General features: G+C 63.8%; 47 protein-coding genes. 21 read left to right on the forward strand and 26 right to left on the reverse strand.

Annotated features, from left to right (window positions below; translation table 11 throughout):
* Window positions 1-59: 59 nt before the first annotated feature.
* The 4 genes from ACVOK1_RS10850 to ACVOK1_RS10865 form a co-directional block, all read right to left on the reverse strand.
* Complete coding sequence (locus ACVOK1_RS10850; RefSeq protein ID WP_481562028.1) at window positions 60-572, reverse strand: cysteine peptidase family C39 domain-containing protein; 513 nt, start codon at window positions 570-572, stop codon at window positions 60-62.
* A gap of 21 nt (window positions 573-593) precedes the next feature.
* Window positions 594-1,829: an ABC transporter permease gene (locus ACVOK1_RS10855; protein ID WP_481562029.1), complete on the reverse strand. Its 1,236-nt coding sequence runs from the start codon at window positions 1,827-1,829 to the stop codon at window positions 594-596.
* The gene (locus tag ACVOK1_RS10860; protein WP_481562030.1) at window positions 1,826-3,118 is read right to left on the reverse strand and encodes an ABC transporter permease; all 1,293 of its coding nucleotides are present in this window, start codon (window positions 3,116-3,118) and stop codon (window positions 1,826-1,828) included. The genes ACVOK1_RS10855 and ACVOK1_RS10860 overlap by 4 nt, the downstream gene beginning before the upstream one ends.
* 72 nt (window positions 3,119-3,190) lie before the next feature.
* The gene (locus ACVOK1_RS10865; RefSeq protein ID WP_164074200.1) at window positions 3,191-3,370 is read right to left on the reverse strand and encodes a hypothetical protein; all 180 of its coding nucleotides are present in this window, start codon (window positions 3,368-3,370) and stop codon (window positions 3,191-3,193) included.
* Between the two features lie 417 nt (window positions 3,371-3,787).
* Between ACVOK1_RS10865 and ACVOK1_RS10870 the strand changes: the two genes are divergently transcribed.
* The gene (locus tag ACVOK1_RS10870) at window positions 3,788-4,567 is read left to right on the forward strand and encodes a hypothetical protein (protein ID WP_481562031.1); all 780 of its coding nucleotides are present in this window, start codon (window positions 3,788-3,790) and stop codon (window positions 4,565-4,567) included.
* A gap of 49 nt (window positions 4,568-4,616) precedes the next feature.
* On the opposite strand, the gene ACVOK1_RS10875 is transcribed toward ACVOK1_RS10870, so the two are convergent.
* Both ACVOK1_RS10875 and ACVOK1_RS10880 read right to left on the reverse strand, forming a co-directional pair.
* A complete protein-coding gene (locus tag ACVOK1_RS10875) occupies window positions 4,617-5,024 on the reverse strand; it encodes a hypothetical protein (RefSeq protein WP_481562032.1) in 408 nt (135 codons plus the stop codon).
* Window positions 5,025-5,076: 52 nt separating this feature from the next.
* A complete protein-coding gene (locus ACVOK1_RS10880; protein WP_481562033.1) occupies window positions 5,077-5,919 on the reverse strand; it encodes a hypothetical protein in 843 nt (280 codons plus the stop codon).
* A 194-nt stretch (window positions 5,920-6,113) separates the two neighbouring features.
* Here ACVOK1_RS10880 and ACVOK1_RS10885 point away from each other — a divergent pair, with 194 nt between their 5' ends.
* On the forward strand, window positions 6,114-7,619 hold the full coding sequence (locus ACVOK1_RS10885; protein ID WP_481562034.1) for a YifB family Mg chelatase-like AAA ATPase: 1,506 nt from the start codon (window positions 6,114-6,116) through the stop codon (window positions 7,617-7,619).
* A gap of 30 nt (window positions 7,620-7,649) precedes the next feature.
* Here the strand turns inward: ACVOK1_RS10885 and ACVOK1_RS10890 are convergent, their stop codons facing one another.
* The 4 genes from ACVOK1_RS10890 to ACVOK1_RS10905 all read right to left on the reverse strand — a co-directional run bounded on the left by ACVOK1_RS10890 (window position 7,650) and on the right by ACVOK1_RS10905 (window position 10,638).
* Window positions 7,650-8,075, reverse strand: coding sequence for a hypothetical protein (locus ACVOK1_RS10890; RefSeq protein WP_481562035.1), 426 nt, complete (start codon window positions 8,073-8,075; stop codon window positions 7,650-7,652).
* Window positions 8,076-8,106: 31 nt separating this feature from the next.
* The gene (locus ACVOK1_RS10895; protein ID WP_481562036.1) at window positions 8,107-8,739 is read right to left on the reverse strand and encodes a DUF4253 domain-containing protein; all 633 of its coding nucleotides are present in this window, start codon (window positions 8,737-8,739) and stop codon (window positions 8,107-8,109) included.
* A gap of 321 nt (window positions 8,740-9,060) precedes the next feature.
* Window positions 9,061-9,396 (reverse strand): hypothetical protein, encoded by a 336-nt coding sequence (locus ACVOK1_RS10900; protein WP_481562037.1) that lies wholly within the window; start codon window positions 9,394-9,396, stop codon window positions 9,061-9,063.
* 45 nt (window positions 9,397-9,441) lie between these two features.
* On the reverse strand, window positions 9,442-10,638 hold the full coding sequence (locus ACVOK1_RS10905; protein ID WP_481562038.1) for a GAF domain-containing sensor histidine kinase: 1,197 nt from the start codon (window positions 10,636-10,638) through the stop codon (window positions 9,442-9,444).
* A gap of 194 nt (window positions 10,639-10,832) precedes the next feature.
* Here ACVOK1_RS10905 and ACVOK1_RS10910 point away from each other — a divergent pair, with 194 nt between their 5' ends.
* From ACVOK1_RS10910 to ACVOK1_RS10925, 4 genes are all read left to right on the forward strand, one after another.
* Entirely contained in the window at window positions 10,833-12,203 is a 1,371-nt protein-coding gene (locus tag ACVOK1_RS10910) for an alpha/beta fold hydrolase (RefSeq protein WP_481562039.1), read from the forward strand.
* A gap of 150 nt (window positions 12,204-12,353) precedes the next feature.
* Window positions 12,354-12,851 (forward strand): YciE/YciF ferroxidase family protein, encoded by a 498-nt coding sequence (locus ACVOK1_RS10915; RefSeq protein ID WP_108770300.1) that lies wholly within the window; start codon window positions 12,354-12,356, stop codon window positions 12,849-12,851.
* Between the two features lie 74 nt (window positions 12,852-12,925).
* On the forward strand, window positions 12,926-13,207 hold the full coding sequence (locus ACVOK1_RS10920) for a hypothetical protein (protein WP_481562040.1): 282 nt from the start codon (window positions 12,926-12,928) through the stop codon (window positions 13,205-13,207).
* Between the two features lie 2 nt (window positions 13,208-13,209).
* On the forward strand, window positions 13,210-13,764 hold the full coding sequence (locus ACVOK1_RS10925) for a cysteine hydrolase family protein (protein ID WP_481562041.1): 555 nt from the start codon (window positions 13,210-13,212) through the stop codon (window positions 13,762-13,764).
* Window positions 13,765-13,787: 23 nt separating this feature from the next.
* On the opposite strand, the gene ACVOK1_RS10930 is transcribed toward ACVOK1_RS10925, so the two are convergent.
* The gene (locus ACVOK1_RS10930) at window positions 13,788-14,210 is read right to left on the reverse strand and encodes a BLUF domain-containing protein (RefSeq protein WP_481562065.1); all 423 of its coding nucleotides are present in this window, start codon (window positions 14,208-14,210) and stop codon (window positions 13,788-13,790) included.
* A gap of 278 nt (window positions 14,211-14,488) precedes the next feature.
* Between ACVOK1_RS10930 and ACVOK1_RS10935 the strand changes: the two genes are divergently transcribed.
* The 3 genes from ACVOK1_RS10935 to ACVOK1_RS10945 all read left to right on the forward strand — a co-directional run bounded on the left by ACVOK1_RS10935 (window position 14,489) and on the right by ACVOK1_RS10945 (window position 16,899).
* Window positions 14,489-16,090, forward strand: coding sequence for an ATP-binding protein (locus ACVOK1_RS10935; RefSeq protein WP_481562066.1), 1,602 nt, complete (start codon window positions 14,489-14,491; stop codon window positions 16,088-16,090).
* Between the two features lie 135 nt (window positions 16,091-16,225).
* On the forward strand, window positions 16,226-16,480 hold the full coding sequence (locus tag ACVOK1_RS10940) for a hypothetical protein (RefSeq protein ID WP_481562042.1): 255 nt from the start codon (window positions 16,226-16,228) through the stop codon (window positions 16,478-16,480).
* Window positions 16,477-16,899: a low affinity iron permease family protein gene (locus ACVOK1_RS10945; protein ID WP_481562043.1), complete on the forward strand. Its 423-nt coding sequence runs from the start codon at window positions 16,477-16,479 to the stop codon at window positions 16,897-16,899. The genes ACVOK1_RS10940 and ACVOK1_RS10945 overlap by 4 nt, the downstream gene beginning before the upstream one ends.
* 13 nt (window positions 16,900-16,912) lie before the next feature.
* On the opposite strand, the gene ACVOK1_RS10950 is transcribed toward ACVOK1_RS10945, so the two are convergent.
* Both ACVOK1_RS10950 and ACVOK1_RS10955 read right to left on the reverse strand, forming a co-directional pair.
* The gene (locus ACVOK1_RS10950) at window positions 16,913-17,362 is read right to left on the reverse strand and encodes a BLUF domain-containing protein (RefSeq protein ID WP_481562044.1); all 450 of its coding nucleotides are present in this window, start codon (window positions 17,360-17,362) and stop codon (window positions 16,913-16,915) included.
* A gap of 146 nt (window positions 17,363-17,508) precedes the next feature.
* Window positions 17,509-17,940 (reverse strand): BLUF domain-containing protein, encoded by a 432-nt coding sequence (locus ACVOK1_RS10955; protein WP_481562045.1) that lies wholly within the window; start codon window positions 17,938-17,940, stop codon window positions 17,509-17,511.
* 212 nt (window positions 17,941-18,152) lie between these two features.
* On the opposite strand from ACVOK1_RS10955, the gene ACVOK1_RS10960 reads away from it, so the two are divergent.
* The 3 genes from ACVOK1_RS10960 to ACVOK1_RS10970 are packed head-to-tail and all read left to right on the forward strand — an operon-like array spanning window position 18,153 to window position 19,897.
* Complete coding sequence (locus ACVOK1_RS10960; RefSeq protein ID WP_481562046.1) at window positions 18,153-18,650, forward strand: YciE/YciF ferroxidase family protein; 498 nt, start codon at window positions 18,153-18,155, stop codon at window positions 18,648-18,650.
* Window positions 18,651-18,702: 52 nt separating this feature from the next.
* Window positions 18,703-19,341 carry a DUF6766 family protein gene (locus tag ACVOK1_RS10965; protein ID WP_481562047.1) on the forward strand — a complete coding sequence of 213 codons (639 nt, stop codon included), beginning with the start codon at window positions 18,703-18,705 and terminating at the stop codon, window positions 19,339-19,341.
* Between the two features lies 1 nt (window position 19,342).
* Window positions 19,343-19,897: a cysteine hydrolase family protein gene (locus ACVOK1_RS10970; protein ID WP_481562048.1), complete on the forward strand. Its 555-nt coding sequence runs from the start codon at window positions 19,343-19,345 to the stop codon at window positions 19,895-19,897.
* 19 nt (window positions 19,898-19,916) lie between these two features.
* Here ACVOK1_RS10970 and ligD read toward each other — a convergent pair whose 3' ends face one another.
* The 5 genes from ligD to ACVOK1_RS10995 all read right to left on the reverse strand — a co-directional run bounded on the left by ligD (window position 19,917) and on the right by ACVOK1_RS10995 (window position 24,692).
* A complete protein-coding gene (gene ligD / locus ACVOK1_RS10975; protein WP_481562049.1) occupies window positions 19,917-22,463 on the reverse strand; it encodes a DNA ligase D in 2,547 nt (848 codons plus the stop codon).
* A 12-nt stretch (window positions 22,464-22,475) separates the two neighbouring features.
* Window positions 22,476-22,652 (reverse strand): DUF3606 domain-containing protein, encoded by a 177-nt coding sequence (locus ACVOK1_RS10980; protein ID WP_481562050.1) that lies wholly within the window; start codon window positions 22,650-22,652, stop codon window positions 22,476-22,478.
* A gap of 64 nt (window positions 22,653-22,716) precedes the next feature.
* The gene (locus tag ACVOK1_RS10985; RefSeq protein ID WP_481562051.1) at window positions 22,717-23,220 is read right to left on the reverse strand and encodes a hypothetical protein; all 504 of its coding nucleotides are present in this window, start codon (window positions 23,218-23,220) and stop codon (window positions 22,717-22,719) included.
* Between the two features lie 10 nt (window positions 23,221-23,230).
* Window positions 23,231-24,133, reverse strand: coding sequence for a manganese catalase family protein (locus ACVOK1_RS10990; RefSeq protein ID WP_481562052.1), 903 nt, complete (start codon window positions 24,131-24,133; stop codon window positions 23,231-23,233).
* A 49-nt stretch (window positions 24,134-24,182) separates the two neighbouring features.
* Complete coding sequence (locus ACVOK1_RS10995) at window positions 24,183-24,692, reverse strand: ferritin-like domain-containing protein (RefSeq protein WP_481562053.1); 510 nt, start codon at window positions 24,690-24,692, stop codon at window positions 24,183-24,185.
* Between the two features lie 253 nt (window positions 24,693-24,945).
* On the opposite strand from ACVOK1_RS10995, the gene ACVOK1_RS11000 reads away from it, so the two are divergent.
* A complete protein-coding gene (locus tag ACVOK1_RS11000) occupies window positions 24,946-26,715 on the forward strand; it encodes a YbhB/YbcL family Raf kinase inhibitor-like protein (protein WP_481562054.1) in 1,770 nt (589 codons plus the stop codon).
* Window positions 26,716-26,765: 50 nt separating this feature from the next.
* Here ACVOK1_RS11000 and ACVOK1_RS11005 read toward each other — a convergent pair whose 3' ends face one another.
* From ACVOK1_RS11005 to ACVOK1_RS11020, 4 genes are all read right to left on the reverse strand, one after another.
* The gene (locus tag ACVOK1_RS11005) at window positions 26,766-27,284 is read right to left on the reverse strand and encodes a DUF6622 family protein (protein ID WP_481562067.1); all 519 of its coding nucleotides are present in this window, start codon (window positions 27,282-27,284) and stop codon (window positions 26,766-26,768) included.
* 148 nt (window positions 27,285-27,432) lie between these two features.
* Entirely contained in the window at window positions 27,433-27,777 is a 345-nt protein-coding gene (locus ACVOK1_RS11010; RefSeq protein ID WP_481562055.1) for a hypothetical protein, read from the reverse strand.
* A 119-nt stretch (window positions 27,778-27,896) separates the two neighbouring features.
* The gene (locus tag ACVOK1_RS11015; RefSeq protein WP_481562068.1) at window positions 27,897-28,265 is read right to left on the reverse strand and encodes an aldehyde dehydrogenase family protein; all 369 of its coding nucleotides are present in this window, start codon (window positions 28,263-28,265) and stop codon (window positions 27,897-27,899) included.
* Window positions 28,266-28,566: 301 nt separating this feature from the next.
* Entirely contained in the window at window positions 28,567-29,580 is a 1,014-nt protein-coding gene (locus ACVOK1_RS11020) for a GlxA family transcriptional regulator (RefSeq protein WP_481562069.1), read from the reverse strand.
* A 57-nt stretch (window positions 29,581-29,637) separates the two neighbouring features.
* On the opposite strand from ACVOK1_RS11020, the gene ACVOK1_RS11025 reads away from it, so the two are divergent.
* From ACVOK1_RS11025 to ACVOK1_RS11055, 7 genes are all read left to right on the forward strand, one after another.
* Window positions 29,638-30,444: an SDR family NAD(P)-dependent oxidoreductase gene (locus ACVOK1_RS11025; protein ID WP_481562056.1), complete on the forward strand. Its 807-nt coding sequence runs from the start codon at window positions 29,638-29,640 to the stop codon at window positions 30,442-30,444.
* A 36-nt stretch (window positions 30,445-30,480) separates the two neighbouring features.
* Window positions 30,481-31,242 (forward strand): SDR family oxidoreductase, encoded by a 762-nt coding sequence (locus ACVOK1_RS11030; RefSeq protein ID WP_481562057.1) that lies wholly within the window; start codon window positions 30,481-30,483, stop codon window positions 31,240-31,242.
* 23 nt (window positions 31,243-31,265) lie between these two features.
* Window positions 31,266-31,598, forward strand: coding sequence for a carboxymuconolactone decarboxylase family protein (locus ACVOK1_RS11035; protein WP_478435437.1), 333 nt, complete (start codon window positions 31,266-31,268; stop codon window positions 31,596-31,598).
* A gap of 278 nt (window positions 31,599-31,876) precedes the next feature.
* A complete protein-coding gene (locus tag ACVOK1_RS11040) occupies window positions 31,877-32,320 on the forward strand; it encodes a RidA family protein (RefSeq protein WP_481562058.1) in 444 nt (147 codons plus the stop codon).
* Between the two features lie 739 nt (window positions 32,321-33,059).
* The gene (locus ACVOK1_RS11045) at window positions 33,060-33,410 is read left to right on the forward strand and encodes a hypothetical protein (protein ID WP_481562059.1); all 351 of its coding nucleotides are present in this window, start codon (window positions 33,060-33,062) and stop codon (window positions 33,408-33,410) included.
* A gap of 367 nt (window positions 33,411-33,777) precedes the next feature.
* Window positions 33,778-34,254, forward strand: a complete 477-nt coding sequence (locus ACVOK1_RS11050; protein ID WP_481562060.1) for a cold-shock protein — start codon at window positions 33,778-33,780, stop codon at window positions 34,252-34,254.
* 126 nt (window positions 34,255-34,380) lie between these two features.
* Window positions 34,381-35,307, forward strand: coding sequence for a bifunctional helix-turn-helix transcriptional regulator/GNAT family N-acetyltransferase (locus ACVOK1_RS11055; protein ID WP_481562061.1), 927 nt, complete (start codon window positions 34,381-34,383; stop codon window positions 35,305-35,307).
* Window positions 35,308-35,346: 39 nt separating this feature from the next.
* On the opposite strand, the gene ACVOK1_RS11060 is transcribed toward ACVOK1_RS11055, so the two are convergent.
* The 4 genes from ACVOK1_RS11060 to yidA form a co-directional block, all read right to left on the reverse strand.
* Window positions 35,347-35,643: a hypothetical protein gene (locus tag ACVOK1_RS11060; RefSeq protein ID WP_481562062.1), complete on the reverse strand. Its 297-nt coding sequence runs from the start codon at window positions 35,641-35,643 to the stop codon at window positions 35,347-35,349.
* 62 nt (window positions 35,644-35,705) lie between these two features.
* On the reverse strand, window positions 35,706-36,089 hold the full coding sequence (locus tag ACVOK1_RS11065) for a hypothetical protein (protein WP_481562063.1): 384 nt from the start codon (window positions 36,087-36,089) through the stop codon (window positions 35,706-35,708).
* Between the two features lie 749 nt (window positions 36,090-36,838).
* The gene (locus tag ACVOK1_RS11070; protein ID WP_481562064.1) at window positions 36,839-39,145 is read right to left on the reverse strand and encodes a TonB-dependent receptor; all 2,307 of its coding nucleotides are present in this window, start codon (window positions 39,143-39,145) and stop codon (window positions 36,839-36,841) included.
* A gap of 355 nt (window positions 39,146-39,500) precedes the next feature.
* On the reverse strand, window positions 39,501-40,334 hold the full coding sequence (gene yidA / locus ACVOK1_RS11075; RefSeq protein WP_481562070.1) for a sugar-phosphatase: 834 nt from the start codon (window positions 40,332-40,334) through the stop codon (window positions 39,501-39,503).
* Window positions 40,335-40,503: 169 nt separating this feature from the next.
* On the opposite strand from yidA, the gene ACVOK1_RS11080 reads away from it, so the two are divergent.
* Window positions 40,504-41,166: an exopolysaccharide biosynthesis protein gene (locus ACVOK1_RS11080; RefSeq protein WP_108770329.1), complete on the forward strand. Its 663-nt coding sequence runs from the start codon at window positions 40,504-40,506 to the stop codon at window positions 41,164-41,166.
* Window positions 41,167-41,295: the final 129 nt, after the last annotated feature.

Raw genomic sequence — 41,295 nt, forward strand, 5'->3', positions numbered from 1 at the left:
TTTGACTACATCGAGCGACGCCATAACCCAAGGATGCGGCGAAGGGTCGCCAGGCAGGATCAGAAGGTTGCAGCTCTTTTAGAACCGTCCGTGATATCGGGGTAGAACCCGGGGCTTGGCTCCACCGGCATGTCTTCACACTGTCTGCTACCGCCAGTAAACCGAAGCAGTGCACCGGAGAATCGCTTCTCCAATTCGGCGCAGGAAAGAACCAGCTCACCGACAGCCGGGTCGAGCACAAGAAACTGCTCGGATCCATATCGTTCGACGACCACGAAATGGCAGTCATCAACCAGAAGAACGCAGGTCGCATCAAGCTTACTCAGCGCTGACCCGGTTCCGGCAAACACGCGGTGCTGCAAGCCAAGGTCGCGGGCAATCTCCGAGAGACGAGCAACCGTCGTACCTCGAAGTGAAACCGGGTATCGACGCCGCAGCCAGCGAAGGGTTACCCGCCGATCGTATCTGGCAGCGATCATCGCCAAGCATGCCAACCCACACTCCGTTGACTCGGACTGAAGGACGACGTCTCGACTCCGAAGCATCCAGCGATGCCACAACCCAAGAACCATGCTCTTCTCCTGGACGCGCGGTCATCGCTGGCGAAACGCCAGGGCGGGATCAACCTTGGCCGCGCCCAAAGCGGGAATCAGAGCGGCGATCTGGCAACTCAGCAACGTCAGTCCCGCACCCAGCGCCACCGAAGCGGCGCTTACTGCAGCCATCTCCAGCTGGAGCGCAAGAAGACGATTCACCGCTACGGCCAACCCTGCACCCAGGATCACGCCAAGCCCGGCAACAAAGGCACTCTCCACCGCAAAGAGGGCCACCACGTCACGCCGGGATGCCCCGAGAGCGCGCCGGATGGCAATCGACCGCTGTCTGGAAGAGACCCAGTAGTGGCTCATTCCGAACACCCCCAGCGCTGAAGAAGCGGTCACAACAACAACCACTGCCAGCAACACATTTGACCTGGATGCGTCCTTGGCGAAGTGCGCTGTCCTGAGCTCGGCAACGGAGCGAACCGGCTCCTGTACAAAGCCAGGCATGGACGAGGACAGGGCGCGAATCACGGCCCGCTTCGCCTCCAGATCAAATGGCACGCTCCGACGGACGGCATACAGCCCCCCGATACTCTCGGTATCGATCTTCACTTCCGAGATCACGGCCTCGTAGTCGCTGGCATCACCGGTGGATGCGCTCCTGAAGTCTGCCGTGATACCCACGACTCGCAGGGTCAGCGGATAGCTGCCCCACACCTCGGCGTGGATCATTTTCCCAATAGCCCCGCCCGCAGGGAAAAGGCGCTTGGCGAGACTCTGGGTGACGACCGCTGGCACGGCCAGCGTGCTGTTGGGCTCAAGTACGTCCTCTACGGCGGGTGCCTGCAGGCTATCCAGTGCAACGCCCTGGACAACTGACGTACCCAGTACGCTCGCGAGCTGCTCACTTCCAAAGTAGATATACGGGTGCCCTGACGCATCGCGGTTGGACTTCTCCAGCCACACCGACCCACGCTCCACCGCGAAAGGGACCGGGCCGATTGCTGCGGCACTGACACCTGGCACGTCCCGCAGTGCACGCAGCCCGGCGCCCGAACTGGTTGCGGCATCTTCGAAGCCGATGACGCCTATGTTCTGCACCACGGCGATACGGGCCTCGCTCAGGCCGGACTCGGCATCGATGCGCTCCGAAGCCTCCAGAACAATGGTGGATATGTTTGCAAGCACCGCCATGGAAACTGAGATCTGAAGCACCATGAGCGCGACTACGGTGAGGTGCTTCGACACCGTTCTCAGCGTCGTCATCATCGCGTGAACCAGCGTCATGGCACTTCCCCCATGCGCAACGATACGAATCGCTGGCTGGCTCCCCACAGCGGAATCGACGCCGACAGAAGTGCAGACATCGCCGCGATCAGGGGGCACAGGGCCACGTACCACCACGCAATGGAAAGGTGCGACGCATACGCACTGGAGAGATCCTGCACGACCCGGAATCCGAGGAAGACCATTGGAATGGAGACGAGTCCTCCGGCGGCCCCCAGCACGGCTGAATGAACGGCGAGCTGCCTTACGATGTCTCCTCGGGTTGCGCCAAGCGACCGGCGAATGGCGATCTCCCTGGACCGACCCACGAAGCCAGCCAGGAAGAGCCCGGCGGCATTCACGAGGCAGATGACCAGGACACCGGCTGCGAACCACAGCTGTGTACTGACTTCATCGGGAAGTACGTCATTGATCGCCAGCCACTCCTTGAGCGGTGCCACGCGGGAGAACACGTCAGTGGCTCTGCCTGAATCGACCTGCGCCAGCCCATAGCGGTGCAGCGCACTGCTGAATGTGCCGAGCGCCTGCGTGTCGTTCAGCTGGACCCATAGCTGCAGCCACGCGCACGATGGGCTCTCCGGATCCTCAGGGACGCCGTCGCGACAGGACATCGCACCCATGCCGTAGTCCTTTGGCAGCGCACGCCATGCCGCCAGCGGGATGTAGAGACGTTCGCTCTCCGCGTAGGCACCGCCCCGAAGATCGTGGAATCGTGGAATGGGATTCCAGTCCTCCACCACGCCGACGATGGCGAAGCTCCGCGTGGCCAGCTCAATCTGTCTGCCCACCGCAGATTCCGATCCGAACAGCTCCCTCGAGAGTGACCGAGAGATCACTGCAACGCGCGCTCCATTCTGGTCATCATCGGATCGCCAGAAGGCCCCGGAGAGCACCTTCAGGTCGAGCAGGGAATGCGCACCTGACGTAAAACCTCGAACGGCAATCATGCCGAGCGGCCGATCCGTTCCCATGGGCCTGTAGGGAAGCCAGGATGATGACGTTGCGACGCTCGGGACGCCGTTGAGCCGAGTGATCTCCTGCACATCGTGGAGCGACAGCACAGGCAGCGGCCGGGCAGAGCTGGATCGGGCGGCATCATCCCGAAGATCAAGCTCCACGTGATAGAGAGAATGACTGATGCTGGGTGCGGGGTCGCCACCGAGACCGATCCGGATCAGCAGCATCGTGGCAAACGCGCTTATGCCTGTTGCCACGGCGAGCACGATCAGGATGCTGAGAAGTTTCGATCTATGGATGCCGGATAGTGCGAGTTCCAACGCGTATCGCATGCGCTCCTCTCCTTGGTACGCTGGAAGAGATGCGCCGCCGCAAGGGCGGCACATCAAGTGCAAGTCTCAGGATCACTTGCATGCACAGCCGGAAACGCAGTTCCCGCTGTTTACCTTGCAGACCGCGCCGGCAGCCTGGACGCCTCCGGCGCCCAGCATTTCCAGAGCGCGCGGGTCACGCACTTCGCAAAGGCCGTTCTCGTCATAGACGAACGGGTGATTGGTTTCAGCGGTCTGTCTGATCTCTTTCATAACCTCTCCTTGGCGCTTCGATGTGCCCCGACAAGCCCAGCGGCTCGTGAGGATCTGCCGATGTACGGCAAATTCGATGCCCGCGGCCTCATGCGGGTCGAGTACGTTTCTTCCACTCCACCCTTCGCTCTGCCAATAGATTCTTGCTATCGACGGCATCCGAGCCTGTCGCAATCGCGGGAATCAGTTGATACGCCAGCGCTTCATCATCTGCGTGGCACAGCTGGCGGCCTTTGCTCTCTGCGTGCCCATGAGATGCACTTGATGCCTATGACGTCACGCAGGAAGTGGACTGCCCCGTGATCGACTTTGGACCGCCTCGCAGACAACGGGTCCCACATCCCCTTCTTCCGTGATAGCGTCTGAACGACCACACCGGGCACCGGACGCCCCTCGATCCCGACAGGAGTCACGATCATGTTTCGATGCTGTGCGTTGTTGTTAGCGCTGGCCCTGCCCGGCGCCGCGATGGCCGCCGACGGACTGGATCCGGCTGCCACCGAGCGCTGCGTGGCCTGGATGAAGGAACGCCCATCCAGCGCGCCGGCGGAGGTACGAACGGTCGCACCCGATACGCTTTGTGCCGACTTCACCAGCAGCTTGACCAGCGAAAGCCGCGATGCGTTCCTCACGCAGATGGCGAACATCCCAGCCGATATCACGCCGCAGGTGATCGTTCGCTCGCTGGGCGGCGACGTCGAGCTGGGCATGGACATGGGCGATGCGATTCTTGATCGCAAGGCCAGCGTCCACGCCTATCAGGTATGCGTGTCGTTCTGTGCCAACTATCTGTTCCTGCCCGCGCACACGCGCCACGTCATGGCCGACAGCGTCGTGCTGTTTCATGGCGGCATCGTGCCCCGCATGAAGAAGCTGCCCGACGTCACCGCCGAAGGCAGGCAACGCCTGCAGCGCAACATCGAACGACAGGATGCGTTCCTGCGCCGCGCGTCAATCTATCCGCAGCTGTTCGAATGGATGGACAGGCTCAACCAACCCAATCTCATTGTCATGCGGCACTGCCCCGCCGACCGCGAGATGACATTGATGCAGCTCTCTGATGCGGTACTGGCCGGCATCGGCGCGCCGGTGTCGAGCAACGCAGGCCCTCAGAGCCAGGAGGCGGTGGATGCGTTGATGGCGCGCTATGGGCCGGCGATGGCGGTGTGTTACTGGGACCACGCAGCAAAGCTCTGATCTGCTCCTGCCTGATCTGGGGCAGATCAGCGGCAGTAGTACGGCATTGCTACGAAGTGCAGCAGCTTTGACGGCGATGCAGCAATCGTCCCGGGATCGCCGAACGTTGCGTAGTTGATCGTGCGTCGCAGCGTCGCCCTGGGGGAATGCGATGCTCACCGCAGCCACCGGGGCAGTACATGCTGGAGAAACTGCTGCTCGGCACCAGCGCCTGTGCATCAACCTGCAGGTAGGTCGATTCCTGCGACACATCGAAACCGCCGATGTCATTTGGCCAGTTCTCGGCAGAGACGCACATCGCGCGCGTGTCGAGGGAGGTCAAGGTGATCTCGAATCTGCGCGCGTCAGCGTTATCGAATATATCCAGCCGGAATTTTTCCGCCGCGGACGCTGGAAGGGTGTTACGCAGGACGCCAGCAACGCCGTCAGTCCCAGCAGGATGCGCCCGCGTGGCCATGCCATACAGAAATCCCTCCCTTCCCCAGCGGCGCGCGACGTCCGTCCTGTACTCATTCGCACAGCCGGGTAAACGAATCCGAATCGCCGCCCCGGCCGGCAAATGCCTTCTGGAACTGGGACTGCACGTCCCTCTCCAGCACCTCCACTGCCGCAGGCGACAACCTTGCGGCGTGGGTGCGGGCATCCACGGCATAGGTCGCAGAAAGTGCGGAATCTTCGATTCCCATCTGCATGAGCCGGTAAATCCGGTAGGCCATTGCAGGCTCGAACGGCAGCGACCCCGTCACATGCGGGTGCGCGTTGAGTCGGCCAGACGCGGCGCGCACCATCAACCAGCTGCCCCTGGCAATGCCAGCCTCGATCAAGCTGCGGGCCTGTGCGGCGTAGAGGGCTGCAAACCGCGCGTAGGCAGGCGTTGCATGCGCGGGTTCCGCCCACGGCATTGCGACGAAGCAGGCAGCGGCACGCGCGTCGCCGGCCACTGCATTGTCCAAGGCCAGCAGATAGACCTGCAGTGCCGCGTTGTCCGGCGGCACGCTCTGCTCCCAGGATGCGCATGCGGCGCGGCGACCATCGATCAGGCGCACCCTCTCAAGATAACGCGCAAGCGTCGGCTTCGGCAGCGCCGCCGCCCGCGCCTGGAGGGATGACGTCGCATCGGGATCGATCCCATCGCTTCGCAGAAACGTCTCGAACTGGCGCCTGGCCAGGCAGTGGCGCACATAGCGGTAGGCGGAAGCGGACGAGGTCTGATCGGTCGCTGGAATGCCCTGCAGCAGCTCGGCAGTGGTGCCGCGCGCAGGTTCGTTGATGGTCGTGGTGGCAGCAGCGATCTTGCCCGCACCGAACAGGCCCACGAGTACCCAGCCCATCGCAATCGTCTTGACGCGCATTCCGGCTCCTTGCCAATCGTGGTCGGGCACGTCCGCAGCAGCTGCGGCATGGCTTCCAGCCCGATCTGCTGCAACTTTACCCTGAAGCCTATCGCCGCCGCCCGGAAAAACCCTAGGCAGCGCACCTGCAAAGGCCGATGGTCGCCCACCGTGCGCAGACGGCACCATCAGGCCATCCTCTGCAGGAACCACACATGAGCCTGGCGCTGGTCTACAGCCGTGCCCGCGCCGGGGTCGATGCCCCGCTGGTGCGGGTGGAAGTGCATCTGTCCGGCGGCCTGCCGGTCACCCAGATCGTCGGGCTGGCCGAAGCCAGCGTGCGCGAGTCGCGCGAGCGCGTGCGTGCCGCCCTGCTGTGCGCGCGCTTCGATTTCCCGCAGCGGCGCATCACCTTGAACCTGGCCCCGGCCGACCTGCCCAAGGAGGGCGGCCGCTACGATCTGGCCATCGCGCTGGGCATCCTCGCCGCCAGCGGCCAGGTCGAACCGCAATCGCTGCTGGGCTACGAGTTTCTCGGCGAGCTCGGCCTGACCGGCGAACTGCGTCCGGTCAGCGGCGCGCTGCCCGCCGCGATTGCCGCCGCCGAGGCTGGTCGCATCCTGGTGGTGCCGCCGGGCAACGCCGCCGAGGCTGCGCTGGCCGAGCATGCCGACGTGCGCGTGGCCCGCACCCTGCTGGAGTGCTGCGCCGGGCTGGGCAATCCACGCCTGCTGCCGCCGGTGCAGCGCGTGGACACCACGCCGCTGCCCCTGCCCGACCTGGCCGACGTGCGCGGGCAGGCACACGCGCGGCGCGCATTGGAAGTGGCCGCCGCCGGTGGCCACCATCTGCTGCTGATCGGCAGCCCCGGCTGCGGGAAAACCCTGCTGGCCTCGCGCCTGCCCAGCCTGCTGCCGGACACCGAGCAGAACGAAGCGCTGCAGTTGGCCGCGATTGCATCAGTGAGTGGCGAAGGGCTGGACCCGCGGCGCTGGCGGCAACGGCCGTTTCGCGCGCCCCACCACAGCGCGAGCGCGGCGGCGTTGGTAGGCGGCGGCAATCCACCCTGCCCCGGAGAGATTTCGCTCGCCCACTACGGGGTGCTGTTCCTGGACGAGCTGCCGGAATGGAACCGCAGTGCCTTGGAGACGCTGCGTGAGCCCTTGGAGTCCGGGCATATCCGCATCGCGCGTGCGGCGCGCAGTGTGCAGTACCCGGCGCGGTTCCAGTTGGTGGCGGCGATGAATCCTTGCCCGTGTGGATGGGCGGGGGACCGCAGCAATCGCTGCCTGTGTACGGATGAGCGCATCACCCGTTACCGCGCACGCGTATCGGGGCCGCTGCTGGACCGCATCGACCTGCATATCAGTGTGGCAAGGATGGATGCGGTGGAGCTGCGGGAAAGTACGCCGCTGGGCGAGCCGAGCGCGGTGGTGCGCGCACGGGTCGAAGCGGCGCATGCGCGGCAGCGCGCGCGGGGTGCGTTGAATGCACATCTGCCGCCGGCAGCGCTGCGGGCATGCACGCGGTTGAGCGAGGGCGATCAGGATCTGCTGGAGCAGGCAATTGAACGCTTGCAGCTCTCAGCGCGGGCGATGCACCGGATTCTGCGGGTGGCTCGCACGATTGCGGATCTGGATGCGTGCGAGCGGATCGGGACGGCGCACCTGGCGGAGGCGATTGGATATCGGCAGTTGGATCGGGGCAAGGCGGCTGCCTGAAAGCATCTCCGCTACCAGCAACGTGCCCTATCAGGGACGCATGGCCACTACCTGCTGCCGCGAACTGTCGTTACGAATATCCCATCCAATCACCCTGGAGACAAAGCGATAAAACTCCATCGAGTCGCGGATCCTTCCCTCGCCTCCGGCAATGGTGACCCTGACTGCCTCCCCGTCAGCCTTGGTCAAAATCACCGCTCTGCTGTCTATGCCATCAGACACGTTCACCGCAGAGATCTGGTCGTACCTGACGCTTCCTGTCAGGCCCCCATCCCATGCGAGCCCATCCTCGAAGACATCAACGATATCCATCCCTCCAGGATTGCTGTAACGCCCGATCCATTTCCCAAGCCGGACTCCCGCGATTGGCTGGCGCGCAGAATCGTCCACAGACTCATAGCCACCCAGGCGACCCAGGATTCGCTTCGCCCTGACTTCCACAGCTTGATTGATCACTTCAGTAATTCCTCGATCAGACACCACACCATTAGTCCCACCAGAGGACGATCACTCCTTCCTGTTTGATCCCCGCCTGAAGTGACTCGATGTCACCCACCCCTTGGTCAACGATATCCGGGCAGAACTCATAAAGCCTTTGGGAGAACTCTGGAAGATCCTCTGGAATGGACTTGAGTTTGAGTTGAACGGTGTCGGTCTCAGCCTGCCAGATATCAATCCCGAACTGAGCGTCCCACCGTCTCAGCTCCTCGATGATCTGATCGGTGGTCATGTCATGGTTGACAGCATCCGTAGCCGCCAGGCGGACGATGTCGAACTGGTCCTGACCCGGTGCCATGACCAGTTCAGCGCCCTTGATCCTGGGGTCATCGATATTGTGGATTGTCCCAACAAAGGCGACGTAGCCGGAGGGCACCTGTCCCCGGACCGATTCAAGCAGTTTCTGCGCACTCTCGACAGGCACGATGACCGAATAGCCACCTGTTCGCTTTGCCCTGCCAAAGTCATTTGTCCAAAAGTCGCGAACGTCTGACTTCGCAACCGTGGCGAGCAGCGCCTGCGGCGTCCCCGGGGGCGGCGGCGGCGCACCGACGCATGCATTCAAGCCTGATGCTGCAAGGAGGAGTGCAAACATCCTTCCAATGGCTGAGAATTTTTTCATGCTGTCTCCAATCCTTGAATGATGGCAGACGCTAGCGCCGTCCCTCGGCGCGGGCCGCTTGCTCCTCTGCCTGCTTGGCCATCTCCAACGCCGCATCCACCTGCGGCAGAGCCAGATCCTGCACAGCAAACAGCCCAAGTGCCGATTCGCGCGTGCGGTACGTTACGGTTGAGCCAGCGGGCAGGATGGTGCCCGCCAGATGCTCGTCGCAATGCCCGATGGGCAGCGGTCCGCGCGCAGTCTGCAGTACAACAGCGAGGTGCGTGCAGGGTCGCCGGTACAGGCACGCGCGTGCAGAGGGCTCGTGCCTTGCGCTGTACATCACGATCCCCTTCGGGTGTGCTCGACCCCGAGGGCGGAGGCCAGGACCAGCCCCGCACCGTAGACGGTGAACACCCAGGCGGCCCCCAGTGCCACAGGAATCAACACCCATATCGGGGAGTACGGCGAACGCGCCAGCCTGCGCCTGCCATGAAGAGGTGAGTAAACCTCCTCGGGCCTGGGCTGCGCCCACACGGCCCAGAAAGTGGCTGCCACTGCATTGACGCCGCCGGCGATCAGCAGTCCCCTGCTGGGTTGAAACTCCGAATTCGCAAACCCGATCACGCCCAGCAGCCCGGCGATCACAAATACCCACTCAACCAGCGATCCACGCATGGGTGTCATTCTCGTCAAGTGCAGGAAACAGCCTTCGACCCTTCCTTATGAACGTCCCGCGCTTGGCATCTGGAACGTAAACAAGGTTCCCGCGCCTTCATTGGACGCAACCTCGAGCGTCCCGCCGTGAGACCTGGCAATTTCCGATGCGATGTAAATGCCCAGACCCAGGCCGGGCCTGGGCAGCTCGCCCTGCTCTCGCGAAAACGGGCTGAAAATGTTGCCCAGCCTCTCCGACGGAATGCAGCCGGCGTTGTGCACATCCAGCGTCAGACGATTGGAGGCGGCGTGAACCCTCAACGTGACAGGCGCAGAGCGCTCGCCGTGCTGGGCGGCGTTCGTCAGCAGGTTGGCCAGCAGTTGCGAAAGCCTGCTGGGGTCGCAGACCACGCTGCCCTCGATCTGCATCTGAACACTGATGTCCTGGCGGCCGGTTGCGATTGCCACCTCCGCCGCCACGCGTTCGAGATCAGCCTGCAACGAATGGCTTTCGAGCAACGAGATCGGAATGCCGCCACCCAACCTGCCCCGGGCGAAATCGAGCACATCGTTGATCAGCCCATCCATACGGGTGACGCCCGATGCGATGTGCGCGAGCATCTGCTGCTGACGCTCGGAGGTTGCGTCCATTTCCAGCGAATCGGCGGCCACGCTGATCGCCTGCAGCGGGCTGCGAAGATCATGGCCCAGCACCGCAATGAACTGATCGCGCAGGTCTGAAACCCGCTGTGCATCGGAGAGCGCCGTCTTTGCTTCCAGAAGGCGATCCTCCGTGTCGAGGTAGTTCCCAACAAGGTCGGCAAGCAGCTCCATCGATCGCCGGACATGGGCTTCATCGAAGTTGCCCGGCGACGAATCAATAGCGCAGAGGGTGCCGAAGAAGCTGCCGTCCGGGCGATGGATCGGCACAGATGCGTAGCTCTCGAGCCCGTAGATCCGCGGGGTGTGATGCTTGGAATACAGCGGGTGTGCACTGGCGTGCGCGAAAACCACCGAGGTGGGTGACTGCCGGATCTCGTCGCAGATGGTGGTTTCCAGGATCAGTTGCCCGCCTGGGACCAGCCCAAACCCCAGGGTGTCCAAGGTGGCGCAGGCCGTCCAGGTCGTCTCGGTCACCCGGGCAATCGCGGTGAACCTCGAGCCGGTGATATGGGCCACGGTTTCAAGAATGCGCGGCACCGCCTCGATACGACCAATCTCAGCGATGTCGTTCAGGAGATTGGGATCGGTCAGGGTGTGCATGTATGTGCAGTCGGGCGCGGTAGCGCATCATCCCATGAAACCGCCGGGGCAGCCGGGGCGCTGCCTGGTCGGGAATGATTGTCCTCCTCCAGTCAGCACCAGCCAGCAACAGCCGCTCTGGGTTACTTCCGGCATTCGCCCCTTTCCTCGTCCAGCCCTCATCGTAGGCACTCATTCAAGCCAAGGGATGGCCGATGCGTCGTAGTGCGCTGTGGGCGGTACTGCTTCTGTTCTCACCCGTAATTGCCAGTGCATCTGCACCCAAGGCACGTGCTTGCGAGGACGGCACGTCAGCCGCCCTGCTCGGATCACAGTGCGCCACTGTGGACGTTCCACTTCGCCATGCCGATCCATCAGGCGAGCACATCACACTGTTCCTGCGGCGCATCGCGGCCAGTGCGGACGTACCCAGACGAGGCGAGGTCTGGCTGATCTCTGGCGGCCCGGGCGAGTCGGGGGCGTCCCTGTATCCCCTGATCCAGATCTACCAGCGTGCGTTCCCCGGGTTTGATCTTGTGATCCCCGACCACCGGGGCACGGGCCGGTCATCGAGGATCTGCCCGATCCAGGAGGCACCGGAAAGCCCGGCAGGCACGGGGTTGGCAGACGCCGAATGGGGCCCGTGCATCGGCAGCATGTACGCCAACCTGCAGCGCACGTCGGCCTTTTCCATTACCGAGGCTGCGCAGGACCTCGGCACTCTGATGTCACAGGCAGATCGCAGCGGGCAGGTGTTGCTGTATGGCGTTTCCTACGGCACCCAGCTGGCGTTGCGTTCGCTCCAGGTCAATGATCTTGATGTGGATGGGCTCATCCTCGACGGACTGGTGCCGCCCGAGACCACTGAAACATGGGACCTCAGCCGGCGCACCGCGCTTGTTGACCAGGTCGGGCGGCAGAGCATGGATGAACGTAGCCTCCAACAATATCGGACGCTGCTGGCCGTGAAAGATGCGGCCTGGCAGAAGGACGTGCCGGGCGGCGACCTGCGCCGGTTCTTCGCCGCTCTGCTGAGCTTCCCTGCGCTGCGCGATCGAATGCCGAAGATCGTGCAGGACCTTTCCGAGGGTGATGCCCGCACCCTCGTTGCCACAGTAAAGGACTGGAATGCCGCGCTGGCGCAGCTGGGACAGGCAGGAAACAACCAGCCGGCCCTGCCGCTGGTGATGCTCATCGCCGCTTCGGAGAACAACGCACGTCCGGAGCTCAGCATGGAGACCGTGAACGAAGAGGCCAAAGATGCGTTGTTCGTCAGTCCCATTCCCGGCCTGCTCGTCAGTGGCAGTGTCCCGCGTTACCCGCGTGATGACTGGTTCGGAAAAACCCCGGACACCCTGCCACGGACACTGATCCTGCAGGGGACGCTGGATCCGAATACCGCCTACGCCGGTGCCCAGGAACACGCTGCCTTGCTCCGCAGGTCAGGTCCTGTCACGTTCCACACGGTCGACCGCGGTGCCCACCTGTTGCCGTTGGTGGCGCCTGGCTGCTTTGTTGCGGCTGTGGGCAGCTTCATTGGGGGCGGCGTGGTCAGCGAGCGCTGTGAAGAGCCCTCGTTGGAGTGAGAGGGCTCCCCGGGGGCTGCTTATGACCAGGAAGCGCTAACCGAGCGCGAAGATACAGGCTCAAGTCGAGACCTCTCCTTCACTGTCCGTTCGACGGAATTTTCAGGGCACCCCTCTAGTCTGCAGGCTCCTTCACGACGGGATGCCCACATGGCCATCAAGACAGCGGAAGACCTTTTCATCCATGAACTCTCCGACATCTACAGCGCCGAGAAGCAGCTGACCAAAGCATTGCCACGCCTGGCCCGTGCAGCCGACAACCCCGCACTGGCCACGGCGTTTGAAACCCACCTTGAGGAAACGCAGGGACAGATCGAACGCATCGACCAGGTCGTGGAAGTACTGGGCATCCGGTTGAAACGCATCAAGTGTGCGGCAATGGAGGGTCTGGTCGAGGAAGGCAAGGAAGTGATCGATGCAATCGACAAGGGTCCGGTGCGCGATGCCGCACTGATCGGCGGCGCGCAGAAGGTCGAGCATTACGAGATTGCCTCTTACGGCACGATCGCGGCATTGGCCAAGCAGCTGGGCTACAAGGATGCGCTGCCGCTGTTGCTGGAAACCCTTGAGGAAGAAAAGGCCACCGACGAGAAGCTCACGTTGCTCGCCAAAAGTGGCGGCAACGCGAAGGCCGCTCAGGCGGCGTAACCCAGGCACTGGCCTGCCATGACGCCGCCACCAACGGCGGCGTCTTCCTTGCGCACATATACCGAGGTGCCTGCATGCATCCAGACGTCCTGGGCTGGATGGCCACCGTGGTATTGATGGCCACCCTGATCCGGCAGATGGTCAAACAGTGGCAATCTCCTCACCCGGAAACCGTGTCGAAATGGCTGTTCCTAGGCCAGATGACCGCCTCCACCCTGTTTACTATCTACAGCGCGTTACTAGGCTCTACCGTGTTCGTGGTCACCAATGCGCTGCTGCTGTTGACCGCGGTGATCGGCCAGGTGCTGGCGTGGCAGCGCCGCCGCAACGCAAGCGCGGATAGTGATGGACGCTGACCATGAACACGAAAAGCGCGCTGATCATCATCGACCTGTTCAGCCTCTTTGACTTCCCCGAGGGCCGCGCGCTCGGCCCGGCGGCAGTCCGCGCAGCCCACAAGGCCTCGATTCTCATCGCTGCATTCGACGAGCGGGATCTGCCCGTCATCTTCGCCAACGACAACTTTGGCGACTGGAAGCGTGACTTCCCAGGCCTGGTTGAGGCATGTCGCCAGCGTGGCGGGCATGCTGCAGACATTGCCGAACGCCTGGCCCCGCAGCCGCGCCATTACTTCATCCTCAAGCCCAAGCATTCCGCGTTTCTGGCAACACCCCTGCCCGTGCTGCTGGCCAAGCTGGGCGTGCAGCGCCTGATCCTTGCCGGCATGGCGCTGGATTCCTGCGTGCTGGCCACTGCCCTCGACGCCAATTCGCGTGAATACGAGACGGTCGTCGCATGGGAAGCGACCGCTGCCCTGCCGGATCGACAGAAGCCGGCGCTGCAGCTGCTGCAGCGCTCCGGCGCCGCAAAGGTGCTGGGCATGCGCGAGGTCATCGCACTGCTTGATGCATAGCGCCCGGGATCGCCGGGCGAAGATCAGCCCAGATGCGGCTGCACCACCGCGCTCAGGTGGTCCATGGCAGCCCAGGGGCTGCCCTCACGTCCGGCCCGTCTGACGAAGCCACGCCAGTCTGCATAGGCCGCCTGGCTCAGCTCGTGTGCATCGGCAGGCAGCAACCTCATTGACCAATACGGGAACATCCGGCGACCCACGCGCCCGCGCGCCAGCTCGACGATCTCGCGATGGCTGCTGGCGCCCAGAATGCGCGAATACGCCACGCCCAAGGCATCTTCCGGGCCTTCGATGTACTGTAGAAAACGCTGCCCATCGAACAGCAGCACGCCGGTGATCCCGGCATCATGATTGAATCGGGCCGCGTCTTCGACCATCGCGGTCAGGCGCTGTGGATCAAGACCGGGAAGTGCCTCGCTGGCGTAGGCGATTGCGCGGTTTGCCATGGTGCTTATGGATGGGTTTGCCTGTAAGAAAATGTACGGATCCTGCGTCAACGCCGGGTCTTTGCCTGTCCCCTTCGCTGTGAAACCGCGGCCGTCACGCAATCTGTACCGTTCATGTTTACCCTGTGAGGAGATGCTCAACAGGTCTTCACATGCGGCGTTGCGACCTACCGGTGTCCTGTCCCGACTCCCTGGCATACAGACTGCTGCAGGACAGCGCGTGGGTGCACGCGGGGTTGGCTGAATCAGCGCCCGCAGAACTCCGCACCGTGCTGACGATGATCCTGGACTGCCCCGAACCGCTGTGGATCGCGTGGGGACCGGACAACCTGTTCTACTTCAACGACGCATTCTCGCCGTGGATGGGAAACAAGCTGCACGGCGCCATGGCCAGCCCGGTCAGGATTGTCTGGCACGACGTCTGGGACGAGCTGGGCGGCGCGATTGCCGATACCATGGCCGGTACCCATCGCAGCTTCCGCAATCTGCGCGTGTTCATGGATCGCGACGGCACGCGGCGGGAGACCTTCTGGACATTCTCGTACTCGCCCATCCGCATCGCTGACGGCAGCGTCGGCGGCATCCTGTGCGTGGTCAGCGACCAGACCGAGTTCGTCTCCGAACGCACTGAGCACTCACGGCAGGTGGAGGCCATCAGCGAGGAGGCGAGGCTGGCCCATGCCGAACTGATGAGGGCGCGCGAGCAGCTGCGGCAATCGCAGAAGCTGGAAGCCATTGGCCAGTTGACCGGCGGTGTCGCCCACGATTTCAACAATCTTCTGCAGGTCATCACCGGTTCGGTGGACATGCTGCGTTACGGCAGCCCTCGCGACGAGCGGCAGAATCGCCATATCGAGGCCATCGGTGCAGCGGCCGACCGCGCCACCAGCCTGGTGTCCCATCTGCTGTCCTTCTCGCGCAGGCAGACGCTGTCACCCGAAGTATTCGATCTCTGCGCGGGCATCGAGGGATTGGCCGACATCATCCGCACCCTGCTCGGCGGGCGGGTCGGCCTGCAGCTCGAGCTTCCCGACGAACCATTGCATGTGCTGTTGGACAAGACACAGCTGGACACCGCGCTGATCAACCTGGCGGTAAATGCGCGCGACGCGATTGCCGAGCACGGCACGGTGCGCATCTGCGTGCGGCGGGTGGAGGCGATGCCATCGGTACGGTTTGCGCCACCGCTGAAAGGCATGTTTGCCGCGGTATCGGTCAGCGATGATGGGTGCGGTATTGATGCTTCGGTGATGACCCACGTGTTCGATCCGTTCTTCACCACCAAGGGTGTGGGTGAAGGCACCGGGCTGGGGCTCAGCCAGGTGTTCGGCTTCGTCAAGCAATCCGAGGGCGAGGTGGATGTTGAAAGCACGGTGGGCGAAGGCAGCACCTTCGTGCTCTATCTGCCGTTGACACATCAGACGCCTGCGGCCGTCGGTGTGTCCGAGATGCAGTCGTTGCACGATGCCAAGGGCCTGAACGTGCTGGTGGTGGAAGACAACGTGGATGTGGCTGCATTTGCGGTGTCTGCACTGCACGAACTCGGCTGCGGCGTCTTCCTGGCCCGCAATGGCAGCGATGCCTTGGCCGAGCTGGAGCAGAACCATCGGCGCTACCACTCTGTTTTTTCCGATGTGGTCATGCCGGGCATCAGCGGCCTGGAGCTGGCGAAGACGCTTCGCGAGCGCTATCCCGATCTGCATGTGGTGCTTACCAGTGGTTACAGCGAGCTACTGGCACGCGAGACCAATCACGGCTTCGCGCTGCTGCGGAAGCCCTACACGCTGGGTGATCTGGCCCGGGCGATCAACCCGCCCAGAGCGACCTGCGCGGCGGTTGAGCCTGCGGGAGATGAAACGGTGTGGCGCACGCTGTCGTGAACACAGCAGAGGTGTTAACGATTGCTGGCTGAAAGATTGACACCCCTTTGCCTCGGTCTTGATGGGGTCGATCAAGGTGCAGTTTCTATGCTGGGCACGCCATCGGAACAATGGCGACCCCACTGGAGACACACCATGCAACGCGATCAGAAAGACCTTCCCCACCCAGATCCGGAGGCGCGGGCTGTCGATCCCGTCAGCCCGCTGCGGGCGAAACTGCATAACCACCGCAATCATGATGAAGCACTTAAGGAAACCTTCCCCGCCAGCGACCCCATCTCTCCGTTCGTTGCCGCGCCAACGCCGGAAGAGCAGCAGAAGCGCCTCGATGAGCGGGTGAAGTTACCAGACCGGCGCACGGATGAGGAGGCCGCGGGAGGTGAGCAATGATCCGGCCGCGATTTGCGCGCGTCGCGGCCGCGACCGCACGATTGTCCGGCAGCCTGGGAGCGTTTGTCGCCGCGCTGGGCGTGATCATCACCTGGGCCGCCAGCGGGCCTGCATTCCACTTCAACGACACGTGGCAGCTGGTGGTGAATACCGGTACCACCATCGTCACCTTCCTGATGGTGTTCCTGATCCAGCACACGCAGAACGCCGATACCGCTGCGTTGCACATCAAGCTGGATGAGCTGATCCGGGTCAGCAAGGATGCCAACCAGGAGCTGTTGAATCTGGAGTCGATGGAGCCGGCTCACCTTGAGGAGATCCGCCAGCGCTACGAGGCGCTTGCGAAGACGGCGGCGAATATCAAGTCGAAGAAGGAGCGCTGCATGCCCTGCGAAGGCGATCCGGCTATCCACCCCTGAAGAGCACGTCGCGTTACGCGACCGAGGTATACGGTTCAACCCACGACGTCAGAATATCCATTGCTGCTTCGGCCGCCTCCGCATCTCCGGTGCGCTGCGCGAATCCAGTCCAGTCAGCACGCGCCAGTCGCTCCAGCTCATCGGGCTGCATCGGGAGCCAGCGCATCGGCCAGAACGGCAGGCGCCGGCTTCCAACCCTGCCACGGTGCAGTTCGATGAGCCCTGTGTGGCTGGAGGCACCCTGTACCCGCGAGTACGCCACGCTCAAGCCGTCTTCGGGTCCTTCCATGTACTGGAGGAACCGGAGGCCATCGAACAGCAGCACTCCGGTGACCCCGGCATCGCGATTGAACCGCGCGGCGTCGTCAACCAGTTCGTCCAGCTTTCCACTGCCCAGGCCCAACATGTCACCCGCAACGGCTGGGCCGGCTTCGCTGATGTATGCAACGGCCCTGATAGGCATCGGCTGCTCCACTTTTTGCGAATCCCCCCGGAATCCCCCAAGCATAAGCCTTGATGCGAGGAAGGCGTGTTCCGATCGCGTGCATTCTCCGGGTAGATCACGTTCGGTCCGACCAGCGGCAGACAGCGCGTGCCAACGGGGACGTTCTACTGAGGCCGCGCGAGGTAGGGATGCAGATAAACCTGAAGACGGTCCATCGCAGTAGACCGTCGCGGGGACGGGTGGGTTGATCTGACGAACCCCGTCCAGTCAGCACGGGCAACCGAGCGCAGCTGACTGGGATCGGCCAGAAGCCAATGCATGGACCAGTAAGGCAGAAGCCTGCTGCCAACGGTCCCTCGCCCCAGTTCCACGATCTCGGAGTGGAAAGCCGACGAAAGAATACGTCTGTAGGCCAGCTCCACGCCCTCCTCCGGCCCCTCGATATATTGCAGGAAACTGACGCCATCAAAGAGCAGCACCCCGGTCACCCCGGCGTCCAGGTTGAAAGCGGCCGCACGCTGAACCAGCGCGTCCAGATCTTCGCGGTTCCAAGGCTGCCTCGCTTGGCTCATGTAGCCGACTGCACGAATGGGCACACTGTTCTCCTCAGGAGTCAGCACCATAGTCCACCCGTGGGAAGCGCAGGGTGACGGCGCTCCCGGCCTGCCCCGGCGATTCGCTTAACCGGTCATTCTCAAACGCAACCATCACGAGGAATCACATTGCTTCGGCGAGACCTTGACGCTTCCATTGACGGATCCGGGCGCATGGTGGGCTCTCCCTGACCTGCATCCGCAAGGAATGAAAGATGGCCATCAAGACCGCAGAAGAACTGTTCGTCCACGAGCTATCGGACATCTACAGCGCCGAGAAGCAGTTGACCAAGGCGCTCCCCCGTCTTGCCCGGGCGGCAGCCAACCCGGATCTCGCAGCTGCTTTCGAAACCCATCTGGAAGAGACGCAAGGTCAGATCGAGCGCATCGACCATGTCGTTGAAGTCCTCGGTATCCGCCTGAAGCGGATCAAGTGCGCGGCCATGGAAGGCCTGGTGGAAGAGGGAAAGGAAGTCATCGATTCCATTGAAAAGGGCCCCGTCCGGGACGCCGCACTGATCGGCGGTGCGCAGAAAGTGGAGCATTACGAAATCGCGTCATACGGCACCATCGCGGCCTTGGCCAAGCAGCTCGGCTACAAGGATGCGTTGCCGTATCTGCTGGAAACCCTGGAAGAAGAAAAATCCACCGACGAGAAGCTGACACTACTGGCGGAACAGGGTGGCAACCAGGATGCGGCAGAGGCTGCCTGACAGGACCCCTAGTTGGAGCGGTCCTCCGGGCCCGCCTCTCAGGAGCGGAGAGATGTGGCGTCGCAACGGCTTGTCTCTGGTACTGCTGGCATTGATGGCCGTTTTTCTGGTCGCCCAGGCGCTGACCGGATGGCAGGTTCACAACGAAGAGCTGTCCCAGCACGGGGCTCACACGCTTGGGTTGCTTCCTTACCTGGCCACCGGCCACTTCAGCAGCGCCACGTTTGAGAACTGGGAAAGCGAGTTCCTGCAGATGGGCATGTACGTGCTGCTGACCGTTCGCCTGCGGCAACGGGGCTCGGCGGAGTCCCGACCTCTGGACCCCTCGCAGGAACAACCTCGGGTCGAAAAGGACCGAGCTCCTTGGCCGGTGCGACAAGGAGGTGTCTGGAAGCGTCTCTATGAGCATTCGCTTGCGATCGCCTTCTTCGCTCTGTTTGCAATGTCCTTTGCGCTGCATGCGCTGGGAAGTTGGCGCGCCAAGTGCGATGAGGATCGGCTTCAGGGAACGTTGCCGCCTTCCTTCCTGGACCACCTCTTCAGCAGCGACTTCTGGTTCGAGTCCATGCAGAACTGGCAAAGCGAGTTCCTGGCCGTGCTGGCACTTGTGGTTCTTACAATCTTCCTGAGGCAGAAGGACTCGCCCCAATCCAAGCCTGTAGAGGCGCCCCATTCGCAGACCGGGGACTGACATGCCCACTCCAGCCCTCCTGATCGTTGACATGTTCAGCCGTTTCGACTTTCCGGACGGAGAACGCTTGGCGCCCCGCGCCGTAGAGGCGGCACACGCGCTCCATCCGATCCGCGAGGCGTTTGACGAAAGGGACTGGCCTGTCATCTACGCCAACGACAACTTCGGCAACTGGAAATGTGGTTTCCGCGAGCTGGCCGACGAATGCCTGCGCACGCCGGGAGCGCCCCAGCAGATCGCCCGCACGCTGTTCCCCAAGGCGGATCACTACTCGGTACTGAAACCCAAGCACTCGGCATTCCTGTCCACCCCCCTGCAGATTCTGCTGCAGAAACTGGACGCGGGCCCCTTGGTGCTGACAGGGATGGCGCTGGACTCGTGTGTGCTCGCCACGGCCATCGATGCGAATTCAAGAGAGTACGAATGCCTGGTGGTGGAGCAGGCGGTGGCCTGCCTGCCCGAGCGCAGAAGCCCTTCCCTGGATGTGCTGGGCCAATCCGGTGCAGCGCGCGTAGTCTCCGCGAGTTCGCTTCTTCAAAGCCTGGGCTTCACCTGATGGGCGTGGTCACACGCAATCACTCTTCTCGAGCCCATCGGGCCAGGTTCTGGCGCAGCGAATCAATACCCTCCCATGGATCCTTGCGCCGGCGTTTCAGTTTGGCCGGGACGTCCTTGATCGTGAACGCATCGGCACGCTTCAGCGTGGCCAGCTCGCTCCATGCCAAGGGCATGGCCACCGGCGCGCCTGGTCTACCCCGCAGGGAATAGGACGCCACTGCGGTGGCGCCTCGACCGTTACGCAGGTAGTCCACAAAGATCCGCTTGCTTCGCAGGGCCTTGGTGGAGGTGGCCAGGAACCGCTGCGGTTCCGACTGCGCAAGCGCGTCGGCAAACCCTTTGGCGAAGCGCTTGGTCAGATCCCAGTCACACCCAGGGTTGAGTGGCACCACGACATGCAGGCCTTTGCCTCCGGATACCCGCAGGAAGGACTCCAGCTCCAGTCGGGCCAGAAGCTTCCGGATATCGGTGGCAGCCTTTTTGACTTCCGCGAAGGGCACGTCCGGGCCTGGATCGAGGTCGAACACCACCCGGTCGGCCCGGTCCGGCGCTTCGGCATGGCTGCCCCACGGGTGGAACTCCAGTGCATTGAACTGGACCAGCTCCAGCAGGCTGGCGGCGTCGCGCACCACCAGATAATGGGCATTGATGCCGCTGTCCTCCTTCAGCTTGACCGAATCCACCAGCTCCAGCCCGGCAGTGTGGTGCTTCTGGAAGAAGCAGGGCTTTCCAGTACCGGCGGGACAGCGAATGATCGACAGCGGCCGGTTGATCACCTCTGGCAGGAGGTGATCCATCACCGCCGAGTAATAATCCCAGACGTCCTGCTTGGTATAGCCATCGCCAGGGAACAGGACTTTGCCCGGAGAGGAGAGCTTGGGCGGCGCTTGATCGGCTGGGGACTTTGCGGCGGCCTTGCGGGTGGAGGATGCCGTCGATGCTCGCTTCCCCGGGGCGGGCTTTCCTTGGGCGGCACGGTCTGAGTCCAGCAGATCGGCCACCTCCTTGTCGGCTCGCACGGCTTTCAGCGATGCCTGCCGCAACAGCTGCTGCCCGCCGATTCCCCGGTAGAAAACCTCCACCACGAACCGCGGCTCAAACCACTTCGCGGCCCGCAGATCCGTGTCCTCGGTAGCAACGTAGGCCGTTGGCTTTTTCCCTCCGCCCTGGATTTTTTCGCTGATCTCCTGGATCAGCAGGTCGGAAAAGCCAGAGCCCACCCGCCCCACGTAAAGCCAGCCATGCTTGGCGTCGGGCTTGGCCAGCAGGAGCGAACCGAAACCACTGCGGCTGCCTTTGGGCGCCGTGTAGCCGACCACCGCAAACTCGTCGCTGGCCAGCTGCTTGGTCTTGCGCCAGTCGTCGCTTCGGCCACTGTGATAGCCGCGGTCCGCCCGCTTGGAAATGATGCCCTCGAAGTGCTGCTCGCCGGCCATCCGATAGGCTTGGTCGCCATCGCCCTGGATATGAGAGCTGAAGGCCAAGTGGCCGGTCTGGCCCTCCACCAGTTCCTGCAGCAGCGCTTTGCGCTCCACCAAGGGCGCGGCGGCCACGTCCACGCCATCGATGTGCAGCAGATCGAACAACGCGTAGGCCAGTGCGCCTTGGCGCTCTCCGGACAGCGTCGCCTGCAGCAGATTGAAATCTTCCTTGGTGCCTGAGCCGGCGATGAGTTCGCCATCCAGCGCAGCGGAGCGGAGCCCCAGCGCAGCAACGGCATCGCGTATCTCAGGGATCTTGTCGGTCCATTCCAAGGCATTGCGCGACCACAGCCGGACGGCGCCATCGGCCACCGTGGCCAGGATTCGATACCCGTCCCATTTGATCTCATGGACCCATTGATCGCCTTGGGGTGGCGCGTCTCCCAACTTGGCCAACTGGGGCTCGAAGGGACCCGAGGGAGCGGCAGCCTCCTTTGCCTTGGAAAGGGACATGGCCTTGCTGGCCCAGTTCTTTCGACGCGCCCTCTTGGCGGGCACGGCTTTGAGCTTCTTCTTGTCTGCCTTTCCTCCACCCGCCCGCTTGAGATCTTCAGCAGGCGGTGCGGACACGTCGGCCAGCAGGTCGTCCGCTTCCAGATCGCTTGCAAATGCGTCGTCATCCTTGAACAGCAGCCATTGCGGCTGACGGGCGGGCTTGCCGGACCGCACCAGATGCCACCCGCCTTTCAGCTTGGTGCCAAACAGCTCAAAGCGCAGGTGGCCCTTGGCAAGCTGCGCCTCCGGGTCACCCTGGGTCGCCCAGACGCCGTGATCGAACTGCGCGACGTGACCGCCACCGTATTGTCCCTTGGGGATTTCGCCTTCAAAGCCCGCGTAGTCGACCGGATGGTCCTCGACCTCGACCGCCATCCGCTTGACCTTCGGGTCATAGCTGGGACCCTTGGGAACCGCCCAGCTCTTCAGGGCATCACCCACCTGCAGGCGGAAGTCGTAATGCCGTCGGCTGGCGTGATGAAGCTGGACGACGAAGATGGCGCGCTGTCCCTTGGGCAGCGCTTTGCCAGGCTCCGGCTCCCTGGTCTGGTCAAAGCGGCGCTTGCGGCGGTATTCGACCAAGGACACGGTGGATCCTCCTTACTTGCCCAGGTGCTCGCGAACCGCTGCGGCGGTTGGCCCCACGGCTTTGACCGCCGCACGAAGCTCGTCGGCGGACACGCCCAACGCCTTGGTCCAGTACTGCAGCTCGTAATCTTCGTTGACGTTGATGCGGTCGCGGTCAGCTGCGCCGGTTTTGCTCTTGTCATCTGCCATTGTCGAATCCTCATATCTTCGTTGTGTCAGGTAGGTAATGCGCCCCTGTTTCACCAGAGGCCTGTCAGTCACTGTGCCTTGCCAGCCACGCAGCGCGGAATTCGGCCATCCACGGCAGGAGAACCGTCGGCAACGTGGGCAGAACGAGGGCTACCCAGAACCAGACGGGCTGGGATGCCCACGTCAGTGTCCACGTCGGCTCCGCAGTCCACGCGGTGTAGCCGACGAACGCCCAGGGGGCGATATCAAGGACGCTGTGGACATGTTGCTCCAGTGGAGTGACACGGCGTTTCTGGACTGCAACCACCGTGTCTACGTAGGCCGCCGCCGCATGGACGGCAGCCAGGCAGCCCAGCAGGGCCACAACGGTCCAGGAACTGTCAAACGCCGCCCACAGCAACACGCCCACTCCGGCAACCAACAGTTGAAAGCCGTGCAACGCGCTCTCCCTCAGCCCCGATGTAAGCGGGAGGGCCGTGCGGCGATGGATGGCAAAATCCACACAGCCAAAGCCCAACCACACGAGGTAGAGGATGTATGCAAGACCTTCGCTGCTGTGCGCCCACATGTCAGATGCTTCACGGCTCGCGAGCCGGGCTCCTCGTCGCGCCCGCACCGTCGCCGGTGGCAAGTTCGGCGCCCGTCAGTGGATCCTCTTCAGGGTCTGAAAGGGTGCGCAGGCTGACCGCCTCAAGGGCCAGCGTCTCACGCTCGGAAAGGCCAACCGCACAGGTGCCGTCTCCGCCGTCCAAGGCCGCCTGGGCATCGCGATCACTCACGCGCTCCCACAGATCACCGCTGTTCCAGCTGCCTTCAACGTCGCCCTCGCCCTGGGACATGTCCATATAGAGATCGGTGAACGCCGGATCGCCGGGCAGCTTTCCGGGCGGGAAATTGGGGCGAATGCTGTACAGCGCTTTCTCAAACGATTTCTGATGGGCGATCTCGCGCGTCATCAGGAAGCGCAGCGCGTCCTTGATACCTGGATCATCCGTCACGTTGATGAGGCGTTCGTAGACGATCTTCGCGCGTGCTTCGGCAGCGATATTGGATCGAAGGTCTGCCGTCGGCTCGCCGATGGAGTCGACGTAAGCCGCATTCCAAGGCACCCCGCTGGAATTCACCAGCGCGGGGCCGCCGCCGTAGAGGATCTGCTGGGTGTGGCTGGTGCTGTTGCCACCCAGGTTACGCATGTCTTCGGCTTCGGCCATGCCTTCGGACTGAACCGCCTTCGGGCCTTGATTCAGCATCGAGATGATGGTGCCGATGATCTCCAGGTGGCTGATCTCTTCGGTAGCAATGTCAAACAGAAGATCTTTCCGACCCGGGTCCGTTTCGCCGAGGGCCTGGGTGAAATAGCGCATGGCGGCGGCAAGTTCGCCCTGTGGCCCGCCGAACTGTTCCAGCATGAGCGTGGCGAGTGCGGGATCAGAGCGTTCGACCCTGACGGTATACATGAGCTTCTTGTGGTGCAGGAACATGTCGTGGTCCTCTGGCGATGGCTGGGAGGTGCAGTGCGCGGGCGCGCGTCTACTTCTTTGCCTGGACGCCCGGCGTGGCGTCACGAACCATGAACTCCTCAGTGATCTCAGGAAGGTGAGCCGCCAGCCAGTCGGCCATGGCTTCTTCCTGGACCAGGATGTCCTCGCAGACGCGCGCGGTTTCTGCGTCGCCAGCAGTCTTCGCTGCGGCAATCAGCGCCGTGTACGAAGCAATCTCGAAGTGTTCAAAGACATAGCCGGCCATCGCGCCTTTGACGATCTCATCCGAAGCCGTCATGCCGCCGACAGCCTGACCAAAGGCGGCCATCTTTCCCATCACATCCTTGAGGGTGGAGGGCGAGCCACCCAGGCGCTTGATGCACCCTTCCAGCAGTTCCCGCTGACCGATGGTCTCTTCGATGTGCTCTTCAATGCGAGCCTTCAGCACCGGGTAGTGCTCGATGCGGGAGGCCTGTCCCTTGAGCATGGTTTCGGCCTGCTGTTCCATCGCATGCGCATCGCGCAGCCAGTCCAACAGGTTCTCTTTGAGCTCTGCCATGGGTTACTCGTTTCCGTTTGGGGGAGACCCCACCGTATCGGCGGTGACATGCTGCTGGAGCGATGCAGGCGTGAAGGGATGAGCGACGCTTGCGTGAAGCATCAGCGAACGCCAACGTCGAGCCTGCTGCAGCCCCTCGGCGCTGCCAAGGTCGCAGTGCATGCACCTCCCTGACCCCGTGCATACAGCGCATTCGCAGTGCATTGATTGTTCGCAGCGGATTCTGGTCACTCCCCAGCGTAAGGCCGTGCTCATGTCCCGAACCGCGCTCCTTGTTTTCCTCCTGGCCCCCGCTGTTGTTTTCGCTCAGCAGGGGGATGGAACCGACGTCTCGGCCAAGGTCCATACATTCAAACCGGGCAAGGTCGACGCCACGCCTGCCCGCATCCAAGCCATGAAGGTGCCCAATGGATTCCAGGTGCGCCTCTTGGCACAAGGCCTGCAGAATCCCCGCATCATCGCCGTGGCACCCGATGGCCGGATCTACGTCTCACGAAGGGATCAGGGCGATGTGCTGCTGCTGGAGGATGCCAACGAAGACGGCGTGCTCGACGCCGAGCCCAAGGTGGTGTTTTCTCGCCCAGGGGCACATGGGCTGGCCATCGCCGAGGGACGGCTCTATATCGCCACCGCCAATGACGTCTACCGCGCAGCCCTGCGCCCGGATGGCACCTTGGGCCCGGAAGAACGGATCATCAACGACCTGCCCGACGGCGGCCAGCATCCCAACCGGACGCTGGCCTTCGGCCCCGATGGGATGCTGTACGTCAGTGTTGGCTCGTCCTGCAACGCGTGCAACGAGACGAATCCCGAGCACGCCACCCTGCTGAGGTCCTCGCCGGACGGCAAGAGCCGGTCGATATTCGCCAGCGGGCTTCGCAACACCATCGGCTTTGCCTGGGACCCCAGGACCGGCGAGCTGTGGGGCATGGATCATGGCATCGATTACCTGGGCAACGACGAGCAACCCGAGGAGCTCAACCGCATCCAGAAGGGCAAGAAGTACGGCTGGCCCCACGTCTGGGGCAAGGACGGCATCAATCCGCAAAGCACCCCGCCAGGCCAGATCAGCAAGCAGCAGTGGGCGGCAACAAGCGAACCCATGGTGCTGGGCTATACGGCCCACGCGGCGCCCATGCAGATGCTGTTCTACACGGGCCAACAGTTCCCGGCGGCTTACCGTGGGGACGCCTTCGTGACGATGCGCGGTTCCTGGAACCGCAAACCTGCGTCGGGCTACGAGGTGGTGCGCATCCGCTTCAATGCTGGCAAGCCGGTTGGGTTCGAACCCTTCCTCACCGGCTTTCTGGTGGACAACGGCCAGGCGCATATCGCACGCCCCGTCGGCTTGGCAATGACCAAGGGCGGTGCCCTGCTGGTCGGCGACGACGGCAACGGCGTCATCTATCGGGTGACGTATGGTCAGGGTCAGGCGGTCGCGTCTTCCTCAGCCCAAGTGCCCAGTGGCCCCTTGATGGCCCAGGTGAATCAAGGCTCTGGAGTGCCGTTGGCCAAGGATCGGATAGGCCGTGCTGGAACGCTGGAGGTGCGCTCCCCAACCTTCTCCTCAGGCCAGCCCCTGCCTCAGCGCTTCAGCGCGTATCACGACGATGCATCCCCTGCTCTGTCCTGGAACGCAGTGCCCAACGCGCGCTCTTACGCGCTGATCATGGAGGATCCCGACGCGGCCAACGTCAAGCCGTTTGTTCACTGGGTCGCCTACAACATCCCTGCCAGCACTGTGTCGTTGCCCGAGGGACTGCCGGTCGACCCAAGACTGCTCAAACCGGAAGGGATGCTGCAGGGCGCGAACAGCCGTGGCTCCGTGGGCTACTTCGGCCCTAAACCGCCGGTCGGGGATCCGCCCCACCACTACCATTTCCAGGTACTGGCGCTGGACACCGTGCTTGATCTGAAGCCGGGCGCCACGCGGGACGAGGTGCTCAAGGCCGCGAAGGGCCATATTCTGGGCCTCGGGGAGACGGTTGGCACTTACCAACAATCCGTGCCGCCGCTGAAATAATCAAAGGACACCGAGGGTTCCTGGCAGGGACGCCAGGAACCCTTCAATCCTCAGTGCACCGGGCCCAGATTGCTGGGCATGCCCTTGCGCAGCACCGACAGATACCGGACGTACTTGCCAACGAAGATGCCGGTGAACCCGCCAGACAGCAGCAGATACGCAGCGCTGAAGCTGCCGTTGGCACTCAGCTCAGGCGACACCGCAAGCGCCACCTCGAACCCGTACTTCACCAGGAAAGTGACCAGCAGCAGCGGCAGCAGGCTGTAGTCCGCGCTGCGCCACAACCGGCCCGTCGCTTCATTCACCGTCAGCGTCGCCCGGCGCAGCAGCACCCAGCCAAGCATCGCACCTGCACAGATGCCGGCGAGCCATTCGCTCCACGCCACCAGCGAACCGCCGTAGCGGTGGCTGATCGACCAGATGCCCCACACCGTGAACAGCGCCGGCACGATCGCCAGCCTGCGCAGCGAGGTCTGTCCAGGGCGCATGGACGCCACGCCGCGGGTGATGAGGTAGGCCAGGATCACCCAGACCCAGATCGGGGTGTGCGAGAGGATGGGCTGCAGCAGGATCACGGGAGGTCCTTTCAGTGAGTGCCCGCACGGAGGGCGGTGGGTGGCGCTCACTATTGATGGACCGGGCTACCTGAACAAGTGACAGGTGTCAGCGATACCAGATGACTGCTGCTGCGTCCGGGCGCGGGTAAAGGACGCCCGCTCAGGCCGGCGGAGCGGATACGGCCGCAGCGGGTAAGACACCGGCAGGCGCCACCGCCGGCGTGCCGACCCCCGTCCGCTCGCTGGCGGCGGCCAGGGCCTGGTTGATGCGGTGCGTGGTACCGCGCTGGTCCAGATCCACGCCGATGAGGTAGGCGAAGCGGCCATCGCATCGCAGCTGCGTGGACTCGAGACCTTCCGTGTCCGCCAGGAGCCGCTTCAAGGCCTTGGCCCAGCCGCGCCCCGGCACGCTGTCCAGTTCAACCACCACCACCGACTCGCCGCAATCCAGCGGCAGAGCCTCCAGACGGATGACCTTTGGCGCAGCATGTAACCGGGCACTCATGGCGGGGAGCTCCTGCAAAGTGGCGACGGCCGAAGTATCCACGGCGTGCGCCAAGGCCCTGTCAAGGCAGGGACAGCCCGGTGTGTACGGGCAAGCTCCGCACCGCTGAGCTGCCGCCGTCAGCGCTTCAGGGCATTCCCCAGCGCCTCATCCAGCGCCCCCACCTTCTCCCCATACGGCGCACGCAGCCGCAGGTTCGACGCCCCGTCCTTGGCCTGCACCACCACCGCTTTGCGGTGGCTGAACTGACGGAAGCCATGCACGCCGTGGTAAGCGCCCATGCCCGACGCGCCCACGCCGCCAAACGGCAGTTCCTTCACCGATGCATGGGTCATCACATCGTTGATGACCAGCGCGCCGGATGTGGTCTGCAGGGTAAATACCGCCTGCCCTTCCGCGGTGTCGCCGAAGTAAGAGGCCGCCAAGGTGCGCGGGTATGCATTGATATAGGCAATGGGCTCCGCGGCAGCACCGTAGGCGAATGACAGTGAATTACCCCTACAGCAACGAGTAGCAGCTTTCTACGTGATACCGCTCAGTCTTAAAGGAAGTGAGGCACGCTAATTGGCCATCGTACAACGGATCCGGCGCTGGGCTCGGAGACCAGTGCAATCTTTTTTCGACCTTGGTGCATCTTTCTGCCATGGGCCAGAAGCGGACTTCAGCACCCGCCTGGCCAGTTAGGTATTTCTAATGTCCGCTATCGGCCAGTAGCGGACTCCCATGTAAAAATCTCATGAGGCGGACCCGCTGTGCCCCGCGGAAGATAGATCAAGCAGGCCATTCCAGTCACATTTTCAGTCCAGTGCGCGCCTGACGCCGCATACTCTGGGGGGCCACACCAAATCCTCGCTGGTAGGCCTCTCGAAGATGCCGCCGGTCGCGGAACCCATTCTCACGGGCAATCACTTCCAGCGGAAGCCGACCCTGTTCGACCATCACGCGAGCAGCCTCGAGTCGCAGCGCCTCAATCGCCTTCGCGGGCGACTGCCCGGTTTCTGCCGTGAAGATCCGGCTGAACTGCCGGGGACTCAGGTTGACCTGCTCAGCCAGCTGCTCCACGCCCAGCGGGTCGCCCAGATGACGCTTGGCATAGTCCAGCGCCTGTTGAATGCGGTCGCTGCGCGGGGCCAGGTCCAGCAGTTCCGAGTGCTGTGTCTGCCCGCCGGCGCGCCGGTGGTGCATCACCAGCCGGTGTGCGACCGAGCGTGCCACCTCTGGTCCCAGGTCTTTCTCGACCATGCCCAGCGCCATGTCCAGCGCGGCAGTCATGCCCGCTGAAGTCCAGAACTGACCATCCAGGATGAAGATCCGGTCGGCTTCCACCTGGATGTCGGGGTGGCGCTGTTGCATGTGCTCGGCGTAGGCCCAGTGGGTAGTGGCCCGCCTCTGCGTCAGCACACCGGCCTCGGCCAGGATGAAGCCGCCGGTACAGATGCCAGCCACGCGCCGTGCGTTGGGTGCCACGCGACGTACGAAATCCAGCAAGGGTGGCGAAACGGGTCCGGACAGCGGATCAATTACCCCGGCGAACATCCAGGTGTCGGCGCGGCTGCGCCCGCTGAGCTCTCGCGTTACCACCCGCATGCCCAACGAGGCGTTGATCTCCCCGCCTTGCAGTGACCAGTTCTCCACGGTGTAGAAGGTCTCGCCATGCACGAGATTAGCGAACTCAAACACCGCCTGCGAGCCAAGCGCCATGACCTGGAAACCGTCGCCCAGTACGTATCCAACCCTGTGCATCGTGGCCGAACCCGCATGTCCTAAAACATGACTATATGCGTCATTTGCGCCATCGTCCATCAGGCGCAAGCTTTCTCCACACCCCGCGGCCATGGCCGCCCCACTGGAGAAAGCACCATGTCCGCACACCCCTCTTCCGCCGGCGTCGCCCTGGTCACCGGCGCTTCCTCTGGCATCGGCGCGATCTATGCCGAGCGCCTGGCCCGTCGCGGCCATGACCTGATTCTCGTCGCCCGCGACCGTCAGCGGCTGAATGCCTTGGCTCAGCGGATCAGCAGCCAGACCCAGCGCGCCGTGGAAGTGATTGCCGCCGACCTGGGCCAGCGCGATCAGCTGGCCGCCGTGGAGAGCCGCCTGCAGCAGGATGCCGATATCACCGTCCTGGTGAACAACGCCGGGATCGGCACCCACACGCCGCTGCTGCAGAGCGACGTGGAGCGCATGACGGCCATGGTGGAGCTCAACGTTACCGCGCTCATGCGGCTGACCTACGCCGCCGTGCCGCAGATGGTGGCGCGTGCCCACGGCACGGTCATCAATATCTCCTCCATCGCCAGCGTGGCCCCGGAAATTCTCAATGGGGTCTACGGCGGAAGCAAGGCGTTCGTTACCGCCTTCACGCAATCGCTTCACAAGGAACTTGCTGGCACGGGCGTGCGCGTCCAGGCGGTTCTTCCGGGTGCGACTGCCACCGACTTCTGGGCAATCGGCGGGCTGCCGGTGGAGAACCTTCCAAGCGAGATCGTGATGCCTGCCGAGGACCTGGTGGATGCCGCCCTGCGTGGCTTGGATCGCGGCGAGCTGATCACCCTTCCCTCGCTGCATGTCGGCGAGGAGTGGGAGGCGTTCGAGGCCGCGCGCCAGACGATGGCGACCCACCTGTCGAGCAACACCGTGGCTCCGCGCTATCGCGCCGGCCACTGAGTCCCCTTCACTCATTCAACTCTCAGGAGAACTTCCATGAACCTCACGGGCAACACCATCTTCATCACGGGCGGCACCTCTGGCATCGGCCTGGCGCTGGCCAAGGCCCTGCATGCGCGCGGCAACCAGGTCATCGTGGCCGGCCGTCGCAAGGCGCTGCTGGCGCAAATCAAAGCCGAGAACCCCGGCATGGATGCCGTGCAACTGGATGTCGCTGACCCTTCCCAACTCAAGGCGGTTGCCGCTGATGTGATTGCGCGCTACCCAGCACTGAATGTGGTGGTGAACAATGCGGGCATTATGCCGTTCGATGACGCCGCTGGTGCGCTGGACGAGACGCAGGCTGCTCATCTGGTGGCGACGAACCTGCTGGGCCCGGTCCGGGTCAGCGCCGCCTTCGTCGAGCATCTGAAGCAGCAGCCACAGAGCTGGATCATCAACAATTCGTCGGTGCTGGCCTACGTTCCACTGGCTTCGACGGCGCTGTACTCGGCCACCAAGGCGGCAATTCACTCCTACTCAATGTCGCAGCGCTTCGCCCTGCGCGACAGCTCGGTGAAGGTGCTGGAGATCGCACCGCCGTGGGTGGATACGGACCTTATTTACAAGAGCAGCGACCCGCGTGCGATGCCGCTGGACGACTTCATTGCGGAGACGCTGGAGAAGCTTTCAACCGCGACTACGGAAGTCGTGGTGGATCGCATCGCAGCGGTGCGCGCTAACCCAGGGGCGGATGAGCACGCGCTGGTACATCAGTTCAATCTTGCGATGGTGCAGAACCCGATTCCGGTGGCATGACCACCTTCTCAAGGAGACATCCCATGTTGTTTAATTGGTCTGAATACGTACCTGCAGTGAAGAAGGCGTTTGGTAGCCTTGGTAAGCGTCATCCTAAGATGCTTGAAGCCTATAAGTCGCTGGGCTCGGCCGCCGCGCATGATCAAGCGTTGGACGCCAAGACCCGCGAACTGATTGCCGTTGCTGTGGCAATCAGTCTGCGTTGCGATGGGTGCATTGGCACGCACACGGAAGCGGCGCGGAAGGCCGGGGCGACCGAGGCGGAGCTGGCGCAGGCGCTGGCTACGGCAATCCAGGTCAATGCGGGTGCGGCTTACGTTTACTCGATGCGGGCACTTGAGGCATACGGCGAGTAGTCCATGTCGCCGCGGCATCCCGCCTTAGTGCCTCGCGTGGTGTCCGTGCAGTGGCCGACGGTTGCCTATGACGGACTCCACGCCCTCTAGTCCAGTGCCCGGATGAAAATCATTTCATTTGGCGCTAAGACTGATTGCGCGACTTGCATCAACGTCCGCTTTCGGCCAGAAGCGGACACCCGCGACCTGCGCAGTCGGTATCGTATTACCCTTTCGGGGCAGGTAGGCAACCTCGCCTACCGGCACACTGGTGCCTTCTACACAGGAAGGACAACGAAATGAGCGCCTCCAACCGCAAGACGGCCAGCTTTGGCGTGCCGTGGGAATCGGCTTATGGATACGTGCAGGCCGTCCGCGTAAACAATTCGATCTTCGTGTCGGGACAGCTCTCGCACACGCCGGAGGGCCAGCTGGTAGCTCCGGCTGCTCTGGGGGGTGATGGGAAGCCTGCCAATTTCGACACCATGGAGGCGCAGATGAAGCGCACCTATGAGAACGCCCAAGTGCTGTTGGCCGAGCTAGGTGCATCGCTGGCGGATGTGGTGGAAGAAACCCTTTTCGTAATCGATGTACCGGCCGCGTTCGCCGCCAGTGGCAAGGTCAGGCCAGGCGTCTACGGCCAGGCTGTCCCGCAGGTGGCTAGTAACCTCATCGGAGTGTCCGCGCTGGCCTTCCCCGAACAGCTGATCGAGATTGCCTTCCGCGCTGAAGTGAGTTCGTAACACTCCCCCAGAGGAGAAGTGGCGCTGTAATGGAAAGCCCGTATGCGCCAAGCTGCGGGCTTTTCTTACGCTCCCATGTCTGCTTGGCAGTCACATAGCCAATTGGACTGGTTACGTGCATGAAGAGAAAGGCGCCAATTCGCCTAGTGCATCCACCGGTATCGCTGCCTCGGTTCCTAGCCCGCAAGGACTGACACGCTAGCAATCATGGCTGCTCGACTCGAGAGCGACGTCCGCTTCCGGCCAGAAGCGGACCGCTCGCACTAGATCTCCGCTTGTCAATGTTGCTTGCCGAGCGCCTCCCTCTCCATTGCAGTGTCGCATCTGCCATACCCACTCGCCCTAATCGGCGATCTGACGCATCCAGCGCAAATAGTGCCGGAATCATTGTCTCCCAGTGGTCTTCTCGCTCCGCGCCCTATAAGAAAATTACGAAAGAGCATTGGATTGTGACGGCATTGCCCCTAATCTCTTGTCACTCCTAACTACATCCGGCAACTCTGGTGCTGCCACCGAGAACGGGTGGCCGGGTGTCGAAAACCCGTTTGCTAGATGTAGTTTGCGCTCGCCAGTCGGCACCACCCCGTGTGGTGCCGGCTGGCGATCCGTCTGCCGGCTATGGCGGGCGGTGCGTGGGGGTCTTGTACCCACCGGCCTTGTCTAGCAACCGGTTTTCGAGCCACGCATCGTCCGCCACCTTTATCGGTGGCGGCTTCTGCCTGCTTGCACGGAGCCTGCCATGAACAAGCCGCATTCCCCTCCCCCGCGCCCCATCCAGAAAGCGCCCTCGCCCGGCCTGGACCCCAACACCCTCATCGCCCTCCTGCGCAGCATTGGTGCGGGCGCGGCATCCGATGGACAGCCTTGGCCCGAGCGCCATCACCTTCGCGGCCGGCAGATCGCCATGGCCGATGCGGACTGCGCGCTGGCGGGCCAGCGCGTGGTGCAGGAGATTCTGCTGGCGGCGATTCGCGCGCAGCAGAACGGTGACTCTGACCAGTACGTGGGGGATCGCGTGTTGGAAGGGTTGGCGATGGCTGCGCTTGCGCTTACGGCGTTTATCCAGGAGCGGGTGCGGCCGGAGGGGTAAGGGTTATTGGGTTGGCCGCGTAGGGCATCCACGCGTGGCGTGGATCTACTGGGGTCCGAGCCCGGTGGCCCGGCCTCGGTGGTTCGGGAGTGTTGGGGTCAGCGCCCTCCGCGAGGCGGAGGGATCCGACCCCGGGGCCTCGCCTCGGTGGTTTGGGGGTGGTGGGGTCAGAGCCCTGCGCGGGGCGGAGGGATCCGACCCCGGTGGCCGGCCTTGGTGGTTTGGGAGTGGTGGGGTCAGAGCCCTCCGCTGGGCGGAGGGATCCGACCCCGGGGGCCGGCCTTGGTGGTTTGGGGGTGGTGGGGTCAGAGCCCTCCGCTGGGCGGAGGGATCTGGCCCCGGTGGCCTGGGTTGATGGAGGTGTGGAATGAAGCAGTGGTATTTCGCCTTGGCGGTGCTGTGCGTCGGGTTGGCTGGCGCGGTGTGGATGCAGTGGCCCGCGCCCGCAGGCGATGAGGTGTCGGCTTACCGGAAGTTGCCTGTGGTTGAGTACCGGCTGCTGCGCAGCGAGGCGATGGGGTATGCGTCGAGCCAGGCACTGCAGGGGCTCTCGTTCCATGCGCGCCCTGATGGCGCGGGCTCGTTCGAGATTCGCTGCAAGGGTGTGGCGGTGATGGAGGTGGAGAACGCGCCCGCGCGTGTGTTGCTGCGGATGCCCTCGGATGCGCTTACCCGTGCGCCGGATGTTGCGCGGCTGCTGGAGAGCTTCCACCAGTGGCTGGTGGAGGAGCCAGGCCATGCGCGATCGGTAGGCAAGCGCGGGGACCCGTCGTGGCTGGAGGCGCGGTTGCGGCGTGCTGTGGAGGGTGTGCCGCCGAGGGAGCGGTGTGTGTTTGGGGGATGAGCGGTGGGTGGGGTCAGAGCCCTTTCCTTGCGGAAAGGGGATCTGACCCTTGGACAGCCGGGCGGGCTTGATTAATTGCCTTAGGCAACAAATAATGATTGCCTTAGGCAACTATGTGGACGAGCCATGGCCGCAGCTGCGCTTCCCCTGACCGATCGGGCCGAACAGGTCCGCAGCTTCAACCGCTTCTACACCCGCCGGATCGGGGTGCTGCAGGACCGCATGCTGGGCAGCGAGTTTTCGCTGACCGAGCTGCGGGTGCTGTACGAGCTCTCCAGCCGGGGCGCGGCCCGCGCTTCGGATCTGCGCAGCGACCTTGGCCTCAACGCCGGCTACCTGAGCCGGGTGATCGCATCGCTGGAAGCCAGGGGGCTGCTGCAGAAGTCCCCCAATCCAGAAGATGCCCGCTCGCACCTGTTGAGCCTGACCGCGCACGGGCAGCAGACGTTCCAGCCCTACGACGCGGCTTCGCGGCAGGAAGCCATGGCGCTGCTTGAACCGCTCACCGAAGCGCAGCGACAGGGCGTGGTGGAGGCGATGGCGCGCATCAGTGCACTGCTGGGCGAGCGCAACCGCGAGTACCTGCTGCGCGACCCGCAGCCCGGCGACATGGGCTGGGTCGTGCACAAGCAGGCGCAGCTCTATGCCACCGAGTACGGCTGGAACAGCGAGTTCGAAGCACTGCTGGCGGAGATCGTCGCCACGTACCTGCGCGAGCACGACCCTGCCTCCGACCGTTGCTGGATTGCCGAGCAACACGGCGACATCATCGGCTCGGTGTTCGTGGTGCGCCACGATGCCAGCACCGCGAAGCTGCGCATGTTGTACGTGGATGCCAGCGCACGCGGCTTGGGCATTGGCCGCACGCTGGTGGAGGAAGCCATCGCGTTCGCGCGCTCGGCGGGGTACTCACGCATGGTGCTGTGGACCAACGCGGTGCTGCACGATGCCGTGCGCCTGTACGAGAAGGCCGGTTTCGCGCTGGTGGAGGAAGATCAGCACCACAGCTTCGGCAAGGACCAGGTCAGCCAGGTGTGGGCGCGCGATCTGTAAGGGGAGCAATCGAGCGAGTTCGACGCTTCGGGTCGGTTGCTAGGTGAGATGGAAGGAGGCGCGGTGGGTGGCGTCGAACTGGAGGACACCTACTGGCACGGTACCGACGATGGGCAGCAGCCCTTGTGCGTGCTTCTCCCACGGTCCCACTGCGTCTTCCACATCCGTGCCCATGGTGTACACGCGGTACTCGGCTGCGTAGTCGTCCAGCACATCGTCAAAGGGGCAATCGAGCAGCCACTGGCGTGAAGCCTCATCGGCCACCCACATCAGCCGCGGCAGGTCGTGGAACTCACGGTAGTCGAGGATGCGGTAATGGCCTGAGGGCAGAGACATCGGCGTTTCCTGCGCTGGCGCGGATGGGTGGCCGCGTCTCTACGATACGCCGTGAGGTGGGGTCAGAGCCCTTTCCTGCGGAAAGGAATCTGACCCCTGGCCGCGACGGTGGCCAGGCGGCGGCTGACGAGGCCGTAGAGGTCCTGCAGCTCGGCGGCGCGCTTCGCCGTCATGTTGCTGCCGAAGAGGACGCGTGCGAGTGCGGCCTCGTGGGTGTCATCGGGGAAGCGTTCGCGGGCGCGGTAGACGTTCTGGAAGACCAGCCAGGCGAGGCGAAGGCCGCCGCCCGGGAGTGGGCGCACGAGGCGTTCGTAGGCCTGCCAGAACTGGTATTCGGCCTTGAGATCGACCGTCGGCGCCGCGTAGGGCACCGGACGCGGGCGTCCGTGGGCACGCGGGCGGGTGGGCAGGTAGACGGGATCGGGCTGGGCCATGGTGGACAGCATGCCCCAGGAACATTGTGGGAACCTTGCGTTGGTGCCGGAATATCAGTGCGGGTTGTGCAACCTGCGGCCGTCGGGCCCGCTTTGGTAGATGCCAACCTTGGTTGGCAGGGTTTATGGGCGCCGGACACATTCCGCCGGGCATGGCCCGGCGCTACCGGATTGCGGGCGCATGGTGCGGGGTCGGATCCCTTTGCGGAGCACAGGGCTCTGACCCCGGTGGCGAAGAGCATCCACGCATGGCGTGGCTCTACTGGGGTCAGAGCCCTCCGCGTTCGCGGAGGGATCCGACCCCGCCGGATTGCGGGCAGCGCGGTGAGGGGTCGGATCCCTTTGCGGAGCAAAGGGCTCTGACCCGGGTTGCGGAGAGTATCCACGCATGGCGTGGATCTACTGGGCCGTGCGCGCCCCGGTCGGCAGGATTCGCGGCGGTGGGGTCAGAGCCCTCCGCGTTCGCGGAGGGATCCGACCCCGCCGGATTGCGGGCAGCGCGGTGAGGGGTCGGATCCCTTTGCGGAGCAAAGGGCTCTGACCCGGGTTGCGGAGAGTATCCACGCATGGCGTGGATCTACTGGGGCGTGCGCGCCCCGGTCGGCAGGTTTCACGGTGATGGGGTCAGAGCCCTCCGCGTTCGCGGAGGGATCCGCCCCCGGGTGTTGTCGGCGCCGGAAACATTCCGCCGGGCATGGCCCGGCGCTACCAGATTGCGCGGGGAGCATCCACGCATGGCGTGGATCTACTGGGGCATCGCATTAGAACTTCATTGCGGTCCTGAACATCACCTGCCGTGGGGCGCTGCGCTGCAGCGTCTGGTAATCGCCCGAGAACGAGGAGCCGGCAATCGTGGCGGTGCCGATGTTGTTGCGGTTGAACAGGTTGCTTACATCCAGCCGCAGTTCCAGCCCGGGCAGCACGCTGCCCTCGCCCAGCGTGTAGGCGGCATAGGTGTTCACCTGCCAGAACGTGGGCACGCGGATATCGTTCTCGTACGTAAACGGCTGGCGCAGGTACGAGGTGCTGGTGGCACCAAAGCGCCACTCACCAAAGTGCGCGGACAGATCGCTCACCAGCGAAACCTGAGGGTAACCGGGTTGGGCGTTGCTCTTGATGGGGTACACGGTATCGCCCACCACGAAATCGCTGTCGTAGTACGAGCGGGCCACGGCCACGCCCTGGTAGAACTGCACGTGCTCACTCAGGTCTGCGGTAATGCCCAGGTCCGCACCAATCACATGCATCTTCGGCATCAGCCGCACGGTGTTGATCTGCGCGAACTGCGTGCCGATGGCCGCCGACAGCAACCGGTTGCGGATACCGTTGTAGAACACATCGCCGGTCAGTGTCAGCCGCTCGAAGCGGTGCGTTGCACCCATGGTGAAGTTCCAGTTCTTCTCCGGCCGCAGCGTGCCGGCCACCCGGTCGAACTCATCCTGGTCGCTGATCGTCCACGCCGAGGCCGTGTAGCCAATGTTGCCGCGCTGGGCCACGCGGTAGCCATTCATGGTGTTGGCGATGTCGATGAAGGCATCGGTAGCGTCGCTGGGGCTCCAGAACAGCGAGACCTGCGGCAGGAAGTTGTCCTTGGCACGCAGCGCGCCACATACCGGCCGGTCCGGCGCATCGCCGAGTCCACCGCCTTCGGTGCGGAAATCCACGGCCTTGAAGCCGACGCCCAGTTTCAGCGTGTCGCTCAGCGCGATGTCATCGTGCAGGTAGAACTGCTGCGAGCGGGTGACCCAGCGCGAGGCGTTTTCGGTGAGGAAGGCCGGGCCATATACATCGAACGGGCCGGTGGCCTTCAGCGGCTTGCCCTGCCCCAGCAGCGGCTGCTGGTACCAATCGGTGCGGGCGGCGGCCTTGCTTTGTTCCTGCCAGAAGCCTGCGGTGAGCGTGTGCGCGCCGGCTTCGAACTGCAGGTTGGCCATGCCGCCGAGGCGGTTCACCCGCGGGGTCTGCACCTGCTCGGAGAACGGCGCGCCGTTGGGCGATGGCACGGTGGGGTCGGTCAGCGTGGCCTGGGTGTGGCTGTTGGCGTTGTACAGCTGCACGTTGCCGCTGAGCGCGGGCGTGATCTGGAAACGGTGGTTGATGGACGCCACGCGGTCGCGGGTGATCTGGCCGGTGTCGTAGGGAATCAGTTCGGACAGCTCGCCGCAGGTATAGGCACCGCAGGACTTTTCCGCGTTCTCCGGCGAGGCCACGTAGTACGCCCACGCATAGTCGGGATAGAAGCTGTCGGCCTTCCAGCCCAGCTTGCGGATCATGTCGAAGGAGATGTTGTTGTAGCCCCAGACCTTGGCCTTGCTGTCGGAGGCGAAGACGGTGAAGTCACCCCAGGCCACATCCTGCTGCGCTTTCAGGTTGCCGCGCAGAAAGTCCTGTGTGCCCGCGCCCTGGTACTTGTCCGCCGAGACGCGCTGCAGGTCGACCAGCACTTTCGGGCCGCGCTCGCCCAGCTGACCGGTCTGCGCAGAGACCGTGGTGACCAGCGTGCGGTTGCTGCCCACGCCCTGCTTGATGCGCAGGCTGGGCGTGTCCTGCAGGTCACGCAGGCGATATTCCAGGCTGCCGCCGTTGGCGCTGCTGGAAAACACGCTGACCGGCGCGCCGCCCGGGCTGACGGTGATCGCGCCGATGCCATCGGGCACACCCACGTTCACCACGCTGGTGCCGGTGAGCGAGAGGAAGCCGTTGTCGTTCAGCGGCACGCCTTCGAAGGTGATGCCCATTTCATTCATGCGGAAACCGCGCACGAACAGGCTGGTGGCGGAGATATCCAGGCCCAGGCCATCGGTGGCGGTATAGCTGGCACCGGGCACGGCCTTGAGCATGGCCAGCCCGTTGTTGCCGGTGACCATGCCATCGAGATCGGCGGCGTTGATGATGTAGCGGTTGGGCCCGACCACCTGTGTGGGTGCGACGGCGGCGCCGCGCGGCGTAGCGATGACCTGCAGGGCGTTGAGGGTGGTGGGCGCGTCGTTGGCTTCGGCGGCGTAGGCCGGTGCGGTGAGGGCGGCACTGAGTGCCAGGGCGAGCAGGGTCGTGGGTGGAGTGTTCATGGCCAGATCCAGGTGCAGGGGGAAGAGGACGCAGGCGCATGCCCAGCGCGTGGCAGCACCGGCGGCGATGCTGTGGCTGGAATGCGGTTGCGTTGAAGGGGGAGCGGCGCGGTTCGCGCCGATCAGGGGCAGTGGAAGACGGTCAACTACCGGGTAATGCGATGGGGTGATTTCGACGGGCGGAAGTGTTGCACTGCCGTGCCGCGAACACCATTGCACCGTAGTACAGCGCGGTTATACGCGGGTATCGTGCGGGCTTGGTAGAGGCCGACCTTGGTCGGCGCTTTGCGGCTGCGTGTGCCAACCAAGGTTGGCACCTACCAGTGCAGCGGAGCACTGCTGCCCGTGCAGCGGCTTACTGCAACACGAAACGTTCGATGGCCTTGGCCACGCCATCCTCGGAATTGGTGCTCGTTTCAAAGCGAGCCACTGCCTTCACTGCGTCGATGGCGTTGCCCATCGCGACGCTGGTGCCGGCAAACTGCAGCATGGTCAGGTCGTTTTCCTGGTCGCCGATGGCCATGACGTTGGCGCGGTCGATGCCCAGGTGCTCGGCCAGCTTCTGCAGGCTCGGCCCCTTGCCGGCGCGGTGGTCGAACACTTCCAGGAAGAACGGCGCGCTCTTCAGCACGGCGAAGCGCTCGGTCAGTTCGGCCGGCAGGCGCGCGATGGCCGCGTCCAGCACCTCGGGCTCGTCGATCATCATCAGCTTGATGAAGGACATCGACGGGTCCATGTCCTCCACGCGGCGGTACGACAGCGGCACGTGCGAGAGGTGCGAATCAATGACGGTGTAGCGGCTGATGTCCTGGTTGGGCGTGTACAGGCGCTGGCCGTCGAGGGCCTGGAAGTGCACGCCGATATCGCGCGCGGCCTGTTCGCAGTAGCGGAAGTCGTCGAAGCTGAGCGGGAACTCGGCCACGTTCTCGCCGGTGCCCAGGCGCCGCACCAGGCCGCCGTTGCAGGCGATGCAGTAGTCGTCGTCGCCGTTGATGCCCAGCTCCTGCAGGAACGGCGCCAGGCCGGACACCGGGCGGCCGCTGGTCAGCACGATATGCACGCCCAGCGCGCGCGCCTGGGCGATGGCCGCCTTGGCCCGCTCGGTGAGCGTGTGGGCGGGGTCCAGCAGGGTGCCATCCATATCGATGGCGACCAGTGCGATGGTCGATTGCCTGCGGCCCATGTCCATCAACGTCCAACCTTGCATGTGGGGACGGCTATTTTAGGGCAGTCGCGCACCTGCCCGCCTCATGCGCGGTTCATACCGTCGGGCGCGGCTGCAGGGATACTCAGCAGGCCTGTGCGCCCCCCACCGCAGGACGGCCCCCATGACCGCCCTACCCTGGAGATCCAGACGCATGACCTACCGCGCCCCCGAGGCCACCGACACCGCACCGCTGGCCGAGCAGATCGAAGACCTGATCCACGGCCTGCCCGGCGAGCAGATCCGCGTGGGTACGCTGCTGCAGGCGCTGGGCGACGAGGGGCTGATGCTGATCGTGATCCTGCTCTCGGCGATCTTCCTGATTCCGGTGTCGATTCCCGGGCTGAGCACGGTGTTCGGTGCGTCCATCCTGCTGATCGGCCTGAGCCGCGTACGCGACCGCCCGCTGTGGGTACCGCGCCGCCTGGCCGAGCGCGAGGTGGCGACCGAGAAGCTGAAGGCCAACCTGGGCCGCGCCCTGAAGTGGGTGCACCGCATGGAGCGGCTGTCGCAGCCGATGCGGCTGGCGGTGATGGTGCGTTCGAAGAAGATGATGCGGCTGAACAACCTGGCGCTGGTGTTTGCCACGCTGTTGTTGATGGCGCCGGCGGGGCCGATTCCCTTCAGCAACACCTTGCCTGCGCTGGCGCTGATGTCGTTCGCGATCGGGTTCATCCAGCGCGATGGCGCGGCGGTGGCTGCGGGTTATGCGTTCGTGGTGGCCACGGTGGTGTACTTCGGCGTGCTGCTGGGTGGGGTGGGGTTTGCAGCGGAATCGGTGTTCAGTGGGATGCGGGGTAGTAGCGCGTCTGTGTAAACGGCGTCTGGCGAATTTGTAGAGTCGGGGGGGGGGGGGGGGGGGGGGGGCCAAAAAAGAGACGCCCCCGCGCCCCGGGCCGACACCCAACCACAACCCCCCCCCCCCGGGCGGGGGGCGGGCGCGGAA

The sequence above is a fragment of the Stenotrophomonas sp. STEN087 genome, assembly GCF_056759115.1.

Bases quoted from the DNA above. Each gene is read 5' to 3' on its own strand.
- ACVOK1_RS10850 (WP_481562028.1), bottom strand. From the start codon at position 572: ATGGTTCTTGGGTTGTGGCATCGCTGGATGCTTCGGAGTCGAGACGTC.
- ACVOK1_RS10855 (WP_481562029.1), bottom strand. From the start codon at position 1,829: ATGACGCTGGTTCACGCGATGATGACGACGCTGAGAACGGTGTCGAAG.
- ACVOK1_RS10860 (WP_481562030.1), bottom strand. From the start codon at position 3,118: ATGCGATACGCGTTGGAACTCGCACTATCCGGCATCCATAGATCGAAA.
- ACVOK1_RS10865 (WP_164074200.1), bottom strand. From the start codon at position 3,370: ATGAAAGAGATCAGACAGACCGCTGAAACCAATCACCCGTTCGTCTAT.
- ACVOK1_RS10870 (WP_481562031.1), top strand. From the start codon at position 3,788: ATGTTTCGATGCTGTGCGTTGTTGTTAGCGCTGGCCCTGCCCGGCGCC.
- ACVOK1_RS10875 (WP_481562032.1), bottom strand. From the start codon at position 5,024: ATGGCCACGCGGGCGCATCCTGCTGGGACTGACGGCGTTGCTGGCGTC.
- ACVOK1_RS10880 (WP_481562033.1), bottom strand. From the start codon at position 5,919: ATGCGCGTCAAGACGATTGCGATGGGCTGGGTACTCGTGGGCCTGTTC.
- ACVOK1_RS10885 (WP_481562034.1), top strand. From the start codon at position 6,114: ATGAGCCTGGCGCTGGTCTACAGCCGTGCCCGCGCCGGGGTCGATGCC.
- ACVOK1_RS10895 (WP_481562036.1), bottom strand. From the start codon at position 8,739: ATGAAAAAATTCTCAGCCATTGGAAGGATGTTTGCACTCCTCCTTGCA.
- ACVOK1_RS10900 (WP_481562037.1), bottom strand. From the start codon at position 9,396: ATGCGTGGATCGCTGGTTGAGTGGGTATTTGTGATCGCCGGGCTGCTG.
- ACVOK1_RS10905 (WP_481562038.1), bottom strand. From the start codon at position 10,638: ATGCACACCCTGACCGATCCCAATCTCCTGAACGACATCGCTGAGATT.
- ACVOK1_RS10910 (WP_481562039.1), top strand. From the start codon at position 10,833: ATGCGTCGTAGTGCGCTGTGGGCGGTACTGCTTCTGTTCTCACCCGTA.
- ACVOK1_RS10915 (WP_108770300.1), top strand. From the start codon at position 12,354: ATGGCCATCAAGACAGCGGAAGACCTTTTCATCCATGAACTCTCCGAC.
- ACVOK1_RS10920 (WP_481562040.1), top strand. From the start codon at position 12,926: ATGCATCCAGACGTCCTGGGCTGGATGGCCACCGTGGTATTGATGGCC.
- ACVOK1_RS10925 (WP_481562041.1), top strand. From the start codon at position 13,210: ATGAACACGAAAAGCGCGCTGATCATCATCGACCTGTTCAGCCTCTTT.
- ACVOK1_RS10930 (WP_481562065.1), bottom strand. From the start codon at position 14,210: ATGGCAAACCGCGCAATCGCCTACGCCAGCGAGGCACTTCCCGGTCTT.
- ACVOK1_RS10935 (WP_481562066.1), top strand. From the start codon at position 14,489: ATGATCCTGGACTGCCCCGAACCGCTGTGGATCGCGTGGGGACCGGAC.
- ACVOK1_RS10940 (WP_481562042.1), top strand. From the start codon at position 16,226: ATGCAACGCGATCAGAAAGACCTTCCCCACCCAGATCCGGAGGCGCGG.
- ACVOK1_RS10945 (WP_481562043.1), top strand. From the start codon at position 16,477: ATGATCCGGCCGCGATTTGCGCGCGTCGCGGCCGCGACCGCACGATTG.
- ACVOK1_RS10950 (WP_481562044.1), bottom strand. From the start codon at position 17,362: ATGCCTATCAGGGCCGTTGCATACATCAGCGAAGCCGGCCCAGCCGTT.
- ACVOK1_RS10960 (WP_481562046.1), top strand. From the start codon at position 18,153: ATGGCCATCAAGACCGCAGAAGAACTGTTCGTCCACGAGCTATCGGAC.
- ACVOK1_RS10965 (WP_481562047.1), top strand. From the start codon at position 18,703: ATGTGGCGTCGCAACGGCTTGTCTCTGGTACTGCTGGCATTGATGGCC.
- ACVOK1_RS10970 (WP_481562048.1), top strand. From the start codon at position 19,343: ATGCCCACTCCAGCCCTCCTGATCGTTGACATGTTCAGCCGTTTCGAC.
- ACVOK1_RS10980 (WP_481562050.1), bottom strand. From the start codon at position 22,652: ATGGCAGATGACAAGAGCAAAACCGGCGCAGCTGACCGCGACCGCATC.
- ACVOK1_RS10985 (WP_481562051.1), bottom strand. From the start codon at position 23,220: ATGTGGGCGCACAGCAGCGAAGGTCTTGCATACATCCTCTACCTCGTG.
- ACVOK1_RS10990 (WP_481562052.1), bottom strand. From the start codon at position 24,133: ATGTTCCTGCACCACAAGAAGCTCATGTATACCGTCAGGGTCGAACGC.
- ACVOK1_RS10995 (WP_481562053.1), bottom strand. From the start codon at position 24,692: ATGGCAGAGCTCAAAGAGAACCTGTTGGACTGGCTGCGCGATGCGCAT.
- ACVOK1_RS11000 (WP_481562054.1), top strand. From the start codon at position 24,946: ATGTCCCGAACCGCGCTCCTTGTTTTCCTCCTGGCCCCCGCTGTTGTT.
- ACVOK1_RS11010 (WP_481562055.1), bottom strand. From the start codon at position 27,777: ATGAGTGCCCGGTTACATGCTGCGCCAAAGGTCATCCGTCTGGAGGCT.
- ACVOK1_RS11020 (WP_481562069.1), bottom strand. From the start codon at position 29,580: ATGGACGATGGCGCAAATGACGCATATAGTCATGTTTTAGGACATGCG.
- ACVOK1_RS11025 (WP_481562056.1), top strand. From the start codon at position 29,638: ATGTCCGCACACCCCTCTTCCGCCGGCGTCGCCCTGGTCACCGGCGCT.
- ACVOK1_RS11030 (WP_481562057.1), top strand. From the start codon at position 30,481: ATGAACCTCACGGGCAACACCATCTTCATCACGGGCGGCACCTCTGGC.
- ACVOK1_RS11035 (WP_478435437.1), top strand. From the start codon at position 31,266: ATGTTGTTTAATTGGTCTGAATACGTACCTGCAGTGAAGAAGGCGTTT.
- ACVOK1_RS11040 (WP_481562058.1), top strand. From the start codon at position 31,877: ATGAGCGCCTCCAACCGCAAGACGGCCAGCTTTGGCGTGCCGTGGGAA.
- ACVOK1_RS11045 (WP_481562059.1), top strand. From the start codon at position 33,060: ATGAACAAGCCGCATTCCCCTCCCCCGCGCCCCATCCAGAAAGCGCCC.
- ACVOK1_RS11050 (WP_481562060.1), top strand. From the start codon at position 33,778: ATGAAGCAGTGGTATTTCGCCTTGGCGGTGCTGTGCGTCGGGTTGGCT.
- ACVOK1_RS11055 (WP_481562061.1), top strand. From the start codon at position 34,381: ATGGCCGCAGCTGCGCTTCCCCTGACCGATCGGGCCGAACAGGTCCGC.
- ACVOK1_RS11060 (WP_481562062.1), bottom strand. From the start codon at position 35,643: ATGTCTCTGCCCTCAGGCCATTACCGCATCCTCGACTACCGTGAGTTC.
- ACVOK1_RS11065 (WP_481562063.1), bottom strand. From the start codon at position 36,089: ATGCTGTCCACCATGGCCCAGCCCGATCCCGTCTACCTGCCCACCCGC.
- ACVOK1_RS11070 (WP_481562064.1), bottom strand. From the start codon at position 39,145: ATGAACACTCCACCCACGACCCTGCTCGCCCTGGCACTCAGTGCCGCC.
- yidA (WP_481562070.1), bottom strand. From the start codon at position 40,334: ATGGACATGGGCCGCAGGCAATCGACCATCGCACTGGTCGCCATCGAT.
- ACVOK1_RS11080 (WP_108770329.1), top strand. From the start codon at position 40,504: ATGACCTACCGCGCCCCCGAGGCCACCGACACCGCACCGCTGGCCGAG.